Origin of the sequence: Phaeodactylibacter xiamenensis (genome assembly GCF_000759025.1) — a bacterium.
GTDB classification, from domain to species: Bacteria; Bacteroidota; Bacteroidia; order Chitinophagales; family Saprospiraceae; genus Phaeodactylibacter; species Phaeodactylibacter xiamenensis.
Window position 1 is genome coordinate 1 of the sequence record NZ_JPOS01000098.1, and the last position, 57,671, is coordinate 57,671.

At 51.2% G+C, this 57,671-nt stretch carries 48 protein-coding genes (1 of these 48 running past the window's edge); 27 read left to right on the forward strand and 21 right to left on the reverse strand.

Annotation, left to right across the window (positions count from 1 at the left end):
* Both IX84_RS29090 and IX84_RS29100 read right to left on the reverse strand, forming a co-directional pair.
* Window positions 1-565: hypothetical protein (locus IX84_RS29090; RefSeq protein ID WP_044229580.1), on the reverse strand; the 565-nt coding region annotated here is incomplete at its 3' end.
* Window positions 566-812: 247 nt separating this feature from the next.
* Entirely contained in the window at window positions 813-1,445 is a 633-nt protein-coding gene (locus IX84_RS29100) for a T9SS type A sorting domain-containing protein (protein ID WP_152605294.1), read from the reverse strand.
* 71 nt (window positions 1,446-1,516) lie between these two features.
* On the opposite strand from IX84_RS29100, the gene IX84_RS29105 reads away from it, so the two are divergent.
* The 12 genes from IX84_RS29105 (at window position 1,517) to IX84_RS29160 (ending at window position 16,953) form a co-directional block, all read left to right on the forward strand.
* Window positions 1,517-4,492, forward strand: a complete 2,976-nt coding sequence (locus IX84_RS29105) for a SusC/RagA family TonB-linked outer membrane protein (protein WP_044229804.1) — start codon at window positions 1,517-1,519, stop codon at window positions 4,490-4,492.
* Window positions 4,489-5,958 carry a RagB/SusD family nutrient uptake outer membrane protein gene (locus tag IX84_RS31730; RefSeq protein ID WP_081969013.1) on the forward strand — a complete coding sequence of 490 codons (1,470 nt, stop codon included), beginning with the start codon at window positions 4,489-4,491 and terminating at the stop codon, window positions 5,956-5,958. The genes IX84_RS29105 and IX84_RS31730 overlap by 4 nt, the downstream gene beginning before the upstream one ends.
* 50 nt (window positions 5,959-6,008) lie before the next feature.
* Window positions 6,009-6,494 (forward strand): hypothetical protein, encoded by a 486-nt coding sequence (locus IX84_RS29115; protein ID WP_044229806.1) that lies wholly within the window; start codon window positions 6,009-6,011, stop codon window positions 6,492-6,494.
* A gap of 3 nt (window positions 6,495-6,497) precedes the next feature.
* A complete protein-coding gene (locus IX84_RS29120) occupies window positions 6,498-7,418 on the forward strand; it encodes a hypothetical protein (RefSeq protein ID WP_044229808.1) in 921 nt (306 codons plus the stop codon).
* Between the two features lie 20 nt (window positions 7,419-7,438).
* The gene (locus tag IX84_RS31735) at window positions 7,439-9,760 is read left to right on the forward strand and encodes an ELWxxDGT repeat protein (protein WP_052516505.1); all 2,322 of its coding nucleotides are present in this window, start codon (window positions 7,439-7,441) and stop codon (window positions 9,758-9,760) included.
* Between the two features lie 64 nt (window positions 9,761-9,824).
* Complete coding sequence (locus IX84_RS29130; RefSeq protein ID WP_063978312.1) at window positions 9,825-10,931, forward strand: cytochrome-c peroxidase; 1,107 nt, start codon at window positions 9,825-9,827, stop codon at window positions 10,929-10,931.
* A gap of 94 nt (window positions 10,932-11,025) precedes the next feature.
* Window positions 11,026-11,799 carry a DUF2202 domain-containing protein gene (locus IX84_RS31740; protein WP_052516506.1) on the forward strand — a complete coding sequence of 258 codons (774 nt, stop codon included), beginning with the start codon at window positions 11,026-11,028 and terminating at the stop codon, window positions 11,797-11,799.
* A 93-nt stretch (window positions 11,800-11,892) separates the two neighbouring features.
* On the forward strand, window positions 11,893-13,119 hold the full coding sequence (locus IX84_RS29140) for a TolC family protein (protein ID WP_044229814.1): 1,227 nt from the start codon (window positions 11,893-11,895) through the stop codon (window positions 13,117-13,119).
* A 133-nt stretch (window positions 13,120-13,252) separates the two neighbouring features.
* The gene (locus tag IX84_RS29145; protein WP_063978313.1) at window positions 13,253-13,789 is read left to right on the forward strand and encodes a heme-binding domain-containing protein; all 537 of its coding nucleotides are present in this window, start codon (window positions 13,253-13,255) and stop codon (window positions 13,787-13,789) included.
* 9 nt (window positions 13,790-13,798) lie between these two features.
* The gene (locus tag IX84_RS29150; protein WP_044229816.1) at window positions 13,799-14,518 is read left to right on the forward strand and encodes a VIT1/CCC1 transporter family protein; all 720 of its coding nucleotides are present in this window, start codon (window positions 13,799-13,801) and stop codon (window positions 14,516-14,518) included.
* A 12-nt stretch (window positions 14,519-14,530) separates the two neighbouring features.
* A complete protein-coding gene (gene aceK, locus IX84_RS29155) occupies window positions 14,531-16,258 on the forward strand; it encodes a bifunctional isocitrate dehydrogenase kinase/phosphatase (RefSeq protein WP_044229819.1) in 1,728 nt (575 codons plus the stop codon).
* A gap of 68 nt (window positions 16,259-16,326) precedes the next feature.
* On the forward strand, window positions 16,327-16,953 hold the full coding sequence (locus tag IX84_RS29160; protein ID WP_044229822.1) for a chromophore lyase CpcT/CpeT: 627 nt from the start codon (window positions 16,327-16,329) through the stop codon (window positions 16,951-16,953).
* 2 nt (window positions 16,954-16,955) lie between these two features.
* Here the strand turns inward: IX84_RS29160 and IX84_RS29165 are convergent, their stop codons facing one another.
* Complete coding sequence (locus IX84_RS29165) at window positions 16,956-19,310, reverse strand: S9 family peptidase (RefSeq protein ID WP_044229825.1); 2,355 nt, start codon at window positions 19,308-19,310, stop codon at window positions 16,956-16,958.
* A 36-nt stretch (window positions 19,311-19,346) separates the two neighbouring features.
* Window positions 19,347-19,751, reverse strand: a complete 405-nt coding sequence (locus IX84_RS29170; protein ID WP_044229828.1) for a DUF983 domain-containing protein — start codon at window positions 19,749-19,751, stop codon at window positions 19,347-19,349.
* 268 nt (window positions 19,752-20,019) lie between these two features.
* Here IX84_RS29170 and IX84_RS29175 point away from each other — a divergent pair, with 268 nt between their 5' ends.
* Window positions 20,020-20,421, forward strand: coding sequence for a cytochrome B (locus tag IX84_RS29175; RefSeq protein ID WP_238578356.1), 402 nt, complete (start codon window positions 20,020-20,022; stop codon window positions 20,419-20,421).
* Window positions 20,422-20,883: 462 nt separating this feature from the next.
* Here IX84_RS29175 and IX84_RS29180 read toward each other — a convergent pair whose 3' ends face one another.
* The 4 genes from IX84_RS29180 to IX84_RS29195 all read right to left on the reverse strand — a co-directional run bounded on the left by IX84_RS29180 (window position 20,884) and on the right by IX84_RS29195 (window position 26,893).
* Window positions 20,884-21,882: a T9SS type A sorting domain-containing protein gene (locus IX84_RS29180; protein WP_160213989.1), complete on the reverse strand. Its 999-nt coding sequence runs from the start codon at window positions 21,880-21,882 to the stop codon at window positions 20,884-20,886.
* 53 nt (window positions 21,883-21,935) lie between these two features.
* Complete coding sequence (locus tag IX84_RS29185) at window positions 21,936-22,997, reverse strand: T9SS type A sorting domain-containing protein (RefSeq protein ID WP_044229838.1); 1,062 nt, start codon at window positions 22,995-22,997, stop codon at window positions 21,936-21,938.
* A 73-nt stretch (window positions 22,998-23,070) separates the two neighbouring features.
* Window positions 23,071-24,078: a T9SS type A sorting domain-containing protein gene (locus IX84_RS29190; protein WP_044229840.1), complete on the reverse strand. Its 1,008-nt coding sequence runs from the start codon at window positions 24,076-24,078 to the stop codon at window positions 23,071-23,073.
* A gap of 112 nt (window positions 24,079-24,190) precedes the next feature.
* Window positions 24,191-26,893 (reverse strand): DUF7948 domain-containing protein, encoded by a 2,703-nt coding sequence (locus tag IX84_RS29195; protein ID WP_044229842.1) that lies wholly within the window; start codon window positions 26,891-26,893, stop codon window positions 24,191-24,193.
* A gap of 533 nt (window positions 26,894-27,426) precedes the next feature.
* Between IX84_RS29195 and IX84_RS33645 the strand changes: the two genes are divergently transcribed.
* The 3 genes from IX84_RS33645 to IX84_RS29205 all read left to right on the forward strand — a co-directional run bounded on the left by IX84_RS33645 (window position 27,427) and on the right by IX84_RS29205 (window position 32,903).
* The gene (locus tag IX84_RS33645; RefSeq protein ID WP_160213991.1) at window positions 27,427-27,582 is read left to right on the forward strand and encodes a hypothetical protein; all 156 of its coding nucleotides are present in this window, start codon (window positions 27,427-27,429) and stop codon (window positions 27,580-27,582) included.
* Between the two features lie 314 nt (window positions 27,583-27,896).
* On the forward strand, window positions 27,897-31,298 hold the full coding sequence (locus IX84_RS29200; protein ID WP_160213992.1) for a PKD domain-containing protein: 3,402 nt from the start codon (window positions 27,897-27,899) through the stop codon (window positions 31,296-31,298).
* Between the two features lie 72 nt (window positions 31,299-31,370).
* Window positions 31,371-32,903, forward strand: coding sequence for a T9SS type A sorting domain-containing protein (locus tag IX84_RS29205; protein ID WP_044229848.1), 1,533 nt, complete (start codon window positions 31,371-31,373; stop codon window positions 32,901-32,903).
* Window positions 32,904-33,477: 574 nt separating this feature from the next.
* On the opposite strand, the gene IX84_RS31745 is transcribed toward IX84_RS29205, so the two are convergent.
* The gene (locus IX84_RS31745) at window positions 33,478-34,512 is read right to left on the reverse strand and encodes a hypothetical protein (RefSeq protein ID WP_052516507.1); all 1,035 of its coding nucleotides are present in this window, start codon (window positions 34,510-34,512) and stop codon (window positions 33,478-33,480) included.
* A 367-nt stretch (window positions 34,513-34,879) separates the two neighbouring features.
* Between IX84_RS31745 and IX84_RS29215 the strand changes: the two genes are divergently transcribed.
* A complete protein-coding gene (locus tag IX84_RS29215) occupies window positions 34,880-35,815 on the forward strand; it encodes a sterol desaturase family protein (RefSeq protein WP_044229850.1) in 936 nt (311 codons plus the stop codon).
* On the opposite strand, the gene IX84_RS29220 is transcribed toward IX84_RS29215, so the two are convergent.
* Both IX84_RS29220 and IX84_RS29225 read right to left on the reverse strand, forming a co-directional pair.
* Window positions 35,793-36,473 carry a phosphonatase-like hydrolase gene (locus IX84_RS29220; RefSeq protein WP_044229853.1) on the reverse strand — a complete coding sequence of 227 codons (681 nt, stop codon included), beginning with the start codon at window positions 36,471-36,473 and terminating at the stop codon, window positions 35,793-35,795. The two genes, IX84_RS29215 and IX84_RS29220, sit on opposite strands and share 23 nt — an antisense overlap.
* Before the next feature lie 14 nt (window positions 36,474-36,487).
* Window positions 36,488-37,075: an HD domain-containing protein gene (locus IX84_RS29225; protein ID WP_044229856.1), complete on the reverse strand. Its 588-nt coding sequence runs from the start codon at window positions 37,073-37,075 to the stop codon at window positions 36,488-36,490.
* A gap of 501 nt (window positions 37,076-37,576) precedes the next feature.
* Between IX84_RS29225 and IX84_RS29230 the strand changes: the two genes are divergently transcribed.
* Window positions 37,577-39,412 (forward strand): alkaline phosphatase, encoded by a 1,836-nt coding sequence (locus IX84_RS29230; protein WP_044229858.1) that lies wholly within the window; start codon window positions 37,577-37,579, stop codon window positions 39,410-39,412.
* Between the two features lie 98 nt (window positions 39,413-39,510).
* On the opposite strand, the gene IX84_RS29235 is transcribed toward IX84_RS29230, so the two are convergent.
* From IX84_RS29235 to IX84_RS34755, 3 genes are all read right to left on the reverse strand, one after another.
* Window positions 39,511-40,407 carry a prohibitin family protein gene (locus IX84_RS29235; RefSeq protein ID WP_044229861.1) on the reverse strand — a complete coding sequence of 299 codons (897 nt, stop codon included), beginning with the start codon at window positions 40,405-40,407 and terminating at the stop codon, window positions 39,511-39,513.
* 76 nt (window positions 40,408-40,483) lie between these two features.
* On the reverse strand, window positions 40,484-41,542 hold the full coding sequence (locus IX84_RS29240; protein ID WP_052516508.1) for an alkaline phosphatase D family protein: 1,059 nt from the start codon (window positions 41,540-41,542) through the stop codon (window positions 40,484-40,486).
* Window positions 41,543-41,651: 109 nt separating this feature from the next.
* Window positions 41,652-41,834, reverse strand: a complete 183-nt coding sequence (locus tag IX84_RS34755) for a DUF5690 family protein (RefSeq protein WP_394333442.1) — start codon at window positions 41,832-41,834, stop codon at window positions 41,652-41,654.
* Window positions 41,835-42,090: 256 nt separating this feature from the next.
* On the opposite strand from IX84_RS34755, the gene IX84_RS29245 reads away from it, so the two are divergent.
* Window positions 42,091-43,302, forward strand: a complete 1,212-nt coding sequence (locus IX84_RS29245) for an NAD(P)-dependent oxidoreductase (protein ID WP_044229864.1) — start codon at window positions 42,091-42,093, stop codon at window positions 43,300-43,302.
* Here IX84_RS29245 and IX84_RS29250 read toward each other — a convergent pair.
* Window positions 43,299-44,252 carry a phosphoribosylaminoimidazolesuccinocarboxamide synthase gene (locus IX84_RS29250; RefSeq protein WP_044229867.1) on the reverse strand — a complete coding sequence of 318 codons (954 nt, stop codon included), beginning with the start codon at window positions 44,250-44,252 and terminating at the stop codon, window positions 43,299-43,301. The two genes, IX84_RS29245 and IX84_RS29250, sit on opposite strands and share 4 nt — an antisense overlap.
* 145 nt (window positions 44,253-44,397) lie before the next feature.
* Between IX84_RS29250 and IX84_RS31750 the strand changes: the two genes are divergently transcribed.
* The 5 genes from IX84_RS31750 to IX84_RS29275 all read left to right on the forward strand — a co-directional run bounded on the left by IX84_RS31750 (window position 44,398) and on the right by IX84_RS29275 (window position 50,493).
* A complete protein-coding gene (locus tag IX84_RS31750; RefSeq protein ID WP_052516509.1) occupies window positions 44,398-47,715 on the forward strand; it encodes a T9SS type A sorting domain-containing protein in 3,318 nt (1,105 codons plus the stop codon).
* Between the two features lie 86 nt (window positions 47,716-47,801).
* Window positions 47,802-48,236, forward strand: coding sequence for a hypothetical protein (locus IX84_RS29260; protein ID WP_044229870.1), 435 nt, complete (start codon window positions 47,802-47,804; stop codon window positions 48,234-48,236).
* Window positions 48,236-48,994, forward strand: coding sequence for a 5-oxoprolinase subunit PxpA (locus IX84_RS29265; RefSeq protein WP_044229872.1), 759 nt, complete (start codon window positions 48,236-48,238; stop codon window positions 48,992-48,994). Before IX84_RS29260 ends, IX84_RS29265 begins: the two co-directional genes overlap by 1 nt.
* Window positions 48,991-49,620: a 5-oxoprolinase subunit PxpB gene (gene pxpB, locus IX84_RS29270; RefSeq protein ID WP_044229874.1), complete on the forward strand. Its 630-nt coding sequence runs from the start codon at window positions 48,991-48,993 to the stop codon at window positions 49,618-49,620. Before IX84_RS29265 ends, pxpB begins: the two co-directional genes overlap by 4 nt.
* Before the next feature lie 3 nt (window positions 49,621-49,623).
* Window positions 49,624-50,493 carry a 5-oxoprolinase subunit C family protein gene (locus IX84_RS29275; protein WP_063978314.1) on the forward strand — a complete coding sequence of 290 codons (870 nt, stop codon included), beginning with the start codon at window positions 49,624-49,626 and terminating at the stop codon, window positions 50,491-50,493.
* On the opposite strand, the gene IX84_RS29280 is transcribed toward IX84_RS29275, so the two are convergent.
* The gene (locus tag IX84_RS29280) at window positions 50,490-52,328 is read right to left on the reverse strand and encodes a right-handed parallel beta-helix repeat-containing protein (protein ID WP_044229877.1); all 1,839 of its coding nucleotides are present in this window, start codon (window positions 52,326-52,328) and stop codon (window positions 50,490-50,492) included. The two genes, IX84_RS29275 and IX84_RS29280, sit on opposite strands and share 4 nt — an antisense overlap.
* A gap of 35 nt (window positions 52,329-52,363) precedes the next feature.
* On the opposite strand from IX84_RS29280, the gene IX84_RS29285 reads away from it, so the two are divergent.
* The 3 genes from IX84_RS29285 to IX84_RS29295 all read left to right on the forward strand — a co-directional run bounded on the left by IX84_RS29285 (window position 52,364) and on the right by IX84_RS29295 (window position 53,471).
* Complete coding sequence (locus IX84_RS29285) at window positions 52,364-52,678, forward strand: hypothetical protein (protein WP_044229880.1); 315 nt, start codon at window positions 52,364-52,366, stop codon at window positions 52,676-52,678.
* A 66-nt stretch (window positions 52,679-52,744) separates the two neighbouring features.
* Entirely contained in the window at window positions 52,745-52,999 is a 255-nt protein-coding gene (locus IX84_RS29290) for a UPF0175 family protein (RefSeq protein WP_044229883.1), read from the forward strand.
* Window positions 52,983-53,471 (forward strand): DUF3368 domain-containing protein, encoded by a 489-nt coding sequence (locus IX84_RS29295; RefSeq protein ID WP_044229887.1) that lies wholly within the window; start codon window positions 52,983-52,985, stop codon window positions 53,469-53,471. The genes IX84_RS29290 and IX84_RS29295 overlap by 17 nt, the downstream gene beginning before the upstream one ends.
* A gap of 32 nt (window positions 53,472-53,503) precedes the next feature.
* Here the strand turns inward: IX84_RS29295 and era are convergent, their stop codons facing one another.
* The 5 genes from era to IX84_RS29320 form a co-directional block, all read right to left on the reverse strand.
* Window positions 53,504-54,394 carry a GTPase Era gene (gene era, locus IX84_RS29300; RefSeq protein ID WP_044229890.1) on the reverse strand — a complete coding sequence of 297 codons (891 nt, stop codon included), beginning with the start codon at window positions 54,392-54,394 and terminating at the stop codon, window positions 53,504-53,506.
* Between the two features lie 13 nt (window positions 54,395-54,407).
* Window positions 54,408-55,001 (reverse strand): hypothetical protein, encoded by a 594-nt coding sequence (locus tag IX84_RS29305; protein ID WP_044229892.1) that lies wholly within the window; start codon window positions 54,999-55,001, stop codon window positions 54,408-54,410.
* Between the two features lie 90 nt (window positions 55,002-55,091).
* Window positions 55,092-56,462 carry a peptidylprolyl isomerase gene (locus IX84_RS29310; RefSeq protein WP_052516510.1) on the reverse strand — a complete coding sequence of 457 codons (1,371 nt, stop codon included), beginning with the start codon at window positions 56,460-56,462 and terminating at the stop codon, window positions 55,092-55,094.
* 2 nt (window positions 56,463-56,464) lie between these two features.
* A complete protein-coding gene (locus tag IX84_RS29315; RefSeq protein WP_044229894.1) occupies window positions 56,465-57,319 on the reverse strand; it encodes a hypothetical protein in 855 nt (284 codons plus the stop codon).
* Window positions 57,320-57,398: 79 nt separating this feature from the next.
* A protein-coding gene (locus IX84_RS29320; RefSeq protein WP_044229899.1) for a peptidylprolyl isomerase crosses the window boundary here: on the reverse strand, window positions 57,399-57,671 show its end. 1,716 nt of this gene lie beyond the right edge of the window; only the last 273 of its 1,989 coding nucleotides appear in the window; its start codon lies off the right edge, out of view — the gene reads right to left on this strand; the stop codon is at window positions 57,399-57,401.

Consider the following 57,671-nt stretch of genomic DNA (forward strand, 5'->3'; position numbering starts at 1 on the left):
CTACCAAAGTATCCTTCGCCGTTTTTAGCACGTACTCCCAACCGTGAGCCAAACAAGACTGTTGCAACTCGCAGCCGTCGAATTCGGCATCTCCCAGCAGGAAAATCCGGCAATCCTGTTCCAGGATACTGTCCATAAGCATCGCCACTTGACCGATAATGGCCACGTGCATGTGTTCCGGGAAATGGCCTTTGGGAGCTTTACGAACTACCCAACAAATGGGAATGGCTCGCCTGCGCCAGATTACACTGACCATCAGCGCCATGCAGTCTTTGCCCACACAGGAGCCATCGATGGCCAGAACTAACTCTCCAGCCTTGCTCAGAGAGTGGAGAATCGGAAGAAGGTAGGGTATAAAGTGTACCGTGACATCGGTCCACTTATTTTGCAACCAACGCTTGGCCTTCTTGACCCGACTTTCCAGGTCAGTGGGGTCTTCCATATGGCGGCCCAACTCTGATAAAGATGCCCGGCCACCTTTGATTAAGGCACCTAATAAACCAGATAAGACGGTTAATCGACGCAAGGCGTTGCCTTGTGGAACCTCAGATTGATGCTTTATCAACCATTTTTTAGATCTTTGCAGAACGGCATTTTGAAAGGGTTTTCTGCAAAGATTTTTAAAATCTCAGAAAACCCTTATTTTTTCTGTCTCTCTTTCCAAACTTTCAATGAACTTTTTGCCGAGCTAAAAGTGTACGGCAATGAAAACAGCGATTGTAAACCAAAGAAGGTAACCACGAAAACGAAAAATATCTTGTAATACCGATTCATGACTCAACAAATTATCTCAAACACTAAAACAAAATCAACTAAAGCTTCTCCACAACCACCACCCGGCGCACCCCATCCACCACCACCGTCACCCAGTAAAGCCCGGGCAGCCACTTTTCAGTAGACAATGGATAGGTGTGTTTGCCGGCAGTGCCATCGTAGCGGGCGGTGGTGATTTGCTGGCCGAGCGCATTCTGTACGATGACCTCCATGGGCGTGGCGGCAGGCAGCTGCAGTTCCAGTTGCAGCCAATCGGTTGCCGGGTTCGGGAAGACGCGCAGGGAGGACAGGATATCGGCTTCGCTGACCAGCGCCGCCTGATCAAAGTCCAGCAGCAGGGTAAACCCATCCGCTTGCCCACTGGAGCGGTTTCCGGAGGACAGAGCATAGTTATTGACCCAGAGCAGGTAGGTCTCTCCAGCCTGCACTGTGACTGGGGACAGGTAGTTTCCATCGGCATTATCACAGCCAGAAGCGGCAGCATTGGTTTCTACATTTGCTTTGAGCCCGGTAGCGCCCATACAGGGCGTACTGAATGCGGTAGCGCCTCCAATATTTGGCCCGGCGGCTGTGCAGCGTATAGCCGTGCGACTCTGGCAATCGTCCCCTTCAACTTTGTAGAGGATGAAGTCGAGGTCATCCCCAACATTAGGTATTCTTCCGTTAATCACATTGCACAGCCATCACAAAACCCCAAGCCTTCCTATCTTTGCCCTTCTTTATCTAAACAAAGTCTACATCCATGTACAGGATTTTGTGTTTGCTGGGGCTGCTGTTCTCCACGGCTGCTGTAGCGCAACAGCGCACCGTCTCCGGTACTGTGCGCAGCGCGGATGGGGAAACCCTGATCGGTGCCACCGTACTGCTAGCGGGCACCGACCGGGGCACCGCTACCGACTACGAGGGGAAGTACACCCTCGACCTTCCGGAGGGGGAAGCCCGGCTGACCTTTTCTTACACGGGTATGCAGCCTAAGACCGTAGCCGTGGGCAACCGCTCCCGCCTCGACATCATCCTGAACCCGGATGTGCAGCTGATTGACGAGGTCGTGGTCACGGCCTACGCGGGCGAGCAAAAGCAGAAAGACCTGGTGGGCAGTTACGAACAGGTGGAAGGCGATGAACTCCTGCCGCAGCGCCCCATCGAAAGCTTCGACAAAATGCTGGAGGGGCAGGTAGCTGGCGTACAGGTGGAGCTGAATACGGGTGAGCCGGGCCTGCCGGTACAAGTCCGCATCCGTGGCAATGGTTCTCTGCCCCCTGTGCGCAGAAACGATGTCGTGGCTTCCGGGCAACCTCTTTTTGTGCTGGATGGCGTACCGCTCTATGATGTCTCAGAAACCAATACGGCCAACACGCCTTTTAGCACTTCCCTCGACCAACAGCTTAACCCGCTCATGTTCGTCCGCCCGGAGGACATCGAGTCGATTACGGTGCTGAAGGATGCCTCCGCCACTGCCATCTACGGGGCCAATGCTGCCAACGGTGTGGTCCTCATCACCACCAAACAGGGCAAAGCGGGCAAAACACAAATTTCGGGCGGGGTGAGCACCGGGTTCTCCAATCTGATCAATGAGGTGGAATACCTGAATACGGAAGAGTATGTCAGCCTGGCCCGGGAAACCCTTTTCAATTCCAATGATAACCCCGCCGATGCCGGACCAGTTGACATCGAAACGGACTGGCCGTCCCTTACCCAGCGGCAGGGCTCCGTGCTCAATGCCAATCTAAGCCTGAGCGGTGGGAACGAGCGGACCAAATATTTCCTCTCGGCAGGCTACTACAAAGAAAATGCGATCTCCCGGGGCAACGGGCTGGAACGGGCCACAGTGCGGTCTAACCTCAACACCTCGCTGAGCGACAAACTCGACCTGCGCTTCGGCTTTTCCGGCGGCTACGTGCGCAAGGAGTCCTTTAGTGACTTTGGGGCGTTCACCTATCCGCCCAACCTCTCCCCGGTCAATCCGGATGGCACCTTCAACAACAGTGGCTTTTTCATCAACCGCCCCAACCCCGTGGCGGCACTCGCACAGAATGAGTTCTTCCACGATGCTTTCAACATCAACAACAACCTGCAGCTAAACTACGAAATCCTGCCGGGGCTGGAAGTACGGTTGTCAGGTGGAATGGACGGCTATTTACAGCTGCAGTATCAGTACGAATCCGCTTTGAATGGCTCCGGCCGCACCCGGAATGGCATAGCACGGCGCTTCACCCGGGGCAACCTGCAGTGGGTCGCCAACGGGCAGCTGAACTATCAGCGTACCTTCGGCAATCACCACCTGAATGCCCTGGCCGGCGTAGAGCGCAACAAGCAGATCACCTACCGGCAGCGTATTTCCGCTACGGATTTCCCCTCTGATCAACTCCGGGAATTCTGGACGGTGGATGAAGAAAACATCGACGCCGATGAGTCCAACTATCAGGATGCCAGCGAATCCTTCTACGCACAGGCCAGCTATGATTACGACTACCGCTACTACCTCACCCTGAGCGGGCGGCGGGATGCGTCGTCCATCTTTGGGGGCGATGTGCAGGCCGCTAACTTCCTGGCCGCTGGTGCAGCCTGGGCCTTCACGCAGGAACGCTGGATGGAAGGCGCAGCATGGCTCAACTTCGGCAAGCTCCGCGCTTCCTACGGCTTAACGGGCAATTCCCGCCTGGGCACCTACAGCGCCCGCGGGCTTTATGGCTACAACGATGCCTTCCTGTACGGCAATAACATCGGCATTGCACCTACCGCACCCGCCAATGAAGGCCTGACCTGGGAACTGGTCCGCAAGTACAACTTTGCGGTGGACCTGGAATTGCTGGAAAGCCGCCTCCGCCTCACCGTGGAGCACTACCGCCACTACACCGAGGATGCCATTTACACCATTCCGGTTCCCCTGGAAAGTGGCTTTACCAGCATCGTGACCAATACTGCCGATCAGCGCAATATTGGTTGGGAAGCCAGTGTGGAAACCGTCAACACACAGGGCGAACTCCGCTGGTCCACCCGCTTCAACATGGCGCGTAACCGCAATCAGCTTACCCGAATTGAGGCGGAGCGCTTCCCGGCTTCAGCACTGAACAGCCGGGGGCTGGTGGTGGGCCAAAATTCCAGTGTGCTGTACGGCGTGCCTTTCGCAGGCGTGGACCCCTACAACGGTAAGCCTCTTTACTATCTGCCCGATGGCAGCATCACCGACGATGATGATCTCGTAAATGACCCCGCTAACTGGGTGCCCATCGGGCAGGGTGCGCCAGACTGGTACGGAGGAATGACGAATACCTTTGCCTGGAAAGGGCTCTCCCTCGCATTCCTGGTGAGCTATTCCTACGGTGGCGACATCCTGGTCGACGGGCTGACCTTCACCGATGGCCGGCAGATCAGCTTTAACAACCAAAGCGCCAATCAGCTGGACCGGTGGCAGCAGCCGGGCGACCTTACCGACACCCCCCGACTGCACATCGACAACACTTTTCAGTACAACAGCACCCGGTACCTGTTTGACAACGACTTCCTGCGCCTGGCCAACCTCAACCTCAGCTACCGCCTCCCCGACCGTTGGCTGGACGCCATGGGCATCAGCAGCTTTTCACTCACCGCACAGGCCAACAACCTCGGCTACCTTTACTCCACCCGAAGCCGGGCCAACCGCAATGGCATCGCTGAGTACCGTTTCCGATTTCCGGAAGCCCGCAGTTTTATGTTTGGCTTAAATGTAACGCTATGATGAAGAAGCTACTCACTTTTACGGCCCTACTGCTTGCTCTGAGCAGTTGCCAGGACTTCCTGAACATCGAACCGCAGGATCAGATTTCAAAGGATGAAGCCCTCAATACACTGGAAGGCATTGACGCTGCCATCATCGGGGCCTACAGCAGCCTGGGTGCAAGCGATTATTACCGTCAGCATTTCACAGCCTATCCGGAACTGGCTGGCAATATGCAGCCCAATCCGGCTGCCGCAGGATCTGATGGCGTGGCCGGCAACCAAAGTGCCATCATCACCACCTACCGGGAAGGCAACTTCTTCACGATAAACCCTGGTTATGAGAACAACAGTTTCGACAATTTCTACGCCGTATTGTACAACCACCTCAACCGGGTCAACAACATCATAGCGGCACTGGAAACCCTTGAAACCGATCAGGAAGCCCGCCGAAACAGCCTACGGGGAGAAGCCCTGGCACTACGCGCAATCGCCCACTTTGACCTGCTGCGGCTTTACGCACAGCCTTACCTCTTCACAGAAGACGGTAGCCACCCGGGGGTTGTATTGGCAGAACGCCCGTTTGAGGTGACGGAGCGCCCGGCCCGCCGCACTGTCGCAGAAGGCTATACATTGATCGAATCAGACCTGCTCAGGGCTGTGGAGCTGCTCGGCCCCAACGCCCGCCGTACTACAGACCGCATCTGGCTGACGCCCCTCATTGCCCGGGGGCTGCTCGCCCGCGCCTATGCCTATCAGGGCAACTGGGCAGGCGTAGTCGAGCAAACTACAGCGGTTATTAATGCCGGGCAGGTGACCCTCCTCAATCCGGACGATTATGTGGACACCTGGGCCGAACAGCAATTTAACCCCGAAGTGCTCTGGTACCTCGACTTGCAGCGCTTCCGCAATGCTGACGCTGGGTCTGCAGGCTTGATCGCGTCCATAGCCCGGGTGGTCGGAGCTCCTTCCGATGTGGAGAATCCCCCCTTCTGTACGGTCACTCAGGACTTACTCGACCGATTGGAAGAGGGCGACATTCGACGGGAACTATACCAAGAGATTGAAGGTCAGGTTTATTGCAGCAAATACGCCCTTCAGCCCAATTCCATCAGCAATTTCCCCATGCTGCGGCTCTCGGAAATCTACCTGCTGCGGGCAGAAGCTTACGCCAAACTGGGACAGGACGCGCTGGCGCAGGCCGATTACAACCTCATCCACCAAAGAGCCGTAGCCGACGCAATACCCACCACACTGACCGGCACCGAACTAAAGGACGAAATCTTTGAGGAGCGCCGCCGGGAGCTGTCGCTGGAAGGCCACCTGCTGTTCGACCTCAAGCGCACCGGACGAAGCGTGGAGCGGGACAACTGCCTGCCGGCGAACCCCAACTGTGACCTTGCTTATCCGGATTACCGCTTTGCGCTGCCCATCCCTCAATCGGCGCTGAATGCCAATCCGAACTTAATTCAAAATCAAGGGTATTAATGAAGAGCTCAATGGCAATGATGATGCGACGAACTGCAATATTCATGGGAATGGCACTACTCAGCTTACTAAGTTGCGAGGATCCCCGCCCCACCCAACGGGAAGACAATATCTTCGATCCCGAAAATGCCTTCATCCGGTTCAACTACGACAATCAGGTGAATGAGCCCGCGAAGGACAGTGTGGAGCTCAGTGCTACGGCTACAGAGGATTCCCTTTTGATCATCCCCATTGCCCTTTCGGCTGCACCCCAAATGGAGGACGTGCTGGTAATGGTAACCTACGAAGCTCCGGACAGCCTGATATTAGGCATGCACTGGGCCCTGACCGGGGAAGATGGAGAATCAGCCCTCGGGCGCAACTTAATGCTCCCACCCGGCACTTTTGATTACGAGTTAAGCTTTGAGCGGCTCGATACCTTGCCTGCCCCGAGCCGGATACAGTTGCGGCTGGAACAGGTCAGCCCGGACTTTATTCACCTTGGTTTCCCCGGCTCAGAACGAGGCCGTACCTTCGAACTGATTTTTCAAGAATAGCCTATGAAGCCTTTTTTTCCACTCCTGATCATCACCACCCTCCTACTGACGAGCTGTGAAAAAGAGCAGCCGGCCAGCAACCCTGCACCACCAATAGCCGGCTTCGGCAATCTGTCTGAAGCAGTCGTTGTGGATAGTTTCCTGGAGGTACAGCTGCTCCTGAACAAACCGGTGGAAATACCTGTAGAAGTGGAAGTAGCCGTCAGTGGCGATGCCGTACCCGGTACGGATTTTGAAATAGAAGGCGGCAACCGGTTCCTGTTGCAACCCGGCTTGCTTAATGGCAGCCTCCGGATCCGCGCACCGAAAAACGAGGATTCAGAACGGCTTGACCGCTCTATCCATCTGCGGCTAATGCCTGCAGAAGGCGTACAGATTGCGGAAGGCCGGGATACGCTCACCATCGACTTCACCCTCGGTGGCACAGTAGACCTGCCCATTTGGGCACCCAATATCACCTTCCCCCAGCTTTGGGGCTACACCTCCTTTGGCGCGGAACCAGTCCCCGCTGGACGGACTAATGAATTCTTCGCCTTTGCCTATGCCAGCCGGACCACACCGGATGTCATCGGTTTTGGACATCCTGATCCCGAAAAAGGCAGCAATGCTTTCAATATGGTGAGGATCTACAGCGATTTCGACGTTTCTTCTGCCTCTCATTTTATCCGCATTCCGGAGGCTTTGCGGTTTATTCCGGCAAACGAGGGGGCCACCTTCGGCACAGTGGAGGTGATCGAGCAACAGGTCACCATCACCCGTACGGAAAGTTCCGGGCTTCCTCCCTTTGAAATAGGCATCAGCGGCGGAGGCACGTATGACGAAATCACTGGTGCGCTACAGCTGGACGTATACTTTGATGAAACCGCAATCGGCGGCCCCCAAAGCGTTCTACGCAAATATGTCCTGGAATCAGAACGACGATAATCTTTAAATAAATTTGTGTTATGAAAATCAATTTTACCCTAATTTTTGCATTCCTGGCTTTCGGACTGGCAGCACAGCCCGTACTGGTTAAGGATATCTTCCCGGGAGATGATGCTTCTCCCCGGGAGTTTGCCGCCTACGGCGATTTGCTGATCTTCCGCGCTGAAGCCCCGGATGTTGGCGTAGAGCCCTGGATTACCGATGGTACCGAAGAAGGCACTATGATGCTCGGCGATCTCAACCCCGACCCGGAAACCGCCGCCGGCAACTCCAACCCCTCCGACTTCATAGAGTACAACGGCCTCATCTATTTCCAGGCTGATAACGGCGTACTGGGCGATGAGCTCTGGGTCACCGATGGCACACCGGAGGGCACCTCCCTGCTCATAGACATTCAGGAAGGAGAAGAGAACGGCCGCCCGTTTGACTTCGTGAAATTCAATGACCTGCTCTACTTTACCGCGAATGACGGCATCGTCAGCTCAGAGCTCTGGTCCAGCGATGGCACCGCAGCGGGCACCACCCTGGTCATCGACATTCAGGAGGGCGCAGGCCCTGGCAACCCGAACTTCAAAACTGTAGTCGGCGACAAGATCTACTTCACTGCCAATGACGGCTTAGTGGGCAACGAGCTATGGGTGACCGACGGCACGGCTGAAGGCACGATGCTTATTAAAGACATCCGCGATGGCGGCAATGCCTCTCCATCACAGTATGTAGCCCTGAACGGTGAAGTCTTCTTTCGGGCAAACGACGGCGAAAACGGCACCGAACTGTGGAAAACAGACGGCACCCCGGAAGGCACCGTGCTGGTGAAAGACATCAACCCAGGCGGCAGCAGTGCCAGCCCGAGCGGACTGATCGCTTTCGGCGGGCTGGTCTTCTTTGAAGCGGATGACGGCACCCACGGGGACGAGCTATGGGTGACCGATGGCACCGAGGCCGGCACTATCATGGTGGAAGACCTCAATAATGGCGGCGATGCCAATCCTGACAACTTCACTGATCTGTTAGGCCTTACCATGATTTTCACCGCAGAAAGTGATCAAATCGGTGAAGAACTATTCCAGGTTTTTGTCGAGGAAGAGGGCAATCCACTGTCTGCCTCGATTGACCTGCTGGCGGACATCAATCCAGGGCTGGGCAGCTCAGAACCAGATGACATCGTATTTACCGGACACGCACTATACTTCAGTGCCACCACCCCGGAATTCGGGCAGGAGCTGTACGAATTTCCTGTCGCCGAAGATGAGCCACTGCGTATCTCCGACATCAATCCGGCTGGTGACAGCGATATTGACGACATCATTCAGGTCGGCAACCGTTTGTTCTTCGAGGCTACGGACGGTACAACGGGAGATGAACTTTGGACGCTGCCCATCCCACTGCCGGATTTTGTAGCCGAAGTCAACACGGAGCGTATTCTCAGTGGAGACACGCTGGACCTGGGCGAGGCGCTGATCAGTACCACGAACACCCAGCAACTGATCCTGCGCAACAACGGCGATGGGACGTTACTCTTCCCGGCCGAAGACCCTTTCGGTGGAGTCGTAGCCCCGTTCACCCTTACGGTAGATGATAATTTTGAGGGGCAAATCGACCCAAGTATGGCTTTTGCGTTCCCGGTAAGCTTTACCCCAACTGAGGCAGGTGAATTCTTTGCAGAAGTAACGCTGATTACCAACGACCTCAATGCAACCGCCTTCAATCTGGTCCTAAAAGGCACCGGTATTGAACCCACCGCAACTTTGGAAATCACTCAGGATGAAAACTTGCTCGAAACCGGCTACACCGTTGATTTCGGCAACGTTGAAGTCGGCATGGAATCCGTAGAGCAATTTACAATTTCCAATCTTGGCAACGTTCCGCTCCTCGTCACCGGCATTGCGCTTGACGACGAAGTCAACTTCTTCGTTACTGAAATTCAGGAAAGCATTCCCGCCGGCACACAGGATACCTTTCTGCTTGGTTTCCGGCCCAATGAAATCAATCCATTGGATGCGACGCTGACCCTAAACACCAATGCCAACGAGGGAGGCACTTTCGTCTTCAACCTTACGGGCATTGGCGATATGGAAAGCAGTGTTCGGGACCTGGCAGCCCTGGAGCTAAGCGCTTTCCCCAACCCGGTCAGCGACCGCCTGAATGTCACCCTGGGCGAAGGCCTGTCCAATGGCACCGCGCGCGTCTACAACGCACAGGGGCAACTGATCTGGACCGAAGCCGTACCCAACGGCATCCAACAGGTGGCTTTCAAAGCCAGCCAACTGTCTAAAGGCACTTACCTGCTCGAACTGCGGGACGGGGAGCGCCGGGGTACGCTGCGCTTCATGAAGCAATAAACCTTAACAATATACCGAACCACTGCCCGTCAACGTTTTGTTACGGGCAGTGGTTAATTTAATAATGCGATATCTTCCAAAATACAGCATCCCGTTATTGATTCTGGCTACGCTGGTTGCTCTGGGAGCACGGTACAGCAAGCCTGCCACCGACCTGCGCAACGCCTACAGCCGGCCAGCAGCGGAATGGCCCGCTCCTACCCTGGATTCTAACGGTACTTTCCGGGAACTCGGCCCTTTACCCGCAGTAACCTACCCGCCTGACAATCCCTACTCCAAGGCCAGGGCTGCACTCGGCAAACGACTGTTTTTTGACCCTGTGCTGAGCGGTTCCAACCAAATTGCCTGTGCCACCTGCCATGACCCTGAGCTCGGCTGGGGCGATGGGCGGCGGACTTCCTTTGGGCACGATCGTCAGTTAGGCACCCGCAACGCCCCTACTTTGCTCAATGCCGGGCACTGGGAAACTTTTTTCTGGGATGGCCGAGCTGCTACACTGGAAGAGCAGGCCCTTTTCCCAATCCAAGACCCCATCGAGATGAATCAGGACTTAGAAAGCCTGCCCGCAGAGTTAAGCTCAGATTCTACCTACCAGCAAAGTTTTCAGGAAGCCTTTGGCAGCCCGGAGGTTACCGTGGAGCGCATTGCTCAGGCACTCGCTACCTTTGAGCGGGGCATCCGCAGCCGTAAGAGCCGGTTTGACCGTTTTATGGAAGGCAACTACAGTGCGCTGAACGACGATGAAATTGCCGGTTTGCACCTTTTTCGCACTAAAGCTAAATGCATCAATTGCCACAATGGCCCCTTTCTGACCGACCAGCAGTTCCACAATAACGGACAGTCCCACTTTGGCCGCCCGGGGGAAGACCTCGGCTTGTTCAACATCACCGGCGACAGCCTGGACATGGGTAAATTCCGGACCCCAAGCCTGAGAGACGTTGTCTTCACAGGCCCGTATCTCCACCACGGCAACATCGTGGAATTGGACGAAGTCCTCTTTATGTACGATCAGGGGATGCCGCAGATCATCCCCAAAAAGCTGGAAGGCACAAGAACGCCTATGCACTCCCCCATCCTGCAGCCACTCGGGCTCACCGAAACGGAAAGGAATCAACTCAAAGCCTTTCTCCACGCCCTTTCCACCCGCCCCCGCCCCGTTGCCCTGCCCTAGGCGGTAAAAGTATGATTTATATCACCGCTGTATATGACGAGGGTTAGTGCCTGTTTTTTCGGTCTGCCCTACCTTTCCGGGAAAAGCAGAACCCATGAAAAAGACCTTTGTATTTTTATTGACTGTTCTGACCCTGCAACTGGGCAATGCACAGGTAAAAATGATCCTTACCCAACAGGAAGGTGCCACCCTCGCCCGTATGGCGGAGGAAGAAAAACTTGCCTACGATGTATATATGGACATGGCAGAACTCTGGGAAGCCCAGGCCTTTACGCAAATTGCCGCAGCGGAACAACGCCACCTGACAATGATCAAACAGCTCGCGGACCGCTACGGCATAAAAATGTCAAAAGCCGTACGTTCGGGCGAAAGAGGGCTGTTTGATGATGCTGCATTGCAACAGTCCTATCTCGACCTGACTCAAAAAGGCCAGCAATCGCTTACTGCTGCCTTCCAGGTAGGTGCGCTGATTGAAGAAATGGACATTAGAGATTTGAAAACAGCCATTGCTGAAACCGAAAATACCAACCTGAAAGCCACCTACACCCGCCTTATGGAAGCTTCGAACAACCACCTCGTTGCTTTTTCTCAAAACCTGGAACAGGCAGGTGAAGCTTATGTGCCCAGCTACATCACCACGGCCGACTACGATGCCATCATGAGGGGCAGCACGAAAGCCTGTCAGCCGGGCAAAAATCAGCAAGGCTGCAAGGGAAAGAGTCAGCAGGGCTGTAAAGGCAACAAACAAAAAGCAGAGGCTGGCTGCGCAGGCAAACAGGCCGGGCAATCCGGCAAAGCTTGCTGCAGCGGCAAAAAAGGGCAGGGAGCAGGTGGCTGTCAGGGGAAAAAGGCAGACCTTAAGCCATAAAAATAAGGCAACGACACCTTACAAAATGCCCTTTTTCTGAAGCTTCGGAAAAAGGGCATTACTTTTGTAGCGAGATCAACGTCCAAACGAACCATGAAAACGAACGCCTCACAGATCCTGAGTTTCCTGCTAGCCTTGCTGCTTCAAATGCTTAATACAGGTACTTTAGCAGCACAGGCCCGCTTTCCGGTCACCCTGGAAGAAGCGATGGCCATTGCCCAACGGAATTACCCTGAGCTCAAACGGGACCAAAAAGCACTGGAACAGCTTCAGTCGCTGATGGGCACCGCACGGCCCAATAATTCCACCCAGCTGTTTATGGCAGGCGGCATGGTTGACCCGGACAACCCCGCTACCGGTTTGCATAGCGCTGGCTTTCTCAAAGCGTTCGACTGGCCGGGCACGACAAAAATGCGGGAGGAAGCGCTCCGGGAAGCCGTTCTGCTGGGCAACGCGGAGTTAGAACTGACCAACTGGGAATTGCGGCGGGAAGTATCCAAAGCCTACTACCAGCTGATATTCACCAAGAATCTTCAGCAGCACTACCGGGAGAAGCAAGAGCTGATGAGCCGGCTCGTGGATTTAGCACAAGCCAGGTTTGAATTTGGCGAAACCGGGAAAATACCGGTGCTCTCTGCCACAAGCAAGCAAAAACAAGCCAGCCTCGAACAAAAAGAAGCACAAAAGGCTTACGATCTCGCTCATACCCTTTTTAACAACTGGCTGCACTCAGACTCTGTCTTTTACGCTCTGCCAGACTCCCTGCCTTTGCCTGCCCCCACCCCAAACTGGTATGTCAGCGGCGGGCACCCTCACCTGCTTAAAAAGCAACAGGAAGTCCGGCTCGCAGAAGCACATATCACACGTGAGCGCAGTCAGCTAATGCCAAAAATCCTGGCAGGTGGACAACTCCAAATGATCAACGAAACACTACCCTTTTTGGGCTATCAGCTAGGGCTAAGCCTGCCCATTAGCCGCAAAGCCATACAATCCAGAATAGAGGGCGCTGAAAAAGCTGTCGCCCTTCAGGTCGCTGAACTCGATGCCACCGAAAGGGCACTGGAGAACAAAAGGCGGGAACTGACTACCCAATTCCTGGCTCAGAGAAACCTGTTGGAATTTTCAAAAAAAGAGCTGCTCCCGCTGGCAGACGAGCAGATCCGGTCAGCAGAATCAGCCTATAAAAGCGGAGCGGTAGACTACCACGACTACGTCGTAAACCTTGAACAAGGCCTGCAAACTAAACTCGAATGGATTTATAACTTAAGGGACTACCACTTGCTCCGCCTGGAACTGGAGTTCCTGAGTGGACGCCGGTAATATCCAAATTACTGGTATTAAGGACAGGATGGCCATCGTGAAATATAGCCCGGCAATTACCACTCAATCCACCCTGATTTTTTGCTCGGAAAAACAGTTTTAACTACCTTGCTGAGGACTAAAACCAATTACCATGTCTACACTTGTTAAGCGAATTCTTCTGGGATTGCTCGGGGCTCTTGTGGTACTTCAGTTTTTCCAGATCGACAAGGCCAACCCGACTGCTCCCAACGGGCAAGACCTGATTACTACAGTGCAACCTCCGCAGGATGTGGCACAGCTGTTGAAAGATGCCTGCTACGATTGCCATTCCTACCACACCACCTACCCCTGGTATGCCAACGTACAACCCGTTGGCTGGTGGCTGAAGGGCCATGTGGACGAAGGCCGGGAACACCTGAATTTCTCAACCTGGACCGCCTACGATGCGGAGAAGCGCGCCCATAAGGCAGAGGAATGTGCCGAAGAAGTGGAGGAAGGGCATATGCCCCTGAAAGCCTACCCGCTCACCCATGCTGAAGCCCGCCTTACGGAGGAGCAACGCAGCCGCCTCGTGACCTGGTTCAGTGCATTGGCGGACGACCGGGATATTTCAAAGCGTATTCGCGAGAAAGCCCCTAAAAAAAGCCCCGGGCCTGAACTTCAGCACCAGGATATGCCCACCGAATAACCGCATGTGATGGAAGCAGCACCCAATGCCTCTAATTTTCTCCAAAGGCATCAGGACTACCTGGGCGAGTTTGTCTACGGCGGTATTGATGGCAGCGTGACCACTTTTGCGGTGGTTGCCGGCTCCGTTGGGGCAGGGCTGGACAGCTCCGTCATTCTTATTCTTGGTTTTGCAAACCTACTGGCGGATGGCTTTTCAATGTCCGTTGGGGCTTACCTTTCGGCAAAATCTGAAGCCCATAACTACAATAAGCATAAAAATGTAGAATACTGGGAGATTGAAAACATGCCCGAAGAAGAGCGGGAGGAAGTCCGGGAAATCTACCGCCAAAAAGGCTTTGAAGGCCCACTGCTGGAGCAGGTGGTGGACATCCTCACCACTGACAAGGACCGTTGGGTGGATGTAATGATGAAAGAGGAGCTGTTCATGATGGAGCAACGCCGGTCACCTCTGGCCATTGGTGCCGTCACCTATGTGGCGTTTATCCTGGTGGGGTTCATTCCACTGGCCTTGTATCTTTATGATTACTTTTTCCCCTTTGCCGGCGATTTATTTTGGACTACCTGTGCGCTGACCTGCCTGGGGTTTGCCACTGTTGGCGGACTAAAAAGCTACGTTACAGAAACCTCCATATGGAAAGGCGTACTGGAAACCCTGGCACTGGGTGCTTTGGCTGCTGGTGTTGCCTATTTGGTAGGAGACGTTCTCGAACGTATAATTGTTGGCTAAACCTTTGCTGCTATGTTTGAAAAACTACTACCCTATGACACTGCTCACCTCATCCTGCGCAGCTATCAGCAATACTACTATAACTACAAGCGTGTTACCAAACGCGCCCAGATCCGCTTCGAGCACCGCGACTGGAGGGGCATGCAGGCCGATGCCCGCGAACGGCTAACCCTTTACCGGGATCAGGTGGGCAAAACCACCAAGGAAGTGGTCAAATTACTGGGCAGCTTGTCGAGTGATGACGACACCTGGAAAAAAATCAAGCAATACTATCTGGAGGAAGTCAGCAATTTTGCCACGCGGAATATTGCGGAGACTTTCTACAATTCCATTTTCAGGCACAGCCACCGGGGCCTTAGTGTCGACAAAGACCTCATGTTTGTCCTTGCAACAGCTACTTACCGGGAGTTCCGCTCTACCATACCCATTCATCAAACGTTCTTCCTGATTGAACCTCTGGAACATATTTTCCGGCAGGTCTTCCACTTTTTCACTTTTGATGCTCAATGGGAAGACATGGAGCGGGACATTCAGTACATCTGCGATACCTTACGGGAAAGCCTGACCCCCGGAGAATTGCCCCGCCACGCCCGCATTGAATTGCTCAAGTCAGTATTTTACCGCAACAAAGGCGCCTATATCGTGGGCAGGCTACACCTGGAAGACCGGATCACCCCGTTTATCATTCCGCTCCTGCATAAGGAAAATGGCATTTTTGCGGATGCACTCCTGCTCGACTACAACGATGTATCCTCCATCTTCAGCTACAACCGGTCCTACTTTCTCGTAGACGTGGATATTGTCAGCGAAACCGTCGACTTCCTGAAATCTATACTGCCCACCAAGAGCCTGGGCGAACTCTATAACTCCATTGGGTTCGAAAAACACGGTAAAACCGTCCTTTACCGGGACTACCTGCGGCACATGGAGCGTACCCTCGATAAATTTGACCACGCGCCGGGCATTAAAGGGATGGTGATGGCGGTTTTCACCACGCCCTCCTACAACATGGTCTTCAAAGTGATCAAAGACCGCTTCGCTGCGCCGAAGCAGGTAACAGAAGATGAGGTGAAGCGGAAGTACGAAATGGTCTTCTTCCACGACCGGGTGGGGCGCATGGCAGACAGCCACGTATTTGAGCAGTTCCTGTTTGAGCGGTCGCGGTTTTCGGAGGAACTCCTGCAGTACCTCATGGAGGAAGCCCCTTCCAAGGTCAAAATCAAAGGCGATATCGTGGAGATCAGGCACCTCTACATTGAGAAAAAGATGATCCCGCTCAACCTCTTCCTCGATCAGGCTACAACAGAGGAAGCAGAGGAGGTCATCAACGACTATGGCAAGGCGATCAAGCAATTGGCTGCGGTCAATATTTTCCCGGGCGACATGCTGCTCAAAAACTTTGGCGTCACCCGACTAAAGCGGGTCGTCTTTTACGACTACGACGAAATTGGCCCGCTAACCGATTACAACTTCCGGCGGATCCCCGAGGCCGAAACCTACGAAGAGGAACTCTCCTCAGAGCCTTTCTACTCGGTAGGCCCAAATGACATTTTCCCGGAGGAGTTCCGGCGTTTCCTGATTGGGCGGCGCGACATCAGGGATATTTTTTACCGCCTGCATGGCGACCTCTACGATGTTGGTTTCTGGATTGACACCCAGAAGAAACTCGAAGCAGGCTACCTCTTTGACGTATTCCCCTACCGGCAACGGCTGCGGTTTGCCAAACGCTACCCAAGGTAAGAATCAGAGCTCCACTTTCACCCCATGCTAACTGACCATTTAACAAACCAATTAATACCTTCAAAAAAATGAGACCCTACCTGTTTACCCTGGCAGCAGCCCTGCTACTTTCAGCCTGCAATACCACCAAATCCACCACCGACACAGCAAACACCAAGGCCCTTGACCAGCTACAGCAAGCCATGACCGGCACCTTTACCAGCGCCGCTCAGGCTGCCGAAGATGATGCCTTCTACGACATCACCCTGCACATGTACCCGATTTGGAAGGACCGGGGGCATTGGCTGTACGTGGAGCAAGCCGTGAGTGCTATGCCTGCCAAACCTTACCGGCAGCGCATCTATCAATTGGAACAGGTGGACAAAAAGACCTTCAAAAGCATCGTCTACACCGTAGATAATGAAGATGACCTGGTCGGCGACTGGCAGGTACCGGAAAGCTTTAACGCGCTATCCAAAGATGACCTGCGCCTGCGTGAAGGCTGCGCGGTCATCCTAACCCAACAAGCTGACGGCTCTTACACCGGTAGCACAGAGGGGGACAGCTGCAAAAGCACCCTGAGGGGAGCGGCTTATGCTACTTCCGAAGTCACCGTCATGCCCGGAAAAATCGTCAGCTGGGACCGGGGCTTTGATGCATCCGGAGCACAGGTTTGGGGTGCTGAGAAAGGCGGTTATATCTTTCTCAAAGAGTAGGTTTACATACCCTGAAACAGCTTAAAAATACGCCGGTACTCATCCGTCCAGCTACTGGGCTCGATGAAGCCGTGGGGCTCTACCGGAAATACGGCCAATTCCCAGTTTTCCTTACCCAGCTCAATCAGGCGCTGGGACAGTCGCACTACATCCTGAAACTGTACGTTGTCGTCTACCATGCCGTGGAGGATAAGCAGGCGGTCCTCCAGCCCTTCTGCGAAGTAGATCGGTGAGCTTTGGCGGAAGGCAATGGAATCTTCCACCGGTGTATTGAGGATGTTGGAGGTATAAGGATGGTTGTAGTGCGCCCAGTCGGTTACCGAGCGCAGGGCCGCACCACATTCAAAGGTGCCGGGCGAAGTGAATAGCGCCATCAGGGTAATGAAGCCCCCGTAGGAGCCTCCGTAGATGCCAATTCTCTGAGGGTCAATGCCGAGCTCCTCCACCAGGTAGGCAGCACCGTCCACCTGATCGCTAAGGTCTTTGCCGCCCATGTGCCGGTAAATCCCGGTCCGCCAGTCCCGGCCATAACCATCACTGCCCCGGTAGTCGATGTCCAATACCGTGAAGCCATTGTCGACCAACAAATTATGAAACATGTACTCCCGGTAATAGCTGCTCCACCACCGGTGTACGTTTTGCAGGTAGCCCGCTCCATGAACGAAGATGACGGCTTTGCCTTTCTTCGTGCCTTTCTTTGGCCGGTACAGGCGGGCAGGCACGCTTGCCCCATCTGATGCCTTAAAGCGTATGATTTCAGGCTCCCGCCAGGCGTAGCTTTGAAAAGCCTTTGTGGTGGATTCAGTGACCCGGCGCATTGCACTGCCCGGCTGATTGTCCATCAGGTACAGTTCCCAGGGCTGATTGCTGTAGGAATAGCGCAGGGCGAGGGTCTTTTCATCCGGTGCGATTTCCACCTCATACTTCCCTGGCGCGTCCGTGACTTTCTGCAAAGAGCCTCCCTTAACAGGCAAGTGATAAAAATGCTGCTCGAAGGGGCTTTCCGCATTAGCGATGATGAAAAAAGTTTGCTTATCGCGGGACAATTGTGCGTTACGGATTTCAAAATCGCCACTTGTCAGCGCGGTACGCTCGTCGGTATCCAGGTTATGGGTATAAAGGTGTGAGTACCCGGTGGCTTCTGACTGGTAGAAAATGGTTTGCTCATCCAGCCAGCCCAAGGTCCCGGTTGAGAAATTCCAGCCGGAAATACCGGGACCGCCCACCCAGGCATCATCCTGCTGTCGGTCAATTTGCCGGAGCTGACCGGTCGGCAGGTCCAGCTCTGCAATCCAGCGGGTTTTGTTGTCCAGTGCGCGGACGACGACCACTGCCCTGCCCTGATCGCTGAAGACCGGGCCATGCAGGATGACGGCTCTGGGAGATTCATACTGTGCGGCAGTATCTCCGTAGACGGCCATGCGATAGGCAGGCTTGTCGTAAATGCCCTCCAGGCTCAGGGTGGAAACGGTGTAGAACGTATCCCGCTGCCGGTCGTAAACGCCCATTTCGTAAGTATCCTGAGAATGGCCCACCTTTGGGCGTGCTTTTTTGATATCCAGATAGCCCGTTGGGTCAACGAAATGGGGCACCTGTGTGCTTTCTGTTGTGGCATCAGTACGCAGCCGGAGCGTCACAAAGCGCTGATCGGGGCTAAGCTGAAGATTACTCCACGACTTGCTGCCCAAATGAATGGCCTGAGGGCGATCCGGGCGCAGGGCTTCCCGGCGTTCCTTTTCCAACCGGTCCTGAGCATCCCGCCAGCGCAGGACTTCGAAGAGCTCCATTTGCTGTTCGTCCAGCCATGTTTGCTGTGCATCAGGGGACCCGCTGCCGCCGCCGCTGCCTTTCTCAAAGTAAGTGAGCTGCTCAATCCGCTGTTCCTGTAAATGCCAGGCGAAGAGATTGCGGTCGGCGGTGAAAATGATCTGCCTGTCATCCGAAGTAAAGGAAGGGGCGGACTCCCGCTGCCCGGTGTGGGTCAGCTGCCGGCTGCTATCGGCTGCAATATCATAAAGGAAGAGGTCGCCATCTTTGGCGTAAGCCATGAGCGTGTAGTCAGAATTATGTGCGCCCGGCTCAGGTAGTTCCCGCTGCCGCTCCGGGCTCACAGGTGCCGGTTTTTCTTCTCCCCGTTTCACACTGTACAGGGAGCGCAGGGTATCCTGCTCAGGGTTCCAGGTAAAAAAGACTTCCTGGCTGTTGGGGTGCCACTGAATTCGCTCCGGCAGGAAGCCTACGAAGCGCTCGCCCTGCATAATGCGATCAATCTCAAGGGGAGCGCTATTGGTAGCGGGCTGGGCCAGGGCTGCAACAGGGAAAAAGCTGAGCAAAAGCAAGCGGAAAAACAGACGCATGGTTATGTTTTTCCGCTAAATGTACGATGAAATAGATTAAAAGATCGTCTTGTCGTACTTCGAGCCAGAGTTTTCTGAGTTTTCCAGGCTCTTGTCGTAGCGCATGGAGAAATGAAGGTAGAGCGATCGGGACAACCGCATAATTTTGAAGTAGGTCAAAGCTGCGAAAGCCAGTGTAAAGCCCATAGCCGCCATCACGGACCAGTCGTAATACAGTACCAGGAGCAGCGCCGGCAGCAGCAGCATCCAGGACGAAATGCCGTAGGAAATAATGAGCGCACCGAAGTAGAAGCCCGGTTCCGGCTCAAAGTCCAGCTTGCAATTTTGGCACGCCTTATGCATGTCAATGGGGTCGGTCCATTTAAAAGGCTTTTTAAACAGATCACCCTCCCCGCAGCGGGGGCATTTATAATTCCAGATTCCTTTCCAGGATAATTTCATGGCTGATAGCTTTTGTGGGCACAAATGTACAAAACTTCATAAGTTCATACCTTTGTGGCGAACAAGGAATAAAATCATTTGTAGAACATTGGCTGCCCCCCGAAAAGTTGAGTGCAGGCTCAAAGATTACAACGGCATTACCAAATTCCAATTACAGCACCGAAAGCTAAAGAGAATGGCACATAAATAGTAGATTTGCCGGGATTCTTTACACCATTGACCAAAACTTGAACTTATGTATAACATGTTAAAACACGCGCACTCGGGCTTGAGATGGCTACTGCTCGCGGCGCTCCTCTATGCCATTATCAAAGGCTTTCAATCCTGGCGCAATGGCAAGGCTTTTAATAAGCCCTCTGCACTTATTGGCCTGATCCTGACTCACGTACAACTGGTTATTGGGCTGCTGTTGTATTTTGTATACAGCCCGTTGGTTTCCTACGGAGAAGGCTTCATGAAGGACACCATCACCCGCTTCTACACGGTTGAGCATTTGGTGACGATGCTGCTTGCCATCATCCTGATTACCATTGGCTACAGCCGTGGAAAGCGCAAAGCGGATGCTACTGCCGCTGGCAAGGCAGTATTTGTTTTCTACCTGATCGGACTGGTGCTCATCTTACTGGGAATTCCCTGGCCGTTCCGTGGGCTTGGTGCGGGCTGGTTTTAGACCCGCGCCGGCTAATTATACTGACGATTAAGTGGTTTGCCACAGCAAACCTACTCAATGCCTGCCTGCGTGTCAGTACTTCGGCAGACAGGTCAGCATTTACGCTGAGAAGTGGCTTGCGCTTGCCCTGATAAGCTTGACTTCATCAGCGGCCTGTCCTGACAAGCTACGCTTCGTCACGGGCCTGCCCTGACAAGCTACGCTTCGTCACGGGGCTGCCCTGACAAGCCATGCTTCGTCAGTGGCCTGCCCTGACAAGCTGTGCTTCGTCATGGGCCGATGTCGCAAATCCAAGATCCCAGACGATGAATGTCTGGATCCAAGACCCAGACGATGAATATCTGGACTGTAAGCCCGACATTTATCGTTCCCCGTGCTGGCCGCTAGCGCCAGTAGGTGACCACTTCGTATTGCGTATAATCTAGTGCATCAAGCAATGTCTTCATCCAATAAAAAATGGATTTACTCCTTCACAAACTTCCGCACCACCTGATCCGACCCTGCCAGCAAGCGCACCACATACACCCCGCTTGGCCAGTCCGCCACATCGACTTGCCAGCTTTGGAGGGTTGGGCTTAAAGTCAGAGCTTCGGCGTGAAGGGTTTGGCCGGCTAAGTTTTCGATTAGGAGCTTGCCCTGGGTGGATTGAGGGAACTGAAACTGTAGGTTAAGAGTAGAATTGGATGGGTTTGGAAAAATAACCAAATCATTGAGCAGCGGAAATAGATCGCTATTTGAAACCACTAAATCTGGAGTAACCTGAATTGTCATATACCGGGTTAGAGACTCTGCCATTTCACCATTTAGCCAACCATTGATTCTTACAGCAAATGCATAGAGACCTTCCTCTATAGGCTTGTCCCAAAATATGCAGCAGCGAACCTCATTTGTAGCCTCAGGAAAAGAGTAGCCCTCTTCTGTAGCAGGAATAAATTCATAGCTTAAGGAATCAAGGCTCCCAAAGGGAAGAATAGAGCCAACAACTTCATGATAAACAATACCATCTTCGTCCTGCTCTAACCAGTTAAAATTTAGAAGACACTGCGGAGCATCATTCTTTGCTTCACTTGTGGATTTGGCGTAAACCACTTCCGAAAGAACAAATTCCTTTTCTCCGGAATTTTCAATATTCGATATACCAGGGGCCCAATTACCTAAATTCTCAATTGAAATAGTGTAGAAACCTGTGTCAGGGTATTCATGAGTGCCACCAAGGTTAGAAACAAAGTTTCCATCGCTATCATTACGGAGTAATAATGTATTAAGCGTATCTTTAGTACCATCTCCCCAATCAATTATCCGATCTTCTATGTACGTGTCTAAGGTAGCAATATGTACGTTGACAGTTGCCGATTGATACCCCATAGAAGCTCGGTTTAACTCGCCAGCAATTATTTGTTGAGCGCCTAAAATATTGGTTAGAATCAAACAAATACAAGTAGTTGAAATTAATATTTTCATTGTTCTTGCTTTATGATCGCTTTTAATTGTCTTAAGCTCTAAATTCTGGCACATCACTCCTTCACAAATTTCCGCACCACCTGTTCCGCCCCTGTTTGCAAGCGCAATAAGTAAACCCCAGATGGCCAGTCAGCAACATCTATCTGTTCTGTTCTGACTGCAGAGCTGCCTTCCACTTCGAGGTGGCGCATCATTTTACCTTCCAGGTTTAGGATAGTAACTTCTACGGGCTGTCCAGGCACTGCAAAATCTATATTGACCATAGAAGCTGCCGGATTGGGATAGATACTGACCACTGCCGGTAAGAATTCAGTTCCCAGCAAAGAGGATAGAATTAACTCTTCGGTTACCAGCATCGTCATCGCGCGCATCGTGGTGGATAGAAAAAAGGTGTCTAATTCACCGCTTTGGCTGTTTTGACGCCATTCCCTCACCACTATCCCTACTGCGTAGCGGCCAGGGGCTATGGGGTCGTCCCATATCATCTTAAGCCCTGCTGGATGAGACATGTAAATACTGTCGCTCGCCGCCGGCACACTATAGCCTTCGGACGGGAAAGGGGCGAGCTCTCCACGGTATAGTTCTCCAAGAAAATCTATTGACTCTAAATTAATAGGAAACTCAATATTTCCATCCACCTCTCGAATATTCCCCTGCTGCGTAAAAAACCGGGGCGTTTCGTTGATAGCCAGACTGTGCGTAAACTGAGAATAAATGGCGACCGTGTCAAACACTTCTATAAGTTTATTGCCCGAGTCTTCAATGTTTACGATATCGTCTACTAAGAAACTGTCCTGGAAGCCCATGACGTATACCCCGGCAGTATCAAAATTATGCGAACCTTGATAGCTGTTTAAATAGTAATCTTCACCTTCGAAAAACCCTAAATATTGGCTGTAAATTAAAGGCACTGTATCCAAAGGGCTGCCATCGCCCCAGTCATACAGAATGAAAGGCTTGGAGCCGCCTTGTCGCCATACCCATGCTTCTATATTGACATCGTCGATTAATACTTCTTTATACACCTCAGCGCCGTAGATGCGCTGGGCATCTAGCTGCTCTGTCTGAATTAAAGATAAAAGCCCTACTATCGAGAGAATGAAATATTTTAGCATGCTATTTTAAATTTTGGCTTGGGCAATGGCAGGTTAAGTCCTCGCCATTGCCCAAGGATATGGTGATCAATGTCTAAATTTTGATGAATCTGCCCGTGAACTCTTCTACCCTTACTTGGTATAAGCCAGAGGGTAAGTTGCCTATGGATATCTCTGTCTCAAAATGGTTTAAAACCTTAGTCATTACCAGCTTGCCAGCCATATCATAGATATGTGCTTCGCGTTGGTGTGGCTTTATATCTTTCGGTAAGCTAATCGTCAACAAATCAGTGGCTGGGTTTGGAAAAAGAGTCAATTGGTCAATTGAAATAGGCTGTAAAATATTATTTACCAAAAGAGAGCTATCAATTTCGACCATCATTAGCCGGTTGGTCGTACTCAAGAAGGTTGAATCGTGCCATGCAAAATTTAAGAACTCACTCGCTTTCAGATTAAATGCATAAATTCCAGTGGTTATTGGCCTATCCCAATATACAGTAGCGCCATAGTTGGCTAGCGAATCAGTATATTCAGGAAAAGTGTAGCCTTCACTGGGAAAAGGGGCTAATTCAAATAGCCATTTCTCACGGTGGAAAAGAATGTCTGTTTGGTGAAGGTTGTAAAAAAACACCATCCTCCCTTCATTTTGAAGGCTTCCCGCTGGAATCCCCAACGGCTCAGGGGCATCATTGTAATCAAATAGACTGTCCCCATGAAATACATTCAAACTGTCTACCAGATGGATCGATTTATTCCCCGAGTCCTCAATATTAACAACGCCATCTACTAAAAAGGAATCCCTGAAACTAATTTCATATATTCCGGGCTCTTCGTAGACATGAATCCCAAAGTAGGTTTCCAGATTCAGCCCAATACTGAGAAATTCTACGGCTGGTGGTGAGATCACCTCCGTTGTGCCATCTCCCCAATCCAGCATAATGCTGTCTTTAACATCTCCTTTACGGAAAATTCGCACATTTACAGTGACTGTTTGGTTTGAAACCTTCTTAGTCATATCTGCAGCCCAGATACCCTGAGCCATAACAAAAGTGCCTTCAAAAAAGAGAAACAAACCACAAGTAAGGATAATTAGGTATTTCATAACTTACTAATAATTTACAGCTTGAATTTAAATAAAAATGAAGCCTATTGGAGTTTTGGACTACTGTGAAAAGTAGGCTAAAACTCCAGCAGACTTCACAACAATGACGAAATCAATACTTAATAAAAGGCGCTGAATGATAGGGTGTTACAAAGTAATAAGCCCCGGCAGGTATATCCGGTAAGTTAATTGAAATTAGTTCTCCTCTCCTGGCCATACCAACCGATATAGTAACCCCACGGGAATCAATAATCCTAAAAGGCACATTCAATTCTTCTCTTGAAGGCAAGGTTATAGTAAACTGCCCATTATTAGGATTCGGGAAAACAATCAGTTCGTCTTCAACGACTCTTTTGTAATCGTCCACTGAGACTAGATTATTCATCCTTAACCTGCCAATAAAACCATCCAAGCCTCCAAAAAGCTCGTCTTGCTTATAGACATTTGGTGGGCTAGAAGGAAACCTCCAAGGAAAAGAAACAGTGCTTTCAGATTGTCCCACAAAGTAAAAATCATCCGATTTCATTGTTGCCGTCCTAATAAAATCTGCCCCATTACCACCAAAGAATGTAGAATAAACCAAATTATACCCTTGGTCAAAAGAAGCAATATAGCACTCTCCTTCGCCTTCATTAATTGCAATGCCGCCACTTTCCTGAAAGTACGCCTGAGCACTCCCTTGGGGAGGGCATATTGGGAATTCGTTTGAAGAAATGGAAGGCGCAGTGCAATAATCATTAGATGGCTGAGGAAGATAATTTGTGAATCCTGTAATAAATAGGTTTCCATTATCTTTAAACGTACAAGATTCTCCTAAATATAATTGATTAAAAGTCCCAAATGGGGAAAACCCTCCGAATCCAGAAGACCACTGCAAACTCCTGTCTTTAAAAACAGCAATATAATTTCCAAGTCCAATATCTTGCTGATACCCTCCGCTTGTTGTAGAAGGTATTGTGCTGCAATCCTCTGATGAGCCGATAATTGCTAGCCTGCTAGAATTAGGGTCAAATGCTAAATTATTACGACCTGCAATGCTTACGCCATCGTTAGAATGCCCTCCAAAAAAAGTAGACCAGCTAATTGCTCCGTTATTATCAAATTCAGCAATAAAAGTATCTTCAATTTCGCCAACTGTCCCACCGCCATTATTAAAAGAAAATTGATCTGCTCCACTGGGTTTACAGCCAGGGAAACCTCCTCCAACACCTGGCACAGCGCAATTACTCGTATGATATGTTTTTGTCCTTGTAACACCACAAATATAAAAGCTGCCAGTATTTTGATCTACTACAATATCACTGGCGATATCATAATTTGTCCCCCCAAAATAAGTAGACCAGACCAACTCCAATGTTTGCTCGTCCAGCTCTAGAATAACTGCGTCTCTACTATCGCCAACTGCACTATTATTTGAAGATTGGTTATAAGCTCCTGCGAGGTTTTCCGTTGGGAAGTTAGTGCTTCCAGAGTTGCCAACTACAAATATTCTGTCCTCAAATTTGTCTACACCTAAAAATCTATCCCTTAGTGTCCCGCCGTATACTTTGACACTTCCCAACATCCCATTTTCTTTATTGAATGAGGCGGCAAAACCGTCTAAGCTTGTCAAGTTGGGCAATACATTATCCTCAGGAAAATCAGGTGAATTAGTTTCTCCAACGATAACTACCTTATTGTTAAAACCAACTATGTCTCTTGCAATATCTTCTCGGGACCCGCCCAGGACGGATAAATATTGAAGGACTGCTTGATTATTAAATTTTGCGACTAAACCATCTGCAGACTCACCACTCAGATCTACTATCAAACCACCATCAACTAATGGAAAATCTATATTCCCAGCAAACCCTGTTACAAAAACACTCCCATCCTCATCTACAAAAATCGAGCTTAAATCATCCCCTAAGTCAAATGGGTCTCCTGTGCCTATTCCTCCAAAAAATGTAACCCATTCATCCTGAGAACTCCCCGAAGTAACCTCAGGTTTCCGCAATTCCACCACCAGCACCTTGGTACTATCATAACTCCCCGTACTGCTAAAGCTCACCCGGCTGCCCGCAATACTGTATTCCGGTTTCCAGGCCGTGGATACCTCCTGGCCCAGGCTGTCTATCTGAAAAGCTTTCGGGGCTGGCAAATTAAAATCTCCTAATGAGGTGCCCACAAACAGGTTGCGTGCTTTCAAATAAAGGGAGTCCTGTCCGTGAAAATCCAGTTTTAGGTCATTGGGGTCCCCGCCCGGCTGTATGACAAAGTAGTACACTATGCCACTCTCATCAGCAAACATTTGCAGGTTGATGCCATCATAAAGATCGGTTACGGCTACCCGGCCGTACTGCCCGACACGTGCCCGGCCTTCCGGGATGTGCCCCAGATAGTAATTCCGGTAGTTGTCCAGTTGGTCCAGCCCGGCTGCGCTCATCAGGGAAGTCTTGCTGTCAAAAAACGTAATGTCAACGCGGTGCAGGGTATCTGGCGTAGCGCTGCTCGTATCTACGCTGGCGGCCACGAAGCTTAGTGTGTCGTTCTGCACATATAAAGGCGGATAACTGCCGGTGCTGTAAAAGCGTACACCTTCTACTGATGTTCCTGACGTATCAGTCAGCTGCCCCCGCTGCTCTGTGAATGCTAAGGCTGGCGAAGCGGCCCCATCCCCCGGAGGTATGGTCAGCTGTTTTTTCGAATACCGCACCAGCATGTATTCCGTAGAGCCATTAGACAGCCCGTTTTTGCCCAGCACGGACAAGCCGCCTTCACCATCTAATGCGATAGAGGCCGCTTCATCGTCTTTGCTGTGCAGCCTTTTTTTCATAGGTAAATTATTAATCGGTAAAGAAAATAAAGCATCAAGTGTGCCAGATTCAGGGCATAAAGCCTCCGTCTTTCCGAAGCACAAGTCCTCAAAAAGCAGCAACAGGCATATCTATCGGGTAACCGAATTAACGCGAGCGCAGAGCTGTAGCGGGAGTACGTCATCCACTTCAGAGAAGGGAGCGAACGGGCGCGTTCGGATTTTTGGTAAGATACGTAAATGATAGCAAAGATGCAATGTTAACAAGGAGAAAGGGGGTATGAATTCCGGCATACCGATAGATCAGCTCAAAAATTGCAGCCTAAAATATTGGCCTGCGCCCGGCAAACCGCAATAAAAACGCGCAAACCTGCGTATCTAATTAAGCTTGCCAATTTTTTTGATTAAAGGCTTCGTGGTAGAACCTCAACGCCATTGAGTCGATCTTATAAGTGTAGTAAGACTCCAGGCAGGCTTGCCGCTCCTCCCGATCTCTATCTTCCCACCCGGGCCATAGTACTCCTTAAAAGCGACTCTGAATTATTAACTGATTGATGAAGCTGCCACAAATGCACGCCTCCCCTACCCTTGGCCAATTACCAGCCCTGTGCCTGGGCGCGAGCTTGTTCTTCCTTCCACTATTCCGCATTGTACGACGCTTGAAAGGCTTCATTGCCGGTGATGTGGAAGCATACGGAACTGTTGATTAATTGGAGAGGGTGCTATGGGGTTTTGGTGGTAAGTACTATGCGGACAAATATTTGAGATGGTTCACGAAAGCGCTTTTTAACATTGTCACCCTGGTGACAAAACGCAAGGTGAGCAAAATAAACAGCGCCCATTCCTGAAATGCCACTGTAATTAGTGTACCTTTAAGCAAGACAAAGACAAGCGCTTAATTTAGCCTACGCAAAAGCTCAATTACACCGCTCAACCTATTATTTACCTTAATAACTATTTTAACATGAATCTTTACGCTTTTTCACCCCCACCCCGCGGGCTTTTTCTGACAATGCTGTTGCTTATGTTTAGCTATTGGAGCGCCTCCGGGCAGTGCGATAGCCCGACAACAGTAAGCGATGGCAGTTTCGAATCTATTCAATCGCCTTGCACGCCGGGTCAAAATCAGTACAACGAGGCCTTTAACGATGGCTGCATGGGCGATTGGTTTGCCGGCAAAGGGACACCAACTTTAATTAAGACCGGTACTGTTTCGGATAACTCCGGAGTGATCAACACGCCATCGGGCGGTGGCAGTTACTATGCGGACCTTCACTCTATTACAACGAACAATACGCCCCCACTGTGCGAACACGAAGCGCTGGTCTTAGACCTTACGCTAGACCCGGGCTGCTCGTACGACATTACGCTTTGGTCAAGGGTTTACGATCACTCCACAGTTACAGGCGAGTCCTCAGAGCTGACCGTCTATTTTACTTCCGGAATAACGAATGCGGTGGGCGCAACCGGCCCTCAGAGCTGCCTCAGCGCCCCTATGGATGCGGAAACGCATACGATTAATTCTTTTACCTGGGCCCAGTATAGCTTTAATATCCCTGCCGAAGCGGGTGATGATCAACTGGTCATCTTCGCCACTTCAACTAATTCTTCCATCAACTTTCGGACATTGATTGACTTGGTTACGGTTGAGGTATGCGAATCAGACCTCAACCCAGGCTTTGTAGCCAATGAAGTTGGAGTCTTCACTTATCAGTTTAACGACTTGACCTCTACTACCGCCACCAATAGTGCCGTAGAATGGTGCTGGGATTTTGGCGATGGCACCTATGCTTATACCCAAAACCCGGTACACACTTTCCCGGATAGCCAGCCCTACACCGTTTGCCTTACTATTAAGGATGAGAATGGATGTACAGCGAAACACTGTCAGGGCGTTGTCGCCCAGCCACTCTGCGATTGCCTGGATGACCCGCTTGAAATCAATGCTGACCAGACCTGGACTTCTGACCAGGCGGTGAACCATAACCTGATTGTCAGGACAGGAAGAACCCTGGAGCTTGACCTAATGACACTGAATATGGCCCCCGATTGTAAAATTTATGTCGAAAGGGGCGCAAAGTTAGAAGCTATAAATAGTACCTTGACAACTGGTTGTACACAGCCTGATAAATACTGGAGCGGTATTGAAGTCTGGGGCAATGGGCTCGTCAGCCATCCTCCTCTTTCTCAGATTACATCTTCTATATATCCCTATTTGCCAGATCACCATGGTGTTGTTATTTTAGCTAACTGTGATATTACTAAAGCACATATTGGTGTACTGACGGATAATTTGGCTAACAATGGGCATGAGACCTACTGGCAGCCTTATGGGACCTGGGGCAAGCACTACGGTGGGATCGTATACGCATTGAAGTCTAACTTTACAGACAATAAGAGAGCTGCGCATATCTCTGCTTTTCCAGCAAACCTACCTGGAGCGACTACTACCAATATTGAAAACCTTTCCCGATTTCTAGACTGTGTAATTGATGACCCTTTAGATATTAGCACACGCGGTATTTCCGTATGGGGCAGCGAAGCTGTGCTCTTGGAGGGCAATGACTTCATTGGGCTGAATGGTTATTCTCTTTCCTTTGATGACGCAACCGGTGAAGTCTACGAAAACAGGTTTGAGAATTTTGAAACTGGAGTTAAAGTAACGAACACCGCAGGCTACACTACGGGCTTCGACCTTGAAATAGGGAAAGAGTCAGACCCTGCCAAAGGCAATGAGTTTGTCAATGGAGGACCAGTTGGTGTATGGGCAGAGAATGCGGTTAATTTACAGATACATAATAATCGCTTTGAAACCAATGTAGTCCCAATTGCTATCGCAGGGCCGAGTTTCTATGAAGTTACTCAAAATGAGTTTGACAATTTTTTCAGAGGTGGTCAGTTACAGAATACCTTCGAACTTTTTTCTGTCGCGAATTTTAATTGTAACTCTTATCTGGAAACCGGAGTTGCCGTTGGGGTCCATGTTTGGGGTAACAACGGTAAATTCGAGTTTGAACAAGAGACCTTTGATGTGGCTGCTGGCCAGGATATGAGGCTAAGTGATTCAGGTACGATTTTGGGAGAGATCGAATCTGCGCAGGGCAGCCCAACTGACCCGGTGCTGAATTTATTCTCCGGCACTCAGCACATCATTGCACCCGCTACTGAAACCATAGCTTTTACCTATTATCACCCGGGGACAAACCTGACCACGGCCTTCCCTACACTGATTTTTGTGCCGGATAATACGGGGCAGAATTTTACGAATGTTGGCATCTCTCTTCCTTTTACTCAATATGACGATGGCTGCCTCGAACTCGAAGGCGTTGGCGACCGCCCCCGTGAGGAAGAATGTAAAACGGAGGAATGTCTGGACTCCCTTAATAACCTGTTAGGCAATAAACGTAGCCTGATTGACGGAGGAGATACAGAAAGCCTGCAAAACTCGCTTGCACAGGCACCAAACGAACAAAGTACGTTGGATGCAGTATCCAATGCTGCCCCTTACTTATCAGACGAGGTGCTATTGGCTGTCTTATCATCTGGCATGGAGCTGTCCAATCAGGAAGCTATATTATTGCAAAATGCGCCGGTTTCTCCTTTAGTCCTAAATACGGCTCAGGGCACCATCAGTGATGATACCTATCAAGCCCTGATCGATATCAGAGCATCTGAAGGCTATTCAGCAATGGAAGCTCTACTTGCAGAGATCAGCGACCTTGAATCTCAGCGATCCGCCGCCTTCAACTATTTGTACGGTACTGCTTTTGTAGAAGGAGACTGGGTAGCAGCGGAAAACTTACTACTGGAGGAAGGTTCGTTCTCTTCCATACGCAAGCTTATCGGCTTAAAATTACGTACTGGTGCATTTAGTGATGCACAAGCCTACTTGCAGGCATTACCGGTTGAGACTGATGATCAATCAATCGTTGCTGACCTGTTGGAACTGGAAGTAGCCTACCGTTCTAACCCCATAGATTACACGCTTTCGGACGGAGACGAGGCCTTCCTCCAACTGCTGGCAGAGGATACACTTTCGGCTACCTATACGTATAGCCGCGCATTGTTAAGTACTATGACCGGCGCACAATTTCACCTGCCTATTGCACCTGATGACCAAGTAGATGGGCTGATACAGCAAAACCAAGGGGCAGCAGTTTCTCAACAATCAAAAATCAGGGCAACGAAAATGTTATTGTCGCCCAACCCTGCAAAAGGTCAGGTGACTGTAACATTGCCTGTTGATGCTACTCCTGAATGGCGACTCGAGATTTGGAGTTCAAGCGGCATTTCCGTCCGGTCTTTGGAGATAGGCTCCAATCAACATGATTTCAACCTGAAAAGCCTGCCAGCCGGATTTTATGTTGTCAAAGCCATCAATAAAGTGGAACCGCTCCAATTACAGCAGCGCTTAATTATACGATAAATTTTAATTGTTAACTACGCTCCGCATTAAGCCTCATGGGCTCAATGCGGAGCTCTATCATAAGGCTAAAACATGAAAAACTTTATATTACTCTGCTTTTGGGCACTGCCAAACCTGCTCTTGTTAGCCCAGCCAACTTTTCACCGTACCTACGACCTTACCAACGGAGCCTCTGAGAATGCTTTTAATATGGTCGCTGTAGAAGATGGTGTATATGTAAATTGCGCGACTTGGTGCGATGAAGACTTCACTTTCTGTCCTATACTCTTCAAAATCAATAATAGCGGGGACAGCTTGTGGCACAGGCAATATAACTACGAGCTAGACATATTTGCTATCTTTGACTATACCTTGGATTCCAACGAGGAATTTTTACACGGTTGTGGAAGGATTCAAGATGAAGACAGTCTTCCCTTCATTGTTAAAATGAATACCTGGGGCGATACCTTATGGCTAAAGACCTACTATGAGCCCTATTGGGATGTTGCCTTTGATATAGAGCAGGATCACGAAGGCAACCTTGTAGCATGTGTCCAGGGTGGTAGTTTCGGGGAATTCTCTAACTGTACAGTAATCAAAACGGATCAGGGCGGGAATATGCTCTGGAGCACAACCATCGAGGATAGCATAGACTATGCCACTGTCGGTCAGCTCGCCATCCTAAACGACAACTCCATCATGCTCGCTTTTTACACTGGACTGGATTGGTCCAACTACGGAAGAGCTTATCATGTGGCAAAACTAACAAGTGAAGGAGAAGTGGAATGGGTGCGCACCTACGATGAGGTGGATAGATCGGATGACTGGCCCGCCCTTATTGCCCCTTACCCGGACGGCGGCTTCGTCACGGGCTGGGCTTTCGATACCATACAGCAGCCCTTTGTGCACCCGGATGAAGGGCCTTTATTGAGACGATTGGACAGCGATGGGGAAGTCATATGGGAGTATAAATACCTGGATTGGCGCAGCGCGGGGATCATGAATATGACGGTCACAGAGAATGGGGATATTGTCATGTGCGGGCTCGCCCCGGAAGCTTTAATCCAAGGCGATGCGAGCCGGGCCTGGATGGCCAGAGTCTCCGGAGATGGAGAATTGTTATGGAAACGGTACTTCCAAGCCTTAGCCATTCCTTCAAATACTTTACCATTTAATGATGTAGCCGAGACTTCTGATGGAGGATTAATTGCTTGCAGTTATATACATGATACCTATGCAAACCCCATCCCCGATCCCGACGTCTGGCTGGTCAAGACCGATGCCGATGGCTGCATCACTCCCGGCTGTCAGGACAGTATCCTTTACGTCAGCGTAGAGGAAATCCCAGGTACCGGAGAGACGACGCTAAGGGAAGTCTTTTTCAAAGCCTATCCGAATCCGGCGCGGGGGCCTATACAAGTGGAGTTCCTCAACGCCATCCGCTACGAAGAGCCAGCGCTGCGCTTGTTCAATCTACAGGGGCAGCAGGTCCTGCACCAGCGCCTGCAGCGCGGGGCACAATCCGCAGAGCTGTCTACCAGCGGCTTGCCAAGCGGGCTGTATATTTTGCAGTACTCTTCTGCCGGGCAGGTGCTACAGCAGGAGAAGGTGGTGAAGGTGGAGTAGTAGAGATCTGCCACGAGCGGCATACAGCTTGAATTGAGTAGGGATAAAGCAGGACGCTACGCCCTCCTGCTTTACCCTCATCATATTACCGTGCGTACGGTCCTCGCCTGCCTGCCGGCAACGGAAGGTACACGGCTCCTGTTAAACCTTAGTATTGTGCAACGTATTGATTTCCAACTGTACCATGTAGTACAAAAAAAACCATTCATTAGAGTTTATTAAGGTAGGTTTTGTATAGGGTATGGATGAGTATTTTTTGCCAGATCAAAGAACGCCCGGAACCTCGTAGCCTAAGCTACGAAGGTGAGGACCTGCCTGCGTGTCGATACTTCGGCAGGCAGGCGAGATGCAGAGCTGGTGAAAAAGACCATTCAGAGACATACAAAATTTGCGTTAATAAACTCTATTAAGCAGCGCCATACAGGCCAGTTTCGGTTCGCTCGCGCTGCGTAAATCCTACTTGCCAGGGCTTCCTTCAGCCCTTCGGAATAGATTTGCATGCCATGCAAAAACAAAAGCCTGCCCCACAGTTTGCCGGGCAGGCTTTTGTTTTACTTTTGCTCAATTGCTCCCTCTACTTCCCCGGCACAGTGGGGCAGTTTTTCGCTGTGAACTCAGCGCAAACGGTGCCATTGTCCAGAGCAGTGTAGAAAGACTGAAGGTATTCCAGTATTTCACGTTTGTCATTACGGCTCAGCAGGTCAAAATCACTTACCATTGCCTCAAAATTGCCTTGCCTGGACTTAAAAAGCTGAATGGTGGATTGCAATTCGCTGCTGTTGAGCTCAGCGCCCAGATAAACCCTTTCGCCCACCTTGTCCTGCCCAATATCACGGGCTGGCACAGCGTAGCCTACGTTTACGATGCCGGAAAAGTCAAAGTCGTAAGGGACGACCGTGTTCAATCCGCCATCCACAGGCTTCAGGATTTTGAGGTTGCGCGACATGGGGATGGACCAGTCTACGTTGCCAATCATGTACTGAAACATGGCATGGGTGCGCAGGTTCTCCTGCTGAAACTCGACAGTAGACAAGCCAAAGCATTCGTCACATTCCACACTTGCCTTACGGGCGGCCAGTTCGTCGATGTCCTCCAGCAGAATGCCGTATTTGACCAGTTCCTGGTTGCTTTCTGTGTCTTTATAAGTCACTTCGACCAACTGTGCCCGAAGCGCATGATCGGATAATTCCTGGTACATTTTGTAGGCGAGGTACTCCCGCAGGACTGCTTCTTTTCCCTTTTTGCCGGTCTGGCAGTGGGTGACCAGCTTCATATCATCGTGTTCTGCCAGCCCGCGAGCTCTGAGATCGCTTTTGGAAAAGTCGATCCTCAGCGGCGGAAAATCACATACCCGGCGGCGGTAGCGGCCACGGGCGCGGACTTCGCTGGGCAGTTCCACCCAGTTGCCATGTGCATCCTGGTAGCGGAAGATGGCCGGGTACTCTTCATTGGTGTCCACTTTGGCGTACATGGTGTCCAGGCTGAACTCCAATTCAAGCTTCAGGAGCCCGGTATGCCCAAACTGGTCAAACAAGGTAGGATTTTGAGCGCTAAGCCCAATGGGCGTCAGGCAAATGACTAATAGCAGGGTTCTAAAAATGGTTTTCATAATTTCAGATTGTCGTGGTGATTTCAAAAATTTGAGCCTGCAGCTTTTTGAGCTAAAGGCCCGGTGTCGGGTTGTATTATGGTTCAAAGATGCGGTTAGGCGCCTTCAACCCCTAATTTTTTAGATTAGCATCCAGAAAAATCCAACGAACCTGGGCGCGGAATAAGGGTTGAAGAGGTAATCATGCATCATAGTATCGTAAAGGCGTTTAAAAAGCCGAAAAGTTGCAGCGCCCGTTTTTTCTATTGAGGTTTGATTTCGTACAAGCCGCCTTAGTTGACAAAATTTCTACGCTACATCTTTGTGATTCCATGTATTTAGGGCCTTATTTGCATATTCGGCTATCAATCTTATCAAATAACAGGAAATGAACGAACCAAAATTGACTCTGGAGCAAGTCTTTGCAATGGACTTGCCTCCTATAATTATTTACGCAGCCCCGGTAATGTTTGCGTTGGTCTTCGTAGAATACTTTATCCGGATCCGGAAATTACGCCGCAACTATGACACCAAAGATGCCTTTGCAGCAACTGCCGTAGGCATTGGCAATATTATCTCCTCCGCTTTGACAAAGGTCTTCACCTTCGGGCTGGTCCTGCTGTGTTACAACCTGGTCCCCTGGAGCATCCCTATCACCTGGTGGTCCTTTGCGCTTTGCTTTGTCGTCCTGGATTTTTGCCGGTACTGGGCGCACCGGGTGGCGCACGAGCAACGTTTCTGGTGGGCCACGCACGTGACACACCACTCCTCCGAGCAGTACAACTTCACGGTTGCTTTCCGGCTTTCCTGGATTCAGCAACTGAAAATCATCTTCTTCCTGCCTATCGCGTTGATGGGCATTCACCCCGTGGTATTCTTTATCGTGCACCAGATCGAAGTCCTGTACCAGTTCTGGCTGCATACCGAGCTGATCAAAAAGTTGCCCCGCCCTATTGAATTTATCTTTACCACGCCGTCCCATCACCGGGTCCACCACGCTACGAATGAGAAGTACCTGGACAAGAACTACGGCTCCACATTGATTATATGGGACCGGATTTTCGGTACCTTTAAAGAGGAAGAGGAAACGCCGGATTACGGCATATTAAAGCCTGTGGGTTCTTACAACCCCGTTTACCTGGTCTTCCATGAGGCTATTGACATCGTCAAGGACCTGTCGACTTACCGTTCCCCCAAAGCCTGGTATAAGATTCTCTTTGGCAGCCCCAACCTGACCTTGAACAAAAAAGCCTATGCGGAAGCGGCAGGCCTGCCTGTGAACGACTCCAAAGAGGAGGAGGTCAAAGCGAAAGTGGAAGCCTAAGTTTCAGATCTTCCAACCGGTCAATAATGAAGTCAGGCCCTGCTTCACTAATTTGAGCAGCAGTCTGTGCGCCTGTGGTTACGCCTACCGTGTAGCCACAGGCGGCATTTTTGCCCTCCTCAATATCAATAGCTGAGTCCCCTACTTTTACAATTTGCTGTGCGGATGCTATACCGAGCTTTGACTGGGCTAATGCAATCATATCCGGTGCCGGGCGGCTTTGCGCCACCTGATCTGCAGTGACGAGCAGGTCATACTCCTCACCGGCTTTCCAACCCATTTTGTCAATCAGTGACTGAGCAGTGGCGGCATTGTACCCGGTGTTGAGCACCACTTTAATGCCAGCGCTACGCAATTGCTTAAGAAAGCTTGTTGCCCCGATGGTGGGTTTCACGTCCAGATTGGCATAAGCCGTTTCAAGTGCCGTTTTGAAGGATTGATAGGCCGCATCTATCTGCTCCCCGGTCACTGCGCCCTTACTGCCAAGCAAACCTGCAATGGCATCCCGTTTTTCCTTGCCGGCCGCAGAAGCCAGTACTTCCTGTAGGGAGAACTTATAGCCTCCAGTGGCGTTGACGGCATCCCGCAGGGTTTTGTAGACGACGTTGTCTTCGTCTACCGTAGTGCCTGCCATATCGAAAACAATCATTTTTATCATAGCGAGTCATTGGTTTAGCATAACGATTCTAAAACAGAGGATCGGTAAGCGTTAATCTCCAGGTGCTCAATATTCACATCTTTCGCCTGATCATCCCATCCGCGTAGCTTAACTGCTGCTTTGTGGAAGGCGTGCTGTTCAAAGTCATCTATTTCCTGTTCGCTCATCGGGCCACCCTGTAACCGGAAACTCTTTTGGGAAGCTTCCGAAAGTTGGTCAAAATACTCAGGCTCAAGGGTGCACATATACCTCTTGGCCGCTACATGTAGTCGTATAGGTTGAAGCACTGCCTCAGGGAAAATATCCTTAAGATAGGCTACGGCTATTGCTTCATGCTGATCATCCTTCAGCGTTGGGTGATTGGCCTCCACGGGGTCATCGGCAAGCATATGCCCAATGTCGTGAAACAGTGCTGCGGCCACCAAAGTCGCCGGTTGCTGGCTTCGGGTCGCTAATGCCGCACACTGCACCGCGTGCTGCATTTGAGTCACCTCTTCCTCATAATGCTTATCGCCATGCGTTCTCAGGTAATCAAAAAGAAGGTCTACCCGGCCCGGTTTTGTGGCAGAGAGCAATTGATGCCTCAGGTTTTTTGTGCTCATTGATTTGAAGATTATATTTTTCAGTTCACAAACCTAATACAGCAGGGTCGGAAATCTTTGTTGAAAGCCATTATAATTTTCATCTCATGAAAAAAATCAATGCCAAGCCCACTTCCTCCACTCAACGTTTGAAGCAGCCTGGTCATTGAAACCCTCAACAAACATAAAACAGCCTTAACCTTATGAAATAAAGCTCAACCAGCAGTTACCTAAAGATTAATCTTCAGTTATTTCCTCAGAAAAAAGCTTAATCGTTTTTTAATCTGAATAATTCCACCACTCTTGTACGCAGAGGTAATTTTACCCTCGTGAAAAAACTATTCTCCCGTTAGCCTGATCGCAAAGGGAGCAAAACTTTGTAAGTTATACTAGCGATTGATATAATGCTGCTGCACCAAAGATCAGGAGGTGCAGCTTTTTCTTTTTCTGGCCCTATGATTGCCAGGTCGGCATCCAAGTGATGATTTACTTTATCTTAAAGTTGTGAAGAAATAAGCCCTTATGAAAAATCACCTGCTTCTTTTTCTGCTGTTGCTGACTGCTACTGCGTCCCTCGCACAACCCTATCCCCTTCCCCACCCGCAGCGCCTGCATGCTCATAATGACTATGCCCGGGAATTGCCTTTCTGGAATGCCTGGGCGGCAGACTGTGGCTCTATTGAAGCGGACTTGTACTGGCACGAAGGGCAAGTGTACGTTGCTCATGATCCCAGTGACCTGCACCTGGGCTATCAGTTGGACAGCCTATACTTTGAATCCATCCGGTCGGTCCTCCAACGGCAGCGGGGACGCATCTACCAGGACAGCAGCCATCAACTCCACCTCCTGATTGACATCAAAAATGCCCGGGATACCATCCTGCATTACCTGGTCCAAACCGCAGAACGGTATCCTGACATTTTCCAAAGCCCAAGCGGTGTCGACCTGGTCCTGTCCGGTGACCGCCCGGAACCTAAAGACTGGCCGGGGCTACCTGACTATATTCTCATTGACGGACGACCGGGTGACCGGCTGACCGCTCAGCAAATGGAAAAAGTGGCCATGGTGAGCGCTTCCTTCAATGCGGTTGCCTCCTGGAATGGCAAGGGGCAGCTCACGCCCGACCGGCAGCAGATCCTGGAAGAAATCGTTGCGCGTGCTCATGAGCAAGGCAAGCCCTTTCGCTTTTGGGGCACTCCGGACACGCCCTCCTCCTGGCAGCTACTCATCAAAAACGGTGTGGACATCATTGGTACAGACGAAGTAGACCGGGCCCGGCATTTCGTAGAGGCGTACGCCAAAAGCTTCTACCACAACCCTTTGCCCCAATCAGCCTACACGCCCCAAAATTCTACCTTTCCAGCATCCCCAAAAAACATCATCCTCCTCATCGGGGATGGCACCGGGCTGAGCCAGCTTTATGCCGCCTACACGGCCAATGCCGGGCAGCTCACGCTTTTCAACCTTAAACATACCGGACGGGTGCACACGCGCAGTGCAGACGCTTACTGCACCGATTCCGCAGCTGGTGCGAGCGCCTACGCCACCGGGCAAAAAACCGACAACCGAAAAATTGGTGTCGCACCTGACCATACTCCCCTCCCCCAACTGCCCAAACGTTTACAAGAGGCAGGGTACCGCACCGGCGTCATCACTTCCGTAAATGTCGGAGATGCCACGCCGGCGGCATTCTATGCGCAGGTGCCAGAGCGCGATCAAATCCGGGAAATCGTAAGCAGTATGTACCAGGCCCCATTGCATTTGCTGGCCGGCGAAGGCGATGCCCTTCTGGAGCTCTTCGGAGAATCATTTGATACACTACAGGCAACGGGCCGCCAACTCCTGACCAACCGCATCCGGGTGGACAGCGACTCCAGTCAGGTGGTTATCTTTCCAACAGACACCTTCAAAGCTGACAGCAGTGAAGCCTCAAGACAAGCCTTTGCCAATCTGCTGGAGGATGCTTTGTCTTTTCTGCATCAGCCGGACAAGCCCTTTTTCCTGGTCGCCGAATCCGGGCGCGTAGACGGCGGCGGGCATAGCAATAATATGAAAATGACGGTTGATGAAGCGCTGTCTCTCAATGCAGCGGCAGCCCGGGCCCTACGCTTTATCGACACCCATCCGGAAACCCTGCTGATCGTGCTGGCAGACCACGAGACTGGCGGGCTGTCTTTGCTGGACGGCAACCTGGAAAACGGCTGGGTCTTAGGGCATTTCAGTACTAACGACCACACCGGCGTTGCCATTCCCTGCTTTGCCTACGGCCCCGGAGCAGAGCAATTTACCGGCACACTTGACAATACAGCCGTTCACAGCCGCATAATGCAACTGCTGAACATTCCATCTGAACCCTAATGGATTTGGTCTGATAAGTAAAGAATAATTGCAGATCTATATGAAAAAATATGACCGTTACGCCAGTGTTGCGCTGGCGTAACGGTCATATCATCTTTCTAATTCCCGACATTCAGTTCCTCGGCAGGCAAACCCAGGAAGGGAGACTCTCCATTGGTGATGATAATTTTCGTATTCTGCGAACGCGCCATGTCCAAAAAGGCCTGAATGGCCCGGTTGCGGAGCACCTCATCGGTGAGGGATTGTTGCAGATTGGCGTTGGCTTCTGCCTGTGCTTCCGCCTGAAGCCGGATAGCGGCTGCATCACCCGCTGCCTGTATTTCCACCCGCTGCCGTTCTGCATCCGCCTGAATGACCGCAGCATCCCGCTCGCCCTGTGCCTGAATAATCCGCCGCTCCGCATCGAGCTGCTCCCGCTGCTTGATAAACTCCATACGCTGTGCATCCTGCTCTGCCTGCAACACTTCCTCTATGGAACGGGATAGCCCGGCTGGCAGGACAATGCTTTTCATCAGCACATTATCAACGATCAGCCCTTTGGGTTCCAGGATTTCCGCCATTCGGTCGCGTATTTGCGCCTCAATCACTGCGCGTTCGCCCGAGTGCATATCCTTGGCAAGAAAACGGGAGCTGACATCCGCCGCTGCCGACCGAAAAACCGGCAGGATAATCTCGCTCTCATACGCACGGCCGACATCCCTCAGCAAAGTAGGGGCACTGGCAGGGCGAATACGATATAAAATGGACATCACTGAAGTAATAGTCAGTCCTTCCTTGGATGGTAAATTACTTTTGATCTCCAGGTTGACGGTTCGTGTAGGCAGGGTTACGATACTGGTAGTGAAGGGGTTATAACCCCTGGGGCCTTCTGATAGCGCTTCATTGCTGATCTTGCCGAGGCGTTGTTTCACACCCACTTCACCGGGGCGGATAACAACGCAGCTACTGAAAAAGAGGCTAAAGAGCGCCAGGGTTAACATTGTTTTTATCTTCATAGCTTCAAAGTTTTTTATTATTGACCTCTGAAGAGCGGATTTGGTTCATTACTACCCATAGTCAGTGCTACAACTACTACCAGCTTTTCAACCCCTTGTAAGACACGGTCTCCGTAAAGCGTTCCTGCCCTGCCACATCGATAACCTTCATGTGCAGCTCCTCTTTTCCCCAATCCATCTCCAGCAAGCCAAAGTGATTCTCCATCACCGGGCCCTGAATACGATTGTCGTTGGGTGTGGCAAAACCCCAGGTAGAGGTGATACCGCTTGAGGTGACATCATAGATCGGATACAAACCTGGATAAGACACTTTAGACACCTCCGCGTAATGGACATCCCCGGAAATAAATACGACGCCATTGGCTTTTTTGGCTTTGATGAGTTCCAGCATGCGCTCCTGCTCGTGCGGGAAGTTGGCCCAGGCTTCATAGCCATTATAGGTTATCCCAAACTGCGTACTGCTGGCAATAACCCGCAGATCCGCTGACTTTTCCAGTACCTTGCCCAACCATGCCCACTGCGCCTCGCCCAGCATCGTGGAATCTTTCGTTTCGTAAGGCCAGTACCCAAGCTCGTAGTGAAAAGCTACCGTATCCACTTCCTGCCCTTCGTAAGGGCGTACATCATCCCGGAAGGTACGGGTGTCAAGGAGAATGATTTGAACAGTTTTGTCGCCAGCTTTTAGCATGTGATCCGTGTAAATCCCGGGGCGGGTGTAACGCTCGTCGCTTTCCGGTACTTCAAAGACATCCAGAAAGATGGCCTTGGACAACTCCTTTTCCGGATAGTGCCGCCCACTGTCATTCCAGCCGTAGTCGTGGTCATCCCAGGTGGCCAAAATGGTGGTACTGTCTTTCAGCGCCTGATACTCCGGCTTAGCCATCCAGCGCTCGTACTTATTGCGGAGGGTATCCATGTTGTGCGTGTCCCCGTAAATGTTATCGCCCAGAAAGACAAAGGCATCAGGCTGCTGCGCTGCCGCCAGCCGCAGAACGGGCTGTGCCTGATCCTGATAGCCACAGGAACCAAAGGCGATACGGGTGACCGGCGCAGCAACGGGCGCTTCTTTTGATGCCTGCGTATTGCAACTTGCTGCAAAAATTGCCAGAACGAAAAAAATCAGTTGATTTTTCATGATGGTGTTTTGTTTTATGATAAAGCAGGTTTCAGACCATAAAACGGTGTCGATAAGCTTTGTTCCTTTCGCTTAAAGCACACCAATGCCAGCACACCGAGAAGCAGGATTAAAATACCCCTACTGTGAAGAACCTCAGCCGATCTGACATGGCCCGCCCCAAAGTTCCTGAAAAAAAGATAGCCACACTTGATAAATCCCCAAAAGCATCTGCCACATACATCAGATAACCGATATTGCTCTTGTACCGAAACAGGGGAAGAAATATGTTATGATAGAAAGTGTAAATCAGGGTATCTCAAAACCAAGGGCTTTCAAAGCGCTGTAGCATAACGGCAACATGCTGTTTTTTTTTATAAAAATATTTGGCATACACTTGTAAATCAAAAAGATATACTGCTGTTTGCCTATTGGTGTATCTCTTGGTCAAAAAACAGGAAACAGAATAATCGCCCTGCCTGCTTTCAGTTCCCACCGATTTCCATATTTTTACCAACAACCAAATAAACCGAGGAGAAACGCTCCTTCAGTCACCAAAATTATAGCTCATGAAAATTGGCATTATCCGTGAGGGTAAAATCCCGCCAGACTCCCGCGTTCCGCTCATTCCTGAACAATGTGCCTCCATTATGGGAAAGTATGAAGGTGTGGATATCGTCGTTCAGCCTTCCCCGGGGCGCTGCTACCCGGATGAGGCCTACCGGCACCAAAACATAAGGCTGACAGAGGATATGCAGTCCTGTCAGGTACTGATGGGCGTCAAGGAAGTGCCCGTTGACCAGCTGATCCCCAACAAAACTTATTTCTTTTTCTCTCATACCATCAAGGAGCAATCTTATAACCGGAGGCTCCTGCAGGCGGTCCTGGAAAAAAATATCCGCCTGATCGACTACGAAGTCCTGACCGATGACCGGGGCAAGCGCCTGATTGCCTTTGGTAAATTTGCTGGCATGGTAGGCGCCCATAATGGCATTTTGACGTACGGAAAGCGCACCGGGCTGTTCGACCTGATCCGCATGAAAGACTGCCTCGATTATGCCGAAGCCCGCCAAATTTATAAACGGATGCAATGGCCCCCTATGAAGGTCGTGCTGACCGGTACCGGACGGGTAGGCAAAGGTGCGGTCCTCGTTTTGCGCGATATGGGGCTGCGCGAAGTGGAGCCTGATGACTTCCTGAACAACAGCTACGACGAAGCCGTATTCACCGTGCTGGCCTGCGCCGATTATGCTGCCCGCAAGGACGGAAAGCCCTTTCGAAAGCAGGATTTCTACGAAAACCCAGCTGCTTATAAAAGCATATTCGGGCCCTATGCTGCCGCGGCCGACGTGATGATCAATGGCATCTACTGGGACAACGAAGCCCCCGCCTTTTTCACAAAAGAAGATATGCAGGCGCCAGACTTCAACATTCAGGTCATTGCGGATGTAACCTGCGATATTGCACCGGTTTCCTCCATCCCCTCAACCCTGCGGCCCAGTACCATACCGGAGCCCGTCTTCGGTTTTGATCCGTCTACCGGAACCGAAACGCCCCCTTATCAGCCTGATGCAGTGGACATGATGACGATTGACAACCTGCCTAATGAGCTGCCCCGGGATGCCTCCAAGGCTTTTGGGCAACAGTTTATGGACTATATTTTGCCCGAACTGTTGAAGCCGGACAGCAAAGTGATAGAGCGGGCTACCGTTGCAGCCGGCGGCAAACTAGGCCCTCACTTCCAATACCTGAAGGGGTACGTGGAGGACGTAAGTGCCTAAGCTTTTTTCAGGTAAGCCAGGACATTGCGCTCAATGCGGTCTTCAATACCCCTTGTATCAGTGCGTTCAAAGGTTAGTCCGGTGATGCGCTCATAGAGCTCAATGTACCGCGCTGAGACTTCTTCAATGAATGCATCCGGCATAATGGGCATGATCTGGCCCTCTTTGCCCTGAAAGCCGTGCGACATGAGCCACTCACGCACGAATTCCTTGCTGAGCTGTTTCTGCCGCTCGCCTTGTTGCTGCCGCTCATCATACCCTTCTGCGTAGTAGTAGCGGGAGCTGTCCGGCGTATGGATTTCATCAATGAGGTAAATCTTACCGTCCCGCTTGCCAAATTCGTACTTCGTGTCCACCAATAGCAGCCCTTGCTTTGCAGCCATCTCTGTGCCCCGCTGAAAAAGCGCCCGGGTGTACTGCTCGAGTTGAATGTAGTCGGCTTCGCTCACAATGCCCTGTGCGATGATCTCTTCCCGGCTGATATCCTCGTCATGCCCTTCCTCTGCTTTGGTCGCAGGAGTGATAATGGGCGCCGGGAACCGGTCGCTTTCCTTCATCCCTTCCGGCATAGGGACACCGCACAATTCGCGCTTACCGGATTTGTACTCCCGCCAGGCATGCCCCGCCAGATAACCGCGGATTACCATCTCCACTTTGAAAGGCTCACAGGCTGCCCCTACTGCCACGTTGGGATCGGGCACGGCCTCCAGCCAGTTGGGCACAATATCGGCTGTAGCCTGCAAAAAATGGGTGGCGACCTGATTCAGCACCTGCCCTTTGTAAGGAATGGGGCGGGGCAGTACATAATCGAATGCAGAGATACGGTCGGAAGCAACCATTACCAACTTTTCACCTACTGTGTAGACATCGCGCACCTTCCCGCGATAAAACGCCGTTTGGCCCGGTAAATTCATATGCGTTTCCAGTACAGCATCAGCTAGATTAGACATTGGCTCAGATTTTTGGCAAAGGTAAATACAATTTTGAAAGCAAATTACCCGGAGCCCCCTTCAATCTGCTATATTCAGGTCTTAAAACAGGGAAAAGCGAACCATATACTACTGCGCTTGCCCACTCAAAACCATCGGAAGAATAATGAAAAACCGGACTACAACCCTACTTTTGCTAATCCTTAGCATCCCCGCCTTATTAACGGCTCAGCAACGTACTTTCCCCGCCGAGCGGAGCACTGCTGAATTTTTAGGCAAAAGCCCTGCCCTTACAGAACTTGCTGACTTCAGCCGGGACCGCACCGGAAAGGCTAAACTTCGCAAGGTGATCCCAAAGGAAATCCCAAACTTCACCCAGCGCCAGCATATTCCGCGCAACGCCGCAGCTACGGCACTACCTAAGGGCCCTGACCCCAGATTCGAAGCCCAGCAACTACGCAGCCAAAACCTGATGGTGGAGCCGTCGATCGTATTCGAAGGCATCGACCGGCCAGCCTCCGGTGGAATTACCCCTCCAGACCCCTGCGGCGACCTCAATGGCAAGCACTACATCCAAATGGCTAACTCCAGCGGAGGGGCTACTTTGCGCGTCTATGACCTTGAGGGTAACCTGACCCTTAACCTACCTTCACTCTCTGCACTTTGGGCCGAGTTTGGTGTTTCCGGCCTCGGCGACCCCATCGTGCTCTGGGACCATGCCGCAGAACGGTGGATGATCTCGGAATTCCAGGATTTTGGGGGCAATGCCCTCCTCGTGGCTGTCTCAGTGACGGATGACCCGGCGGGCGAGTGGTATGCCTACCGCTTTCAAACGCCAAGCTTCCCGGATTATCCCAAGTATTCCATTTGGCATAACGCCTACCTCGTCACCACCAACGAGCCTTCTGATGATAATGTGCCGATCTATGCCCTGGAGCGCGGAGCCATGCTTCAGGGAGCCGAACCCGGTGTGCAGCGCCTGGGCATCCCAAAATTTCCCGGCGGAGGTTTCCAGGTCGCTACCCCGGTAGACTGGGACGGCAACAATCCTCCACCTACTGATGCACCTGGCTACGTGGTAAGAATGTACGATGATGCCTGGGATGGCGGGCAGGATAAAGTGGAATTGTGGGAAGTCCACCTCGACTGGGCAGATGATGCCGCCAACTTTGTGTCTGGCCCCTCAGATATGGTTGGGGCGCCCTTTGATGCTGAAATCTGCCCCAACGGAAGCTTCTTTGACTGCATAGAACAACCGAACGGGCAACTGGTGGACGGCCTTAAGGACATCATTCTCCATCGGGTGCCCTACCTCAACTTCGGCTCCCACGAATCCATCCTCCTTCATTTCGCGGTGGATGTAGACGGCATGGACCGGGCGGGGCTGCGCTGGATGGAGCTCCGGAAGAGCGGCAACAGTGACTGGTCCATTTACCAGGAAGGCACCTACAGTAAAGATGACGGGTTAAGCCGGTTTGCCGGTGGTATTTCCATGGATTTCAACGGCAACATCCTCATGGCCTATTCTGTTGGCGGGCCCACCCGGGACCTCTCCCTGCGTTACACCGGCCGCCTCAACGGAGACCCCCTGGGCATCATGACGGTGGAAGAATACGAATTTGCCGAAGGGCTCAGCTCACAGAATGGTGCCCGCTGGGGAGACTATGCGGCTATGGCCATTGACCCCCTGACCGGTACCGATTTCTGGTTCACCGGCGAATACATGGGGCCGGATGGGCTTTGGAGTACCAAAATCATGTCTGCAAAGCTCCGCCGGGACTCCAACGATGTGGGTATCCAAGCCCTCACCTCACCGCAGTCCTCCGGCTACCTCACTGATGCAGAACCGGTGCAGGTAGCCGTGCGGAATTTTGGCTACAAGCCTATGTCTGGCTACACCGTAGGCTTCCAGTTTGAAAACGGTATGGTTTTCACCGATACCATTATGGATACGCTCGCCTCAGACAGCGTGTACCTTCATACGTTTGCGGAAACCGTAAATATGACGCCGATCGACTCTTATGATTTTCTGCTTTTCACCAGCCACCCGCTGGATACCGCTAACTTTAACGATACCCTCCGGGTGCAGGTAGAACAGCTCCCCCGTAATGATGTCGCCATTGCCGAAGTGCTGGGCCTTGAGCAGAATGTCTGCGACACCTCAGCCCTGGTTGAGATTGTCATTCAGAATGCCGGCGTGGATACCCTCTTCTCTGCCTTTATCTCCACCGGGCTAAATGGAATGATTGGTGATGATATCGAATGGGAAGGCAGTCTGGCTCCCGGAGCCACAGAAACCATCGTTATTGAGCTTTCACCACTTAACAACGGCATCAACGAATTTGCCGTAAGCGTGGGCTTCCCCAATGAGGTCAATGACGAAAATCAGACCAACGACAGCCGGGAAATACAGTTTGAAGCGGTACTCGATGGGCAGGAAGTTACCGTGCGCCTGCTGACAGACTCCTATCCGGAGGAAACCTCTTGGGAAATCCGTGACCTTATGGGTAATATTATCGCCGAAGGAGGGCCCTATGAGGAACAAATCACGCTGGAAGAAGCCAAATTTTGCCTGCCAGATGCCTGTTACCTGTTTATCCTCTATGACAGCTGGGGCGACGGCCTGATCGGCCCACCTGCCGGTGATTTTGAAATCGTTGATGGAGAAGGAAACATCCTTGCCCAACTTGGGGACGACATCAACTTTGGCACACAGACACAGCGTACCTTCTGCGCAACCTTCAGCTGCCTCCTCTCCATTGACCCATCAATAGTTAATGAGTCTGCGCCTGGTGCAGAGGACGGCAGCATCATCCTCAACCTCTCCAACGGAATAGAGAACTTTGAATACAGTATCAATGGCGGAGACACTTTCCAGAGCAGTCCGGTATTTTCTAATCTCCCCGGCGGAACGTACGAGTGTGTGGGCCGGGATGTCAATGGCTGCCTGGCAGATACAATTGTGACCCTGGCAACCTGCGCCCTTGAGCTGTCGGCGGAGGTTACTAATGCTACCGAGGGCCAGCCAAACGGCAGTATTCTGGTCAATGTAAACGGCGGGCAAGGCGACCTGACTTACCAAATTGGCAATGGCACCCTTCAAGACAGTAATTTATTTGAAGGGCTAGCCCCCGGTAACTATACGATCAGGGTACGCGACGGAGCAGGGTGTGAGCAAAGCCTGCTGGTAATGGTCGAGATGACCTCTTCCCTTAGTCACACCTTCTTCGGAAAAGAAGTGAAGCTTTATCCTAACCCAACCGATGGCTTTGTGCAGGTGGAAATCCGCGGACTGGACAATACTAATTTCCTGCCTGTCCGGATTATCAATACCTCAGGACAGACGGTACGGCATGCCCGGCTGGTCAACTATGGCGAAATTACCCGCGGCATTGTATCTTTGTATGACCTGCCAGCCGGCACTTACTTTTTACGGTTTGAGCATGAAGAACTGCCCAGGCTGTTTAAAGCTGTTAAGCAATAAAATACAGAGGATAACAGAGGCTGGCTAAAAGGTCGCTGTTATCCTTTGTTTGATTTACATAAACCCCAAAATTCAAACCATTTATCATGCGAAAACTAATCCTGGTTATTGTCTTATTTACCGCTTCCAAAAGCCTCCTTAGTGCACAAACTGATGTCAGTATCTCGCCATTTGGCCTGCTGATTCCAGCCTTTGTTGGGACAGTAGAAGTCCCCGTCGCTGATTACATTGGGCTCGAAGGCTATCTCCTGGCAATTGAAGGTGGTGCTGTTGCCAACCTGAATGGCCGTTACTACCTAAATCCCAAACGGGGCTACGATGGATTCAACATCGGCATCTTCGTTGGAGGGGCTACGGAATTAGGTGTCGGGCCAGGCTTTACCTTTGGTTATAAGACTGTTTCTGAAAGGGGGTTACTCTTTGATGTGGGCTTTGGTATCGGGCGTTCACTCTCGGATGGAGGCCTGCCATTGCCCTATGCGAAACTCAACTTTGGCTACCGTTTTCAAAAGAGGGACTGATGCGGCATGCGGCAGACCTTAACGCCGACCTGGGCGAAAGCACCCGCACCAAACGCTTCCCGCACGAAGCGGAGATCTTTCCCTACCTGTCCTCCTGCAATATCGCCTGCGGTTTCCATGGTGGAGACCCGGTCTACATGGAAAAGGCTATCCGGCAGGCTCTAAAACATGGCTTACGCATCGGTGCCCACCCCTCCTACCCCGGCCGGGAAAACTTTGGCCGGATGCCTATGGAGTTACCGGAAGCGGAGCTACAGGCGATGCTCCGTTATCAGGTCAGTGCCCTTAAAGGTATGGTGGAAAGTCTCGGTGGGCAATTGTCGTATGTCAAACCCCACGGTGCGCTGTACCACACACTCTGCAGGGATGAAAGGCAGGCTCAGCTCGCTGTGGCGGTCTTCCATTCCATTGACCCTAATTTACAAGTGATGGGGCTACCTGATTCTGCACTTGCCCGGTCTGCCAGCGATGCCGGTTTGGGCTATATCCGGGAAGGCTTTGCCGACCGCCGCTATGCCGCCGACGGGCAGTTGCTGAGCAGAAAGCAATCAGGGGCAGTCCTCCGCGACCCTGCTAAAGTCGTCGAACAAGTCCGCCAAATCCTGATGGAAGGGATGGTCACCAGCAATACCGGTGCCCGCCTGCCTCTTCAGGTCGATAGCCTCTGCATACACGGAGATAACCCCATGGCTGTACCCATACTGCAGGCACTCGACCACTTTTTCCGGCAATCGGGCATTCAAAAAGGCAACCTATGACCCTCCAACCCTTTGGCGACCGTGCGCTGCTCATCAACTGGGAGCAACGCATAGACCCGGAGCTAAATGCCAAAGTGCATGCCTGGCAGCAAGCCATTGAGCAAGCGGCTATCAAAGGTGTGGAGTACAGTATTCCGGCCTACTGCTCCCTTACCGTGGTGTTCAATCCTATGCAAATTGCATTCGATACACTGGCTGAAAAAATCCAGGCTTTAAAAATCCCCGAACCATCTACCCGGCATGCCGGGCGTACCCTCGAAATCCCGGTGGATTACAATGGCGCCGATCTGCCGGAAGTCGCACAGCGCACCGGCCTTTCCGAACCGGAGCTCATCAGCCTGCACAGCAATCGTCCCTACCGGGTTTACCTGATTGGTTTTCTACCGGGCTTTCCCTATCTGGGCCCATTGCCGGAAGCCCTCCACTGCCCACGCAAACAAACACCCCGGCAGTCCGTCCCCGCTGGAGCCGTTGGGCTGGCCGGGGCACAAACTGGCATTTATCCCTTTGAAGCACCGGGCGGATGGCAAATCATTGGGCAAACCTCCCTAAAAGTATTTGATGCCGAATCTGAGGATCCCTTCCTGCTGCGCCCCGGCGATACTGTCATTTTCAAACCGGTCTGACCTATGCTGGAAGTAGAAATCATATCGACCGGATTGTTTGATACGCTACAGGATGAAGGGCGTCCCGGCTATCAGTCACAAGGCGTGCCTTTGGGTGGTGCCATGGACCGGCAATCCGCAGCCCTGGCCAACCAATTGGTGGGCAATCCTCTTGGCACGCCGGTGGTGGAAAGCACACTCCTGGGCCCACGGCTCCGCTTTCTCGGTCCGGCACAGATTGCGCTGACGGGAGCATTGGTCCGCCCTACCCTAAATGGGCATCCCATGCCTCGTTACACTACCGTAAATGTATCTCCTGAGGCCATTCTTAATATCGGAAGCATGAAGCAGGGTTGCCGTACCTATCTCGCCATCCGAGGTGATTGGCGGGTACAAAAATGGCTGGGCAGTTGCAGCCCGCCACCTTATCAGTCTGAGGTGCTTACACCAGATAGCCAACTGCAACCTGGCCAGCTTTTGAAGATTCAGAACACTCCGAATATCGAAATCCGGCAGTTTCCGCCACAGGATCACCCCATTTTTCCAAAAATCTGTGAAGTCAGGGTCTTTCCCGGGCCGGAGTGGGGGGCTTTTTCCGACTCAGCCAGGCAGTCCTTCCTGACTCAGCCCTTTACCCTAAGCAAAGATTCCAACCGGATGGGGCTGCGCCTAAAAGAACAATTACCGGAAGCAGAACACCTGCCCGGGCTCCTTTCTTCTGCTGTGCTGCCGGGAACAGTGCAAGTCCCGCCCTCTGGCCAGCCCATTATCCTGATGGCGGATGCACAGACGACCGGTGGCTACCTGCGGATTGCACAGGTCTCCACCAACGACTTACCCATACTGGCACAATGCCGCCCCGGAGATCAGGTTCAATTCAGGCTTCACGTTTAATTCCTCCAATGAAAGGAAACGCCTGCGCCCCGCTTCAAATGCTTGCCAAACTCCGTAGTAACCGCTTCTCCTACAAACTCAAAATCAAGAGCATAACCGGTAGCGTCAGGATCTATCCGGGCGGTGACGGTAGCGGGGAAGGTGCCCGTTTTTGGCGTCACCCGGGTAAAGCCCTCCCCTCCGGTAAGGCGCCAGTTGCCCTGTGGCCCGAGCAGCAAAAAGGTCATCGTTTCTTCATCCGCAGCCCGCTTCCACACCACAGGGCGGCGAAAATCATAAGGGCCCCACTCAGTGACCAGTATATACTTCCTGCCTCGCAGATGCGCTTCCGGAAGCAGAGCGTCCATCCCATCGGATAAGGGTTCGGGCCGGTATTTCTCAAGGGGCGCTTGCTCCGGCATAGCCTTTACCAGGTCACGGCCATCATTGGGTGCAGGCAGCGTTGCCGGGGGATTATCCCGGGCAAAGGGCGCAGCATCTCCAAGACTACCCTCGCCAATCCGGTTTTTCACCAGTACAAGGCGGTCGTTCGGCTGCTCTGCCTTTAGTAAGGTTTGGAAAGCATAAAACTGATTGTCATCATTGATGGCAACGCGGTCCGTACCAGCAATGGCAAGCGGTACCGTTGTCTTGTAAAAAAGGTTGTGCTGAATGCGGTAGTCCCTGCTTTCTACCTCCCGCTGTTGTGCATAACCCCAGTCTTCGGGCTGCTTTGCCCGTTCCCATAACTTAACCCCAACCTCGCAGCTATCAAAGCTATTGTACAAAATGGTATTGTCCTGCCCATGCTCAATGGCGATGCCATAATCGCAGTTGCTGAGGGTATTGGCACACATCAGGCTTTCGTAACTGTAGCCGCCCCAAATACCATAGCGGCACTCTTCCAGCCGGTTTTCTGCTATAATATTGCGGCTGAAGGTCACTTCGATGCCATTGGTGGGCGCATGGGAAAAGTCGTTGCCAAAGATGATGTTGTCGTTGCAGCCGCCCTCGCCCGTATCCATCGTATGCTGCCCTGCCCAAAGGAAGAATCCGTCTCCGGAGTGTGTGGCAGAGTTGTAGGCGAAAACGTTATTCGAGCTTTGCTCATAGCACAAAATACCAGCGCTGTCCTGTCCCCGGCTGTACACCCCATAACTGAAGCCGCGCACATTCCAGTCGAGCCGGTTGTGCATCACACGATTGTGGCTGCTTCGGTACAACCCAATCCCAATACCGGAATTGAAGTGAATGGTGTTGTTGTAAAACGTACCGTTGTTGCAGTTTGTCATCATCAGCCCGTTTTGCCCGCCGGTGACGCGGAGGCGGCGTACCGTAGCCGCATCGCATCCTTTAAGGTAGACCGCAGCCCCATAGCGCAGCCATTCGTCCGATTCGTTGTGGTGGTAATAGAGCCAGTCGCTAAGGTCTTCAGCCTCCGGGGTGCTTTTCATACGCTGCCGGTAGTTGTAACTGAAGTCGCAGTCTTCCAGCAAAAGGCTGTCGGTATTTTCCGCCATGAGGGCGACCTTATACCCCCGGGCGTGCAGGTTGCGGATGGTCACATTTTTGCTGTTGCGCACGAGTACCGACAGGCCGGTGAAGGTATCAGGCAGGCTATCCGCCAAACTCCCCCGAAGAAGGGTGCCCCCAAAGTCAACCGTGAGCCCCTCCCCTTCTATTACGAGGACCGGGCGGCCCAGCGTATCGCTTGGCAAGACCAGGGTGTCTGCCTCAAAGCTGGTGGACTGTGTGATGACCATACCGGGCTCAATTTTGGATACATCAGGGCTGCAAGCCACCATTGCCATCGCAAACCATACGAAGACCAGACCGTTGTATACATAGCTTTTCATAAACGCAGATTTGCTCCGAAGATAATAAAAGCCATATGTACGTCGATATTTCCATCACCGAAGAGGACCTGCAACTGATTATGGGCAGGAATTTCAAACCCCGCTACGCCGCTGCGCTCAGGGACGTCTTCTGCCCGGCCTGCCGCCAAAAGGAAGACAACGCAGTGTTGCCGGAAAAATTCTGGCTTAACCCTGCCGGTGATGTGATTGTGGAAGGTGCCTGTGCCCGCTGCAGCGCTCCAATAGAAAAACTACTGGAAACCGGCATTGATCCCCGGCAGTATGATCAGGCGATGGCGATACGGGAGTATAAGGTGGAGATTGGCAAAGATTATGAGGTGAGGCGATAGTCACCAGAAAGAACTAAAAAACCATCCGATCCGTTATCTATAATATAACATATCTTCCGTAACCCTATGGCATTACTTATTAAAGATAACGAATTAGAGCTTGTTCACATGAGTGAAGAAGAACTCCGAAAAGAAATAGCAATTATGTTATATGAGCAAGGTAGGCTTTCCACTGGAAAAGCTAGCCAGTTTGCTGGTATGAATAAAATTCTCTTTCTGAAGGAGCTTGCCAATAGAGCTATTCCGGTTACCTATGACGAAGAAGAATTTATCAAAGATTTAGATACGCTTGGGTTGACAACCAATGATAGTAGTAAGTGATACCACAGCCATTAGCAACCTTGTTCAGATAGGAAAGTTGAACCTTCTGCAAAGTCTCTATGGAGAGGTTGTTATACCTGAGAGTGTTTATGACGAGCTGCAAATCCTCGTGGATTTAAATATCGTCTCAAAGGAAGATTTGCGACAAAAATGGATCAAACCTAAACGAGTTAAAGACAATTCTGAAGTTAGTAAGTTATTAGACCGGTTAGATATTGGTGAATCAGAAGCCATTATTATGGGCATTGAACTTTCTGCTGATTACCTGTTAATTGATGAAAAAGCGGGAAGACTTATAGCTCTTGAAAAAAATATAAAAATCATAGGTACTCTTGGCGTTTTAATAGAAGCAAGAAGCAATAACTTAATTGTCTCCGTCCAGGAAGAAATGGACAAACTAAGGCGGATCGGATTTTGGATTAGTGATAGTTTATACGCTAAAATCTTAGCGGAAGAGCAGAAAATGCTTTAATCAACTTTACCGTTTTTGACTTACCTGGATACTTAATACCCAAAATGCTTCAACGAACGCTCATCATCCCGCCAGTTATCTTTCACCTTGACATGCAGCTCCAGAAACACCTTGCTTTCCAGCCACTCCTCAATACTTTTGCGGGCTTCCATGCCTAGCTTCTTAATGGCGCTCCCGCCCTTGCCAATGATGATGGACTTTTGGGTTTTCCGGGCAACGAAGATCTCCGCTCCGATCCGTACAAGTGGTTCGCCCTTTTTCGTTTCCCCATCTTTAAAGGAGGTGACGATTACTTCGCAGGAGTAGGGAATCTCCTGTTGGTATAGCAACAGTATCTTTTCCCGGATGATCTCGCTCACAAAGAAGCGCTCCGGCCGGTCCGTCAGCTGGTCTTTTGGATAAAAGGCAGGACCCTCAGGCAGGTATTTCATAACCACTTCCATAAGGCGCTCTGTATTGACCTTTTGCAGCGCAGAAACCGGGATAGTCTCTGTAAAGGAAATCCGGTCATTCCAGAGTTTTATCAACTCCAGCACCTTACCGTCATCCACTGTGTCGATCTTATTGATCACCAGAAAGAACGGAACTTTGACGTTTTGCAGGCGCTGAATAATTGGGTCGTCATCCGCGTAATGCTCGCCCGGTTCCGTGACGAACATCATGATATCAGCATCCTCAAAGGTAGAGAAGGCGAATTGGTTCATCGACTCCTGCATACGGTAGGAAGGCGCTTCAATTACCCCCGGCGTATCGGAGAAGACCACCTGATAATCATCCCCGCTCACCAAGCCGATGATGCGGTGCCGGGTGGTCTGTGGCTTGTTGGTGATGATGGACATACGCTCGCCCACAAGGGCATTCATGAGCGTGGATTTGCCGACGTTGGGCCGGCCGATAATATTGACGAATCCGGATTGATGCATGTAGTTATATTAATCACAGCTCCTCCGGCAAATACCGCTGAAGTTCACCGTGTACCAGCGCATCCATAGCCTTGAAAAACAGTTTAGGCTTGTGGGGGCGCCAGTTGATGTCATTAAATGCATCGCCAAAGTTAACAAACTGATGCAATTGGGTGTCTTTCATTTCCTCTTTCACATGCGGCAGGGTATTGACAAAGCAGATCCAGCCGCCTTCCTCCACCACGTCTTCATACCACTCTTCGTAGTAGCAATCATCAGAGCCGTGGAAATTGAGTACATTTTCGCAAACCATAATGTACTTATAGATGCCCTGATCAGACATGCGGTCTACCACCTCGCGTTTAAGGTACATGATATCATTGGAAAGGGCATCGTTCCACTCACCTATCAGCTCAATAATAGTGAATGCTTCATCATAATCGGCATACAGGACCTTCAGGTAGAGCGTATCCGAGCCAAACTCATCCCACTGCGGGTGGATAAAGTAATTGTAGACTTTATTGGAAAAGGTAAATTCGCTGTAGGTCCGCCCATAGAATGGGGAGCGCTCATCATGAGCCGAAATATATTTCCCTCTCCAGCGGTAGTAAGGCTCTATATCGTGCATATAGCTCTCGCAGTTTGCATGTTCTGTTACTGCAATCAACGAACAGTAATGCATAAAGTTTTGGCCGGAGCACCTTTCCCCGGCCAAAAATCAGGGCCTTGCCGTCTTATCGACGGTCCACTTCCTTAACACCGGGCAACCATTAAAGATCGGGTCAATATCGATGTACGTTGACCCTACCTTGTCCCCCACCCAGTCGCTGATAAACTCGCTTTTTTTAGCCTCGATAGCCGCCATCTGGATCTTGGAATAATCTTTTCTCAGGTCCGCTTTGTGCGGGCTGGACCGGGACTGTAGCTGGACTACCCGAAAATAGCGCTCCCCGGTTGGATCACGGAACATAAATGGGGCGGAAATCTCACCCACATCCATCGTATCCACCGTGAAGTAAATATCGGGGTCCAGGTCACCGATTTCGAAGAAGGTATTGCCAGTCGCCGGGTTCACCATCCGCCCATCGTTATTGTAGCTCTGCTGATCTTCATTACCAAACCGCTTTACGGCCAGAGAGAAGCTGATGGAATCGTCCATCACCAGGTGGCGGACGCTGTCCAGGCGGTTTCTGGCCAGCTCCAGGTCGGCATCCGTGATATCGGGCTTAATGAGGATGTGGCGCACCCGTATAGAGTTGCCCCGGCGCTCCAGCATTTGAATAATATGGAAGCCAAATTCAGATTCGATCACCGGAGAGATTTCATCTTTTTCCAACCGGAAGGCAGCCGCTTCAAATTCAGGCACATAGCGTCCCCGCTTGGCCCAGCCCAAATCACCGCCGGCACGGGCAGAACCATCATCGGAATACTTTCCGGCCAGCTCAGCGAAGCTCTCACCTCCTTCCACAATCCGCTCGCGCAGTTCTTCCAGCAAGTTGACGGCGCGCTCCCGCTCTTCCTTATTCACTTTGGGTTTGTATACAATCTCCCCAATCTCCACTTCAGAATTGAAATAAGGAAGGCTGTCCTTTGGAATGGAGTTGAAGAAGGTCTTCACCTCAGATGGCGTCACGGTCACACTCGCCATAATGTTACCCCGCATACGTTCTACAAGCAGCTGATTTTTCAGGTCTTCCCGAAATTGCGCTTTAACCTCATTGATCGACTGCCCGTAATATTCCTCAAACTGGTTTACATCATTGTTCATAAAACCAAGGATACGCTCAATACGGGCATCCAGCTGTACTTCCACCTCTTCATCTGAGACCATGATACTGTCCAGCTTAGACTGATTGAGCAACAGCTTATTGGCCATAATCTGGTCCATGATGTCGCAGCGGATGTCATCAGGCAGATTAGACTGCTGCGAAGCCATTAGTGCACGCTGCTCCTCCACTTCAGAGAGTAGGACCAGCTCCCCTCCAACGGTGGCAACGACCTTGTCAATCACCTCACGTTGTGCCCAGCTGTTCGTTCCAATGAACAAAAAGCACAGAGCGCTAATCCAATATTTCATTGCTGTATCCATAATCAGTAATATGTCTTGATGTTATTGCGACGAAGCTCCCGTTGATACATAGCTTCGATCTTATCTTCCAGTAATTTTTCCTTCCGGTTGCGCAGGATGACCTTCCTGGCCTGACCTTTAATATACGAAAGCGGCGCGATGTCTTTCCGGTTCTTCACCTCAAATACCTTAAAATAGTATTGGTACTCATCGTCACGCTGACTAAAGTCCTGCTTGGCGCTGATGTTATCAGCAGTTACTGTGCCCTTGGGCATCTCCCGGGCAATGTCTTCCACTTTGTACCACATGCTGTCTGTCAGCAAATATGCCTCAGCGTGCCGGGAACAGTAATCAACCAGTGGCTTCAGATCTTCCTGTTTGTTATTCCACAACTGCCGCAGCTCGTTTGCTTCCGGCACAGGCATAGGCACCTTGACAAAGTAACAACGGACGATGGGGGTTTCGAGTTGATACTGTTGTTTATTGCGCTCATAAAATTCCGCCAGTTGCTCGTCGGTCACTGTGCTGTCGAGCAGTTCCTGAACCAGTATCTTCTCGTAGTTATGCCGGATCAGCGAAGCCCGGTAATCCCGTACCAGCTTGTCGATATTCAGATCGCCCGGGATATTCTGCTCGGCCTCGTGCAACAGCAGCGCTTCCCGCATCCATCGGTTGGTAAACATCTGAATGATGATGGTACTGTCCTTGCCGGAGGTACCTTCCGGGAACATACCCTCCATATCAGAGATATAGAGCGCTTTGTTATGGACCTTAGCCAGTAATTGGTCTTCGGCAGGAGCTTCCCAATCCCCTGCTGTGCAAGAGGACAGGCCAAGCAATACGCCCAGAAATAACACGGAAAACCTTATCCTTCTCATTGTCGGTCTTTTGGCTAATAAAACGGCGAAAGCCGGACGGCGAAGGGCCCGCCCGGCTTTCGCACCTGCAGCATACCTCCTATTCCTTAATGAGCTTTTTGAATACTTTGCGGTTAATATCCACCTCGTAAGTTTCACGTAGCTCTTCCACCCACTGCTCCTCCAAATAGTCCTGATAATCTGCTACCACGTAGCCGCGTGCTTCATCAAGCGTTTTCGTCCGGGGCTCCAGCAGCGCTTCAATTTTTACAATCTTGAACTTTTGTGCCTGCGGGTTGGGCTCTGATTGCGACATGGCGCCCTTCTTCCACTCCATGCTTTTAAATTCCGGGTACAAGGTTTTGTCCAGGTT

What these genes read in the sequence shown, in the direction of transcription:
- IX84_RS29250 (WP_044229867.1), bottom strand. Translation starts at nt 44,252, where the DNA reads ATGTCTAATCTAGCTGATGCTGTACTGGAAACGCATATGAATTTACCG.
- IX84_RS29240 (WP_052516508.1), bottom strand. Translation starts at nt 41,542, where the DNA reads ATGAAAAATCAACTGATTTTTTTCGTTCTGGCAATTTTTGCAGCAAGT.
- pxpB (WP_044229874.1), top strand. Translation starts at nt 48,991, where the DNA reads ATGACCCTCCAACCCTTTGGCGACCGTGCGCTGCTCATCAACTGGGAG.
- IX84_RS29265 (WP_044229872.1), top strand. Translation starts at nt 48,236, where the DNA reads ATGCGGCATGCGGCAGACCTTAACGCCGACCTGGGCGAAAGCACCCGC.
- IX84_RS29315 (WP_044229894.1), bottom strand. Translation starts at nt 57,319, where the DNA reads ATGAGAAGGATAAGGTTTTCCGTGTTATTTCTGGGCGTATTGCTTGGC.
- IX84_RS29120 (WP_044229808.1), top strand. Translation starts at nt 6,498, where the DNA reads ATGAAGCCTTTTTTTCCACTCCTGATCATCACCACCCTCCTACTGACG.
- IX84_RS29225 (WP_044229856.1), bottom strand. Translation starts at nt 37,075, where the DNA reads ATGAGCACAAAAAACCTGAGGCATCAATTGCTCTCTGCCACAAAACCG.
- IX84_RS29235 (WP_044229861.1), bottom strand. Translation starts at nt 40,407, where the DNA reads ATGAAGATAAAAACAATGTTAACCCTGGCGCTCTTTAGCCTCTTTTTC.
- IX84_RS29220 (WP_044229853.1), bottom strand. Translation starts at nt 36,473, where the DNA reads ATGATAAAAATGATTGTTTTCGATATGGCAGGCACTACGGTAGACGAA.
- IX84_RS29130 (WP_063978312.1), top strand. Translation starts at nt 9,825, where the DNA reads ATGCGATATCTTCCAAAATACAGCATCCCGTTATTGATTCTGGCTACG.
- IX84_RS29185 (WP_044229838.1), bottom strand. Translation starts at nt 22,997, where the DNA reads ATGCTAAAATATTTCATTCTCTCGATAGTAGGGCTTTTATCTTTAATT.
- IX84_RS29285 (WP_044229880.1), top strand. Translation starts at nt 52,364, where the DNA reads ATGTACGTCGATATTTCCATCACCGAAGAGGACCTGCAACTGATTATG.
- IX84_RS29205 (WP_044229848.1), top strand. Translation starts at nt 31,371, where the DNA reads ATGAAAAACTTTATATTACTCTGCTTTTGGGCACTGCCAAACCTGCTC.
- IX84_RS29230 (WP_044229858.1), top strand. Translation starts at nt 37,577, where the DNA reads ATGAAAAATCACCTGCTTCTTTTTCTGCTGTTGCTGACTGCTACTGCG.
- IX84_RS29215 (WP_044229850.1), top strand. Translation starts at nt 34,880, where the DNA reads ATGAACGAACCAAAATTGACTCTGGAGCAAGTCTTTGCAATGGACTTG.
- aceK (WP_044229819.1), top strand. Translation starts at nt 14,531, where the DNA reads ATGTTTGAAAAACTACTACCCTATGACACTGCTCACCTCATCCTGCGC.
- IX84_RS29245 (WP_044229864.1), top strand. Translation starts at nt 42,091, where the DNA reads ATGAAAATTGGCATTATCCGTGAGGGTAAAATCCCGCCAGACTCCCGC.
- IX84_RS29180 (WP_160213989.1), bottom strand. Translation starts at nt 21,882, where the DNA reads ATGAAAATATTAATTTCAACTACTTGTATTTGTTTGATTCTAACCAAT.
- IX84_RS29160 (WP_044229822.1), top strand. Translation starts at nt 16,327, where the DNA reads ATGAGACCCTACCTGTTTACCCTGGCAGCAGCCCTGCTACTTTCAGCC.
- IX84_RS29200 (WP_160213992.1), top strand. Translation starts at nt 27,897, where the DNA reads ATGTTTAGCTATTGGAGCGCCTCCGGGCAGTGCGATAGCCCGACAACA.
- IX84_RS29105 (WP_044229804.1), top strand. Translation starts at nt 1,517, where the DNA reads ATGTACAGGATTTTGTGTTTGCTGGGGCTGCTGTTCTCCACGGCTGCT.
- IX84_RS29305 (WP_044229892.1), bottom strand. Translation starts at nt 55,001, where the DNA reads ATGCACGATATAGAGCCTTACTACCGCTGGAGAGGGAAATATATTTCG.
- IX84_RS31740 (WP_052516506.1), top strand. Translation starts at nt 11,026, where the DNA reads ATGAAAAAGACCTTTGTATTTTTATTGACTGTTCTGACCCTGCAACTG.
- IX84_RS29295 (WP_044229887.1), top strand. Translation starts at nt 52,983, where the DNA reads ATGATAGTAGTAAGTGATACCACAGCCATTAGCAACCTTGTTCAGATA.
- IX84_RS29170 (WP_044229828.1), bottom strand. Translation starts at nt 19,751, where the DNA reads ATGAAATTATCCTGGAAAGGAATCTGGAATTATAAATGCCCCCGCTGC.
- IX84_RS29165 (WP_044229825.1), bottom strand. Translation starts at nt 19,310, where the DNA reads ATGCGTCTGTTTTTCCGCTTGCTTTTGCTCAGCTTTTTCCCTGTTGCA.
- IX84_RS29195 (WP_044229842.1), bottom strand. Translation starts at nt 26,893, where the DNA reads ATGAAAAAAAGGCTGCACAGCAAAGACGATGAAGCGGCCTCTATCGCA.
- IX84_RS33645 (WP_160213991.1), top strand. Translation starts at nt 27,427, where the DNA reads ATGAAGCTGCCACAAATGCACGCCTCCCCTACCCTTGGCCAATTACCA.
- IX84_RS29150 (WP_044229816.1), top strand. Translation starts at nt 13,799, where the DNA reads ATGGAAGCAGCACCCAATGCCTCTAATTTTCTCCAAAGGCATCAGGAC.
- IX84_RS31730 (WP_081969013.1), top strand. Translation starts at nt 4,489, where the DNA reads ATGATGAAGAAGCTACTCACTTTTACGGCCCTACTGCTTGCTCTGAGC.
- era (WP_044229890.1), bottom strand. Translation starts at nt 54,394, where the DNA reads ATGCATCAATCCGGATTCGTCAATATTATCGGCCGGCCCAACGTCGGC.
- IX84_RS31745 (WP_052516507.1), bottom strand. Translation starts at nt 34,512, where the DNA reads ATGAAAACCATTTTTAGAACCCTGCTATTAGTCATTTGCCTGACGCCC.
- IX84_RS29145 (WP_063978313.1), top strand. Translation starts at nt 13,253, where the DNA reads ATGTCTACACTTGTTAAGCGAATTCTTCTGGGATTGCTCGGGGCTCTT.
- IX84_RS31735 (WP_052516505.1), top strand. Translation starts at nt 7,439, where the DNA reads ATGAAAATCAATTTTACCCTAATTTTTGCATTCCTGGCTTTCGGACTG.
- IX84_RS29140 (WP_044229814.1), top strand. Translation starts at nt 11,893, where the DNA reads ATGAAAACGAACGCCTCACAGATCCTGAGTTTCCTGCTAGCCTTGCTG.
- IX84_RS29115 (WP_044229806.1), top strand. Translation starts at nt 6,009, where the DNA reads ATGGCACTACTCAGCTTACTAAGTTGCGAGGATCCCCGCCCCACCCAA.
- IX84_RS29310 (WP_052516510.1), bottom strand. Translation starts at nt 56,462, where the DNA reads ATGGATACAGCAATGAAATATTGGATTAGCGCTCTGTGCTTTTTGTTC.
- IX84_RS29190 (WP_044229840.1), bottom strand. Translation starts at nt 24,078, where the DNA reads ATGAAATACCTAATTATCCTTACTTGTGGTTTGTTTCTCTTTTTTGAA.
- IX84_RS29290 (WP_044229883.1), top strand. Translation starts at nt 52,745, where the DNA reads ATGGCATTACTTATTAAAGATAACGAATTAGAGCTTGTTCACATGAGT.
- IX84_RS29260 (WP_044229870.1), top strand. Translation starts at nt 47,802, where the DNA reads ATGCGAAAACTAATCCTGGTTATTGTCTTATTTACCGCTTCCAAAAGC.
- IX84_RS29280 (WP_044229877.1), bottom strand. Translation starts at nt 52,328, where the DNA reads ATGAAAAGCTATGTATACAACGGTCTGGTCTTCGTATGGTTTGCGATG.
- IX84_RS29275 (WP_063978314.1), top strand. Translation starts at nt 49,624, where the DNA reads ATGCTGGAAGTAGAAATCATATCGACCGGATTGTTTGATACGCTACAG.
- IX84_RS31750 (WP_052516509.1), top strand. Translation starts at nt 44,398, where the DNA reads ATGAAAAACCGGACTACAACCCTACTTTTGCTAATCCTTAGCATCCCC.